At 63.1% G+C, this 57267-nt stretch carries 52 protein-coding genes (2 of these 52 only partly in view); 24 read left to right on the forward strand and 28 right to left on the reverse strand.

Features of this window, described 5'->3' with window-relative positions; translation table 11 throughout:
• The 5 genes from ABIE52_RS14795 to ABIE52_RS14815 all read left to right on the forward strand — a co-directional run.
• Nucleotides 1–345 carry the 3' portion of a hypothetical protein gene (locus tag ABIE52_RS14795; RefSeq protein ID WP_003944299.1) on the forward strand. It extends 201 nt beyond the left edge of the window, so the window shows 345 of its 546 coding nt (coding positions 202–546); its start codon lies beyond the left edge, outside the window; it ends in the stop codon at nucleotides 343–345.
• Between the two features lie 126 nt (nucleotides 346–471).
• Complete coding sequence (locus ABIE52_RS14800) at nucleotides 472–1668, forward strand: 3-ketosteroid-9-alpha-monooxygenase, oxygenase component (protein ID WP_058038551.1); 1197 nt, start codon at nucleotides 472–474, stop codon at nucleotides 1666–1668.
• Nucleotides 1669–1719: 51 nt separating this feature from the next.
• Nucleotides 1720–2901 carry an acyl-CoA dehydrogenase family protein gene (locus ABIE52_RS14805; protein WP_003944352.1) on the forward strand — a complete coding sequence of 394 codons (1182 nt, stop codon included), beginning with the start codon at nucleotides 1720–1722 and terminating at the stop codon, nucleotides 2899–2901.
• A gap of 39 nt (nucleotides 2902–2940) precedes the next feature.
• Nucleotides 2941–3852, forward strand: a complete 912-nt coding sequence (bphC, locus tag ABIE52_RS14810) for a biphenyl-2,3-diol 1,2-dioxygenase (RefSeq protein WP_007726736.1) — start codon at nucleotides 2941–2943, stop codon at nucleotides 3850–3852.
• 230 nt (nucleotides 3853–4082) lie between these two features.
• A complete protein-coding gene (locus ABIE52_RS14815) occupies nucleotides 4083–4865 on the forward strand; it encodes an IclR family transcriptional regulator (RefSeq protein ID WP_007726735.1) in 783 nt (260 codons plus the stop codon).
• A gap of 1 nt (nucleotide 4866) precedes the next feature.
• Here the strand turns inward: ABIE52_RS14815 and ABIE52_RS14820 are convergent, their stop codons facing one another.
• Nucleotides 4867–5568 (reverse strand): PadR family transcriptional regulator, encoded by a 702-nt coding sequence (locus ABIE52_RS14820; RefSeq protein ID WP_003944324.1) that lies wholly within the window; start codon nucleotides 5566–5568, stop codon nucleotides 4867–4869.
• A gap of 240 nt (nucleotides 5569–5808) precedes the next feature.
• Between ABIE52_RS14820 and ABIE52_RS14825 the strand changes: the two genes are divergently transcribed.
• The 3 genes from ABIE52_RS14825 to ABIE52_RS14835 all read left to right on the forward strand — a co-directional run bounded on the left by ABIE52_RS14825 (nucleotide 5809) and on the right by ABIE52_RS14835 (nucleotide 7053).
• Nucleotides 5809–6309: a flavin reductase family protein gene (locus tag ABIE52_RS14825; RefSeq protein ID WP_007726733.1), complete on the forward strand. Its 501-nt coding sequence runs from the start codon at nucleotides 5809–5811 to the stop codon at nucleotides 6307–6309.
• Between the two features lie 112 nt (nucleotides 6310–6421).
• Nucleotides 6422–6808, forward strand: coding sequence for a nuclear transport factor 2 family protein (locus tag ABIE52_RS14830; protein ID WP_003944423.1), 387 nt, complete (start codon nucleotides 6422–6424; stop codon nucleotides 6806–6808).
• The gene (locus tag ABIE52_RS14835; protein ID WP_003944366.1) at nucleotides 6808–7053 is read left to right on the forward strand and encodes a hypothetical protein; all 246 of its coding nucleotides are present in this window, start codon (nucleotides 6808–6810) and stop codon (nucleotides 7051–7053) included. The genes ABIE52_RS14830 and ABIE52_RS14835 overlap by 1 nt, the downstream gene beginning before the upstream one ends.
• On the opposite strand, the gene ABIE52_RS14840 is transcribed toward ABIE52_RS14835, so the two are convergent.
• The gene (locus ABIE52_RS14840; protein WP_003944338.1) at nucleotides 7026–7511 is read right to left on the reverse strand and encodes a flavodoxin family protein; all 486 of its coding nucleotides are present in this window, start codon (nucleotides 7509–7511) and stop codon (nucleotides 7026–7028) included. The two genes, ABIE52_RS14835 and ABIE52_RS14840, sit on opposite strands and share 28 nt — an antisense overlap.
• Nucleotides 7512–7630: 119 nt before the next feature.
• On the opposite strand from ABIE52_RS14840, the gene ABIE52_RS14845 reads away from it, so the two are divergent.
• On the forward strand, nucleotides 7631–8065 hold the full coding sequence (locus ABIE52_RS14845) for a nucleotidyltransferase domain-containing protein (RefSeq protein WP_037131485.1): 435 nt from the start codon (nucleotides 7631–7633) through the stop codon (nucleotides 8063–8065).
• A complete protein-coding gene (locus tag ABIE52_RS14850; RefSeq protein WP_192712066.1) occupies nucleotides 8062–8739 on the forward strand; it encodes a nucleoside/nucleotide kinase family protein in 678 nt (225 codons plus the stop codon). The genes ABIE52_RS14845 and ABIE52_RS14850 overlap by 4 nt, the downstream gene beginning before the upstream one ends.
• Here the strand turns inward: ABIE52_RS14850 and ABIE52_RS14855 are convergent.
• Nucleotides 8717–9337 (reverse strand): TetR/AcrR family transcriptional regulator, encoded by a 621-nt coding sequence (locus ABIE52_RS14855; RefSeq protein WP_054827522.1) that lies wholly within the window; start codon nucleotides 9335–9337, stop codon nucleotides 8717–8719. The genes ABIE52_RS14850 and ABIE52_RS14855 overlap by 23 nt on opposite strands.
• Nucleotides 9338–9428: 91 nt before the next feature.
• On the opposite strand from ABIE52_RS14855, the gene ABIE52_RS14860 reads away from it, so the two are divergent.
• Nucleotides 9429–10799 carry a cytochrome P450 gene (locus ABIE52_RS14860; protein ID WP_080726744.1) on the forward strand — a complete coding sequence of 457 codons (1371 nt, stop codon included), beginning with the start codon at nucleotides 9429–9431 and terminating at the stop codon, nucleotides 10797–10799.
• Between the two features lie 72 nt (nucleotides 10800–10871).
• Nucleotides 10872–11114, forward strand: coding sequence for a hypothetical protein (locus ABIE52_RS14865; protein WP_064114255.1), 243 nt, complete (start codon nucleotides 10872–10874; stop codon nucleotides 11112–11114).
• 57 nt (nucleotides 11115–11171) lie between these two features.
• On the opposite strand, the gene ABIE52_RS14870 is transcribed toward ABIE52_RS14865, so the two are convergent.
• Entirely contained in the window at nucleotides 11172–12443 is a 1272-nt protein-coding gene (locus ABIE52_RS14870; RefSeq protein WP_192712065.1) for an EAL domain-containing protein, read from the reverse strand.
• A gap of 236 nt (nucleotides 12444–12679) precedes the next feature.
• Nucleotides 12680–12991, reverse strand: coding sequence for an STAS domain-containing protein (locus ABIE52_RS14875; RefSeq protein ID WP_228232503.1), 312 nt, complete (start codon nucleotides 12989–12991; stop codon nucleotides 12680–12682).
• Nucleotides 12992–13414: 423 nt separating this feature from the next.
• Here ABIE52_RS14875 and ABIE52_RS14880 point away from each other — a divergent pair, with 423 nt between their 5' ends.
• A complete protein-coding gene (locus ABIE52_RS14880; protein WP_054187130.1) occupies nucleotides 13415–14848 on the forward strand; it encodes an FAD-dependent oxidoreductase in 1434 nt (477 codons plus the stop codon).
• 21 nt (nucleotides 14849–14869) lie between these two features.
• On the opposite strand, the gene ABIE52_RS14885 is transcribed toward ABIE52_RS14880, so the two are convergent.
• From ABIE52_RS14885 to ABIE52_RS14905, 5 genes are all read right to left on the reverse strand, one after another.
• Nucleotides 14870–15520 carry a nucleoside/nucleotide kinase family protein gene (locus ABIE52_RS14885; RefSeq protein ID WP_003944437.1) on the reverse strand — a complete coding sequence of 217 codons (651 nt, stop codon included), beginning with the start codon at nucleotides 15518–15520 and terminating at the stop codon, nucleotides 14870–14872.
• Complete coding sequence (locus ABIE52_RS14890; RefSeq protein WP_042924156.1) at nucleotides 15517–15819, reverse strand: hypothetical protein; 303 nt, start codon at nucleotides 15817–15819, stop codon at nucleotides 15517–15519. Before ABIE52_RS14890 ends, ABIE52_RS14885 begins: the two co-directional genes overlap by 4 nt.
• A gap of 99 nt (nucleotides 15820–15918) precedes the next feature.
• Nucleotides 15919–16749, reverse strand: a complete 831-nt coding sequence (locus tag ABIE52_RS14895) for a mycofactocin-coupled SDR family oxidoreductase (RefSeq protein ID WP_007726714.1) — start codon at nucleotides 16747–16749, stop codon at nucleotides 15919–15921.
• 4 nt (nucleotides 16750–16753) lie between these two features.
• The gene (locus tag ABIE52_RS14900; RefSeq protein ID WP_047269493.1) at nucleotides 16754–17551 is read right to left on the reverse strand and encodes a mycofactocin-coupled SDR family oxidoreductase; all 798 of its coding nucleotides are present in this window, start codon (nucleotides 17549–17551) and stop codon (nucleotides 16754–16756) included.
• On the reverse strand, nucleotides 17548–19173 hold the full coding sequence (locus ABIE52_RS14905) for a flavin-containing monooxygenase (protein ID WP_007726712.1): 1626 nt from the start codon (nucleotides 19171–19173) through the stop codon (nucleotides 17548–17550). The genes ABIE52_RS14900 and ABIE52_RS14905 overlap by 4 nt, the downstream gene beginning before the upstream one ends.
• Before the next feature lie 207 nt (nucleotides 19174–19380).
• On the opposite strand from ABIE52_RS14905, the gene ABIE52_RS14910 reads away from it, so the two are divergent.
• Entirely contained in the window at nucleotides 19381–19821 is a 441-nt protein-coding gene (locus ABIE52_RS14910; RefSeq protein WP_192712064.1) for a hypothetical protein, read from the forward strand.
• Nucleotides 19822–19828: 7 nt separating this feature from the next.
• Here ABIE52_RS14910 and ABIE52_RS14915 read toward each other — a convergent pair whose 3' ends face one another.
• Complete coding sequence (locus tag ABIE52_RS14915) at nucleotides 19829–20488, reverse strand: response regulator (RefSeq protein WP_007726710.1); 660 nt, start codon at nucleotides 20486–20488, stop codon at nucleotides 19829–19831.
• A 176-nt stretch (nucleotides 20489–20664) separates the two neighbouring features.
• On the opposite strand from ABIE52_RS14915, the gene ABIE52_RS14920 reads away from it, so the two are divergent.
• Complete coding sequence (locus ABIE52_RS14920) at nucleotides 20665–21126, forward strand: hypothetical protein (RefSeq protein ID WP_003944388.1); 462 nt, start codon at nucleotides 20665–20667, stop codon at nucleotides 21124–21126.
• Nucleotides 21127–21217: 91 nt separating this feature from the next.
• Here the strand turns inward: ABIE52_RS14920 and ABIE52_RS14925 are convergent, their stop codons facing one another.
• The 9 genes from ABIE52_RS14925 to dnaK form a co-directional block, all read right to left on the reverse strand.
• Complete coding sequence (locus tag ABIE52_RS14925; protein WP_042452220.1) at nucleotides 21218–22393, reverse strand: NADH:flavin oxidoreductase; 1176 nt, start codon at nucleotides 22391–22393, stop codon at nucleotides 21218–21220.
• Between the two features lie 132 nt (nucleotides 22394–22525).
• Nucleotides 22526–23245, reverse strand: a complete 720-nt coding sequence (locus tag ABIE52_RS14930) for an ABC transporter ATP-binding protein (RefSeq protein ID WP_192712063.1) — start codon at nucleotides 23243–23245, stop codon at nucleotides 22526–22528.
• A complete protein-coding gene (locus tag ABIE52_RS14935; protein ID WP_192712146.1) occupies nucleotides 23245–25095 on the reverse strand; it encodes a branched-chain amino acid ABC transporter ATP-binding protein/permease in 1851 nt (616 codons plus the stop codon). Before ABIE52_RS14935 ends, ABIE52_RS14930 begins: the two co-directional genes overlap by 1 nt.
• 1 nt (nucleotide 25096) lies before the next feature.
• Entirely contained in the window at nucleotides 25097–25954 is an 858-nt protein-coding gene (locus ABIE52_RS14940; RefSeq protein WP_007726703.1) for a branched-chain amino acid ABC transporter permease, read from the reverse strand.
• Nucleotides 25951–27165: an ABC transporter substrate-binding protein gene (locus ABIE52_RS14945; RefSeq protein ID WP_007726702.1), complete on the reverse strand. Its 1215-nt coding sequence runs from the start codon at nucleotides 27163–27165 to the stop codon at nucleotides 25951–25953. Before ABIE52_RS14945 ends, ABIE52_RS14940 begins: the two co-directional genes overlap by 4 nt.
• A 332-nt stretch (nucleotides 27166–27497) precedes the next feature.
• Entirely contained in the window at nucleotides 27498–27908 is a 411-nt protein-coding gene (locus ABIE52_RS14950; protein ID WP_003944355.1) for a heat shock protein transcriptional repressor HspR, read from the reverse strand.
• The gene (gene dnaJ, locus ABIE52_RS14955; RefSeq protein WP_003944329.1) at nucleotides 27905–29077 is read right to left on the reverse strand and encodes a molecular chaperone DnaJ; all 1173 of its coding nucleotides are present in this window, start codon (nucleotides 29075–29077) and stop codon (nucleotides 27905–27907) included. The genes ABIE52_RS14950 and dnaJ overlap by 4 nt, the downstream gene beginning before the upstream one ends.
• Nucleotides 29078–29099: 22 nt before the next feature.
• A complete protein-coding gene (gene grpE / locus ABIE52_RS14960; RefSeq protein WP_003944430.1) occupies nucleotides 29100–29696 on the reverse strand; it encodes a nucleotide exchange factor GrpE in 597 nt (198 codons plus the stop codon).
• Nucleotides 29693–31546: a molecular chaperone DnaK gene (gene dnaK, locus ABIE52_RS14965; RefSeq protein ID WP_019749384.1), complete on the reverse strand. Its 1854-nt coding sequence runs from the start codon at nucleotides 31544–31546 to the stop codon at nucleotides 29693–29695. The genes grpE and dnaK overlap by 4 nt, the downstream gene beginning before the upstream one ends.
• Nucleotides 31547–31808: 262 nt before the next feature.
• Between dnaK and ABIE52_RS14970 the strand changes: the two genes are divergently transcribed.
• Together ABIE52_RS14970 and ABIE52_RS14975 are read left to right on the forward strand one after the other, a co-directional pair.
• On the forward strand, nucleotides 31809–32384 hold the full coding sequence (locus ABIE52_RS14970) for a hypothetical protein (protein WP_192712062.1): 576 nt from the start codon (nucleotides 31809–31811) through the stop codon (nucleotides 32382–32384).
• On the forward strand, nucleotides 32381–33385 hold the full coding sequence (locus tag ABIE52_RS14975) for a TIGR03617 family F420-dependent LLM class oxidoreductase (RefSeq protein WP_042452226.1): 1005 nt from the start codon (nucleotides 32381–32383) through the stop codon (nucleotides 33383–33385). The genes ABIE52_RS14970 and ABIE52_RS14975 overlap by 4 nt, the downstream gene beginning before the upstream one ends.
• A gap of 19 nt (nucleotides 33386–33404) precedes the next feature.
• Here the strand turns inward: ABIE52_RS14975 and ABIE52_RS14980 are convergent, their stop codons facing one another.
• The 5 genes from ABIE52_RS14980 to ABIE52_RS15000 form a co-directional block, all read right to left on the reverse strand.
• Nucleotides 33405–34049, reverse strand: a complete 645-nt coding sequence (locus ABIE52_RS14980; protein WP_007726694.1) for an FMN-dependent NADH-azoreductase — start codon at nucleotides 34047–34049, stop codon at nucleotides 33405–33407.
• Nucleotides 34050–34072: 23 nt separating this feature from the next.
• Nucleotides 34073–35656, reverse strand: coding sequence for an MFS transporter (locus ABIE52_RS14985; RefSeq protein ID WP_192712061.1), 1584 nt, complete (start codon nucleotides 35654–35656; stop codon nucleotides 34073–34075).
• Nucleotides 35657–35760: 104 nt separating this feature from the next.
• Entirely contained in the window at nucleotides 35761–37245 is a 1485-nt protein-coding gene (locus ABIE52_RS14990) for a dynamin family protein (protein WP_042452229.1), read from the reverse strand.
• Nucleotides 37242–39110, reverse strand: a complete 1869-nt coding sequence (locus ABIE52_RS14995; RefSeq protein WP_007726689.1) for a dynamin family protein — start codon at nucleotides 39108–39110, stop codon at nucleotides 37242–37244. Before ABIE52_RS14995 ends, ABIE52_RS14990 begins: the two co-directional genes overlap by 4 nt.
• A 123-nt stretch (nucleotides 39111–39233) precedes the next feature.
• Nucleotides 39234–41531, reverse strand: coding sequence for an IniB N-terminal domain-containing protein (locus tag ABIE52_RS15000; RefSeq protein WP_042452232.1), 2298 nt, complete (start codon nucleotides 41529–41531; stop codon nucleotides 39234–39236).
• Between the two features lie 335 nt (nucleotides 41532–41866).
• On the opposite strand from ABIE52_RS15000, the gene ABIE52_RS15005 reads away from it, so the two are divergent.
• From ABIE52_RS15005 to ABIE52_RS15025, 5 genes are all read left to right on the forward strand, one after another.
• Nucleotides 41867–43588, forward strand: coding sequence for an Hsp70 family protein (locus ABIE52_RS15005; RefSeq protein WP_192712060.1), 1722 nt, complete (start codon nucleotides 41867–41869; stop codon nucleotides 43586–43588).
• 14 nt (nucleotides 43589–43602) lie between these two features.
• Entirely contained in the window at nucleotides 43603–46038 is a 2436-nt protein-coding gene (locus tag ABIE52_RS15010; RefSeq protein ID WP_192712059.1) for a LuxR C-terminal-related transcriptional regulator, read from the forward strand.
• A gap of 111 nt (nucleotides 46039–46149) precedes the next feature.
• The gene (locus ABIE52_RS15015; RefSeq protein WP_192712058.1) at nucleotides 46150–47400 is read left to right on the forward strand and encodes a hypothetical protein; all 1251 of its coding nucleotides are present in this window, start codon (nucleotides 46150–46152) and stop codon (nucleotides 47398–47400) included.
• 109 nt (nucleotides 47401–47509) lie between these two features.
• Nucleotides 47510–48850 carry a S1 family peptidase gene (locus tag ABIE52_RS15020; protein WP_054187118.1) on the forward strand — a complete coding sequence of 447 codons (1341 nt, stop codon included), beginning with the start codon at nucleotides 47510–47512 and terminating at the stop codon, nucleotides 48848–48850.
• Between the two features lie 225 nt (nucleotides 48851–49075).
• Nucleotides 49076–50386: a S1 family peptidase gene (locus ABIE52_RS15025; protein WP_054187117.1), complete on the forward strand. Its 1311-nt coding sequence runs from the start codon at nucleotides 49076–49078 to the stop codon at nucleotides 50384–50386.
• A 79-nt stretch (nucleotides 50387–50465) separates the two neighbouring features.
• Here ABIE52_RS15025 and ABIE52_RS15030 read toward each other — a convergent pair whose 3' ends face one another.
• A complete protein-coding gene (locus ABIE52_RS15030; protein WP_003943407.1) occupies nucleotides 50466–51116 on the reverse strand; it encodes a DUF8020 domain-containing protein in 651 nt (216 codons plus the stop codon).
• Between the two features lie 359 nt (nucleotides 51117–51475).
• Between ABIE52_RS15030 and ABIE52_RS15035 the strand changes: the two genes are divergently transcribed.
• Complete coding sequence (locus ABIE52_RS15035) at nucleotides 51476–54655, forward strand: (Fe-S)-binding protein (protein ID WP_192712057.1); 3180 nt, start codon at nucleotides 51476–51478, stop codon at nucleotides 54653–54655.
• 173 nt (nucleotides 54656–54828) lie between these two features.
• Here ABIE52_RS15035 and ABIE52_RS15040 read toward each other — a convergent pair whose 3' ends face one another.
• Nucleotides 54829–55284: a DUF8820 family protein gene (locus tag ABIE52_RS15040; RefSeq protein ID WP_064074628.1), complete on the reverse strand. Its 456-nt coding sequence runs from the start codon at nucleotides 55282–55284 to the stop codon at nucleotides 54829–54831.
• A gap of 45 nt (nucleotides 55285–55329) precedes the next feature.
• Entirely contained in the window at nucleotides 55330–56508 is a 1179-nt protein-coding gene (locus ABIE52_RS15045) for a DUF6745 domain-containing protein (RefSeq protein ID WP_192712056.1), read from the reverse strand.
• A gap of 244 nt (nucleotides 56509–56752) precedes the next feature.
• Between ABIE52_RS15045 and ABIE52_RS15050 the strand changes: the two genes are divergently transcribed.
• Nucleotides 56753–57267, forward strand: the 5' portion of a protein-coding gene (locus ABIE52_RS15050) for a hypothetical protein (RefSeq protein WP_070162082.1). 418 nt of this gene lie beyond the right edge of the window; only the first 515 of its 933 coding nucleotides appear in the window; the start codon lies at nucleotides 56753–56755; the stop codon falls past the right edge of the window.

A 57267-nucleotide genomic window follows, 5' to 3' on the forward strand; every position in this document is an offset into this window, starting at 1 on the left:
CTCGAGCGGATCACCGAATACCACGACCAGACCGGGCATCTGGTGGCCGAGGTCTTCGTCCGGGAAGCCCCGACAGCGGGCACCGGAACCGATTCCGTTGCCGCCCTTGCTGATTTCGCTGCTCGTCGTTACGGCTCGGCGTCACTACGACGCTTCCGCGGACGTTGCACCGCGACTTCCACGGGAACAGATCTGCACTGCTCCGTGACAGTGCTCGCGACGTACGAGAAGGACCACGAGAGCGTGGCCGACGTAGCTCTGGTCGCCACCGATCCCGCTGGGGTCGTCACTGCCCGGGCCTGGGCGACTTACGCGATCGACGATGTGGCGACACTCGCGAGCTGAATCTCTGCAGGTCACCGAGTAGGCGTTCCATCCAGCGGGAACTGCCGTATCTCCAGCGGACGCTTCGTCGTTGTATGAGACGGATCACATCACTGGAGCGTCGCAAGACGCGGCTCGGAGGAAGACATGGCACTCGGAACCGGCCCACTCACCACTACGGACACCCCGACGCAGACGGGCGCCGGCGAGGAAATTCGAGAAATCGAAGCGGCAGCGCCTCCCGCACGGTTCGCACGTGGATGGCACTGCCTCGGACTGAGCAATACCTATCGCGACGGTCAGCCCCACCAGATCGAGGCATTCGGCACCAGCCTTGTCGTCTTCGCCGACAGCAAGGGCGACATCAAGATTCTCGACGCATACTGCCGCCACATGGGTGGCAACCTCGCTCACGGAACCGTCAAGGGCGATTCGATCGCCTGCCCGTTCCACGACTGGCGTTGGGGCGGTAACGGAAAATGTACGGCGATCCCCTACGCACGACGCGTTCCGCCGCTGGCCAAGACGCGGGCATGGATCACTCTCGAGAAGAACGGTCAGCTGTTCGTCTGGCACGATCCCCAGGGAAATCCCCCGCCCGCCGAGGTCACGATCCCCGACATCGAGGGCTTCGGAAGCGATGAGTGGAGCGCCTGGAGCTGGAACACGCTCACCATCGAAGGCTCTCATTGCCGCGAAATCGTGGACAACGTCGTGGACATGGCCCACTTCTTCTACGTTCACTACTCGTTCCCCAAGTACTTCAAGAACATCTTCGAAGGTCATGTCGCGAGCCAGTACATGGAATCGGTGGGACGTGAGGACGTCATCAGCGGCACCAACTACGGCGATCCCAACGCTGTGCTCCGTTCGGATGCTTCATATTTCGGACCGTCGTACATGATCGACTGGATCAAGAGCGAAGCCAACGGGCAGATCATCGAGACCGTCCTGATCAACTGCCACTACCCGATCTCGAACAATGCGTTCGTCCTGCAGTACGGCGCGATGGTCAAGAAGCTACCCGGTATGGACGACGAGTCCACTGCCGCGATGGCCGCGCAGTTCACCGAGGGCGTCGAGATGGGATTCCTTCAGGACGTGGAGATCTGGAAGAACAAAGCTCCGATCGACAACCCCCTGCTCTCCGAGGAGGACGGCCCGGTTTACCAGTTGCGTCGCTGGTACAACCAGTTCTACACCGACGTCGAGAATGTCACGGAAGACATGACGAAGCGCTTCGAATTCGAGATCGACACCACCCGCGCAGTGGAGAGCTGGAAGCGGGAAGTCGCCGAAAACGTTGCCGCACGCGACGCCCAGGCACTCGAGACAACCTCCTGATCCGCAGTCGAAAACACTGCTGAGACAAACAGACTGGATGCAAGGAACAACATGACGTACGAAGTGCTCGAACAGATCAACGCGATGGCCGACGACATCTTCGCCGAAGGCATCGAGGCCGAGCGGATCGGCCGGGTGGCCGACGACACCGCCAAGAAGATGAAGGCAATCGGTTCCATCCGCATGCTGCAGCCCAAGGAACATGGCGGCATGGAGGCGCATCCGCGCGAATTCGCCGAAACCGTCATGCGGATGGCTTCACTGAACCCGTCGGCCGGCTGGGTCCACGGGATCGTCGGAGTTCACCCGTGGCAACTCGCGTTCGCGGATCCCAAGGTGCAGCAGGAGATCTGGGGATCCGATCCCGACACCTGGATGGCATCGCCGTACATGCCCGGCGGAATGTGTATCCCCACCGACGGCGGCTACAAGTTCTCCGGTCGCTGGCAGTTCTCCTCCGGTACCGACCATTGCGACTGGGCATTCCTCGGCGCGATGGCGTGTGACAAGGACGGCAACATGGAGATGCCGCCGCGCATGCTCCATGTGATCATTCCGCGCACCGACTACGAGATCATCGAAGACTCGTGGGATGTCATGGGACTTCGCGGCACCGGCTCCAAGGATCTCGTAGTCAAGGATGCGTATGTCCCCGATTACCGCGTCATGGACTGCGACGAGGTCATCGACGGCACGGCAGTGCGCAAGTACGGGCGCACCGAGACGCTGTACCTCATGCCGTGGTCGAACATTTTCCCCCTCGGAATCACCGCCGCCACGATCGGCATCTGCGAGGGAATGCTCTTCCACGCCAACGAGTACCAAGCCGATCGCATCAACGCGCAGGGCACGGCGATCAAGGACGACCCGTACACCTTGTTCGCCATCGGTCAGGCAACCGCCGACATCCGGGCTGCGCGCGACACCCTGCTTGCCAACGTCGACCGCATGTGGGATCGAGTGGACGCTGGCAAGGAAGTGACCTTCGAGCAGCGCGCGGAGGGACGTCAGACTCAGGTACAGGCCGCCTGGCGCGCCGTCAACGCAATCGATCAGGTCTACCCACGCTGCGGTGGCAACGCATTGCGGATGGACAAGCCGCTTCAGCGATTCTGGCGCGATGCTCATGCTGGACAGCATCACGCAATTCACGTGCCGAGCACCGTTTTCCACGCCGCATCACTGAGCCGTCTCGGCGCAGACCCGCAGGGTCCGCTGCGGGCGATGATCTGATCAGACTTCGACACAAGAAATCGACAGGAAAAAGACACGATGACACGCACTGACATCAAGGGACTTGGCTACGTCAAGATCTCGACCAACGACATGGCACGTTGGCGCACTTTCGCTTTCGACGTTCTCGGCTTCGCCAAGGGCAGTGGGCCGGACGAGAACGCGCTCTACCTACGACTCGACGAGCGTGCTGCTCGCATCGTCGTCGTCGAGGGTGAGCGCGACGAGATCGTCAACATCGGTTGGGAGGTCGCCGACCACGCCGCACTGCGCCGCGTTCAAGAAGCACTCGAAAAGAACGGCACCGAGGTCGAGCAGCTTTCGCTCGCCGAAGCAGATGCTCGACGGGTCGAAGAGGTCATCGCCTTCACCGATCCCGGCGGAGCAGCCATCGAGGTCTTCCACGGAGCGATCCTCGACCACAGCCCCGTGGTGACGCCCTTCGGCGCTCGATTCGTCACCGGCTCACAGGGTCTCGGCCACGTCGTACTCCCCGTCATGGACAGTGCTGCGAGCTTCGACTTCTACACCGAGGTGCTCGGCTTCTACCCGCGCGGCGCCTTCCGCCTGCCGGCCCCGCCTGAATTCGGGCCGCTGCGAATCCGTTTCATGGGCGTCAACGAGCGTCACCACAGCTTGGCCCTGTGCCCGGCACCGCACGGCGGCGCACCCGGCCTGATTCACATCATGGTCGAGGTAGACACCCTCGACGCCGTCGGCCAGGCACTCGACCGCGTGATGAAGGACGGATTCTCCGTGTCGTCGACCCTGGGTCGTCACACCAACGACAAGATGATCTCCTTCTACGTCCGCGCACCTGGCGGCTGGGACATCGAGTTCGGCACCGAGGGCGCGAGGGTGGATCAGGACTCGTACTCCTCCGAGGAGATCACCGCTGACAGCTACTGGGGCCACGACTGGTCCGGAAGCGAACCACTGGCAGCTATGTAGTACCCGCCGGTGGCGATCAATACCTGCCGGTGGCGATGTAATACCTGCCAGTAGTTAAACGACGAGGGGGTTTGCGCGAGCATTCGCGCAAACCCCCTCGTCATTTCCACCGCGACGCGCCCGAAAACAGACCGGTGATCCACTTCACAAATCCGTAACTCTATGACACTATTTCTAATTGAAATAGCCAGTTCACTGGTTGTGGAGCTCTAAGAGAAGTGAGGTACACGATGACACTGCAGGCTGTGGATGCTTTAGGCGCCGATTCGGCCCCGACAGCAATTCTCGATCGCGTCTCGCTGGTTCTCGACGCCTTCGACGGTCCCGGCAGGTTGACGCTCGCTCAAGTCGTTCGGAGCACGGGCCTTCCCCGCTCGTCTGCCCACCGCATGCTCGAACGTCTCGTCTCGATGCGTTGGCTGCGTCGCGACGGCCGTGACTACGAACTCGGTATGCGCCTCGTCGAACTGGGATCGCTCGCGGTTCATCAGGACCGCCTCCACGCTGCAGCCATGCCCCTTCTCCATGAGCTCTACCGAGTCACCGGATTCGTGGTTCACCTCGGCATCCTCGACGGGCCCGATGTGGTCTACATGGAGAAGATCGGCGGACGCCTCGCCGCCGCAGTGCCGACGCGTGTCGGTGGTCGACGCCGCGCCGAGACCACTGCGATCGGTCAGGCACTGCTCGCGTTCGGTTCGCCGAAGTCCTCGGGCTACGCACTGCCCCACCTCGCCAGAATCCGCGAGTCCGGGGTGGCCTTCGAATCCGGAAACGGCCTACCGGGATTCAGCTGTCTTGCGGCACCGATCGGCCCCATCGGCCGCGCCGTCGCCGCGGTATCCATCTGCGCGCCGTCGAAGGCCCTCCGCCTCGACCACGTCAGCGCAGCGCCGGTCCGTATGGCGGCCGCTGCCATTTGGCGAGGCATCGACGGCGGATCGCTGAGCGTCACTCCGACTTTGCAACGTCGTCATCTGCTGCGCAACATGCCGACCGCAGCCGGGGCCTGACTCAGATACTCGAACCGTTGCCGGTGAGCCCGGCTTGCTCGAGCGCCAACACGTACTCCTCGACGTTCTTCCATTTGCCAGGCGTCGAGGGCAACGGTGATCCCAGTCGGTCGTGCTCGGCGACGTTCGCGAACTCGGCGGTCGCACGATCGATGTCGTCGAGCAGTTCGCGAGCAAGTTCGATCTCGGCTCGGAAGTACCGTTCCGACCATCGCAACGTCATGACCGGGAACGACCAGGCCGGCTCGTTCTCGGCATGATCTGCGTGGAGTTTCGCGCGTCGAATCTGCTCTTCGACATTGGCGATGTGGGCTTCCACCAGCGCCTTCAGTCGCTCGGGCTCGTTGAGGTGTCCCATCCACAGACGCAACATCACACCGTGCTTGAGCACCGGAACTTCCACCGGTGCCTCCCGTGACCACGTCCGGACGGCGTCGGTTCCTGACTGAGTAATGGAGTAAAGGCGCTTGCCTCGCACCCCTGGTTCGGAGACGACCCGGGACTCCACGAACCCGATGCTTTCGAGCTTCTTCAGTTCTGCGTACACCTGGCTGATGGACGGGCTCCAATAGAAGAAGCCGACACTCCAGTCAGCCCACTTCTTCAAATCGTTTCCGGTCAGCTCCTCCCCGAACGTCAGCATCCCGAGCACTGCCCAGCTGGTAGCGGGAAGTCCTCGGGACACGTCATCAGGTTCGGACATGCCCGAAGTCTAACAATCACTGGTCATTTGCTGGTTTCGTAGAATCCGAACGGACCGCTGAGCGGGATCAAATTTGCTCGAAACCCCTCCACCTGCCACTCGGTCGGTCCTGACCCGTGCCGAGAAGCCATTGCTGCCATTGAGTGGGACTGCCGCTGGATTACGGCCGCGGCGCCACACATCGTTGCTTCTGAAGCTGTTTGCAGAGTTTTGAACAAAAGATTTGAACAAGGAGACGACATGACCGTGGAAAACGCCGAGCCGCCAGTTCTGGACGGACGCACACTTCGCAACGTGATGAGCAATTTCTGCACCGGCGTCACCGTCATCACCGCTCACGACGGAAATTCACCCCTCGGTTTCACCTGCCAGTCCCTGGTCTCGGTATCGCTTGATCCCCCGTTGCTCTCGTTCTGCCCGGCGAAGACGTCGACAAGTTGGCCGAAGCTTCGCGAAACGGGAACTCTCTGCATCAATGTTCTCGCCCACGATCAGCAGGACATGTGTTCGGCGTTCGCTCGCGGCGGGACGGACAAGTTCCTCGGCGTCGAGTGGGATGCCGCCGGCAACGGTGCTCCGGCGCTGAGCGGCGCGCTCGCCCGCATCGAAGCAACGGTCGAGCAGGAGCACGACGCCGGTGATCACACCATCGTCGTCGCACGCATCACCGATCTGAACGTGCTGCGCCACGACGGTCCGCTTCTGTTCTACCGCGGCGGGTTCGGACGCTTCGACGCCTGAGTGCTCAGGCTGTCCCGCTGCGTGGGAGATGCCGGCGCCGAATCGAGCCCGCACCGATAGCGTCCGAAGTAGTTGTCAGACCCTGAACTTCTCGACTGATCGGACTAACTCGATGACCACTCTCGAACCAGACACCACGGCCGCGATCACGGCGACGGTTACCACCTACCTCGACGCCGTGGCTCGCGGATCGTCAGCGGACATCGCCGCCCTCTACGCCGAGAACGCGACGCTCGAAGACCCGGTCGGCAGCGAACCCCGCGTCGGCAAGGCCGCGATCACCGAGTTCTACGGCGCTCTCGAGGGCGGTTCGCAAGAGACGGAACTGCTTACCTTGCGGGTGAGCGGATCCAGCGCGGCCTTCCACTTCCGCGTCGTCACACCGGTGGGCGATCAGGTCTACGAGGTCGAGCCGATCGACGTCATGACTTTCGACGAGGACGCCAAGATCACGAGCATGCGCGCCTTCTGGTCACCGGCCGATCTGATTGCACGCTGATGCGTCAGGTCAGTTGCCGCAACTGCGGAAATCGCGTCCTCGTCGAGAAGTACAGCGAAGCGCACACCAGCGTCCAATGGCTCGAAGAGTCGCAGGAAGTGTGCCCGGAGTTGGGTCGCGTGAACAGCCGTGCCAACGCTCAACGGACGTGTGGCGCTCTGCGCCAGACGATCAACGACCTTGCCGACGCCGGTGAGCTGGAGATGAGCCTGCGCAGCTACCCGGTGCCGGGCAAGCTGTCCTGAACGCTTCCGCGTAGCATTTCGGCGAACATGCGCGCCGATTCCAGGTCGTCGGCGTTCGGCCGCCCCTTCCGGATACCGCCGAACGGCTTGAACGGGAGATAGGTATCCCACGCACGGGACGAGAAGGCTGCGACCACATCGAAGCCCTTCTGTTCGAGCAACTGAACCAGTGGACGCGAGAAGCGATGAATCCCCTTGTCAGGAAAACCACTGGTGGCGAAGACAAAAGCCTTGGATCGCCGTTCTTCGGGGAGTGCCTCGACGAACGAGCGTAAATCTGCGTGGTACGAGCGTAGGTAGATGCCGGAGCCGAACCCCACGAGGTCGTAGTCGGCGAGCTGCGCGGCGTCGATGTCACCGGGCTCGACCACGCGAGCATCGAGAACTTCTCCGATGACGTCGGCGATCAGCTTCGTATTGCCATGGGAGACAGAGGTACACACGATGATTGCTTTCATCGGCTGAGTTCTCTCATTTTGGACATACGCATCCCTCCGCCTGGTTTGTCACTGACAGTTCCAGGATAGAGGCCCCGGCGAAGCTACGGAGAAGGGTGGCGATGGGGAATGATGCCGGTATGTCAGCACGATTGAAGGGGCGAAGACGTGCGGTGAACGCGCTGCTCGTCGACGTCGAACGATGGGCCGCTGAGCACGATGACGTCAAAGCTGTAGCGCTGGTCGGGTCCTACGCGCGCGGCGCGGAGCGTATGGCGAGTGATCTTGATCTGATGATCCTGGCCGACGACGCGAACGCGCTCGCAAATGAAGACTGGTTCGACCGGCTCCGCCCCGACGCGCGATTCATCAGAGCCGCCAACTGGGGGCCAGTCCGAGAACGACGCTTCCGCCTACGGTCCGGTCTTCTCGTCGAACTGAATTTCGCGAGCGAGAGCTGGGCCGACCTTCCGCTCGACGCGGGCACTCGACGCGTCCTCGAAGACGGCCACCGAATCCTGTACGACACCGGGCCTCTTCGCGTCGCTACGAGCGCGGGAAGAACTGCTCGATGAGCACCAAGACGGTCTTCGAGACCTTGGCCGCCGAAATAAACGCGCTGCGCGGCTCTCCCGTCGTCGCGATCGACGGCGTCGACGGGAGCGGCAAGACGACATTCACGAAAAGTCTTGCAGCACAGCTGAATGAACGCCCCGCCATTGTGATTCACGTCGACGACTTCCTCAATCCGCCGGAGATTCGCCATCGCAGAGGTCGGCTGTCACCGGAAGGCTTCTGGCTCGACAGCTACGACTACGACGCCCTCGAGCGTAATGTTCTCGCCCCTCTGAGACCGGGAGGTAACCGCGAGTACCGACCACGACGGGACAGCGACGCGTACTTGCATGCAGCCGACGGAGCCGTAGTCCTCGTCGAGGGACTCTTTCTGCATCGGGACGAATTTGCTTCCCGATGGGACTATTCGATCTTTCTCGACGTGCCCTTCGAGATCACCGCCGAGCGAATGAACCTTCGCGACGGAACGAACGCGGATCCGGAACACCCGTCGATGAACCGTTATGTCGGCGGCCAACGTCTGTACTTCGCGGCTGCAGAGCCCTGGACCCGCGCGGACAGTGTCATCGACAATTCAGACCCGAAACTGCCTCGAATCACGACACATGCCGCCCACTGGAGTTGGCAGTCCGCATCGCCGGCCCCGCGTTTCATCGGTGCGCTGTGGATGTGAATTGGAAGGTTGCGGCATCCACGATCTCAGCGGGCGTGATGTCGATTTCGCCGTTGAGCCAGGCCGTCACCAATTCGGCCAGGCCGCCCACGAACAGTAATCCGTTGATCTCACCCTGATGGGGAGGCCAAGCTCGATCGCCGTACAAGAGCGCAGCCTCGTCGGCCACCATCTGCGCGAACCCACGCAGCGCTCCCCGCCGGTGAGTGCGCAGCGGCTCGTAAGCCACCGACTCGACCATCGCGACACGCCCTTTTCGAGGATCGTCCGTCAGGATGTTGACGAACGAAGCAATGGCGCTCCGCACGCGCTCCTCCCGTGTCCCCTCGGTCGTTCGGAGTGCAGCCATTCCGGCCACGCGCACCTCGTCGACGATTCCGTCGAAAACCTGCTGGAGGAGTTCGTCCCTGCTGGCGAAACTCTCGTAGAAATATCGCTCTGTCAGCTTCGCATGCGCACAGATGGCGGTCATGGTGGCACCCTGCCTGCCCGCGGCCGCAAACACGTCCAGTCCTGCTGCGAGCAAGCTTTCACGCCGAAGCGCGGCCCGCTGCTCACCACTCAGACCGGCATATCGACGGGGTGTGGGAGAAGCCATGAGTCGATCTTGACAGACGACGCGACTGTGACGCAGACTACCCCCATCTGACAGGCGCCACTGTCAGATGCAAACGGAAGGCAGGTACGTGATGTCGAAAATCCTGGCCGCTCCACCCATCCGGTCGCAGTTGCGTCCCATCTCAGGCAATTCGGGACTACCCGGAATAGGGCAAACTTTCGAATACATCCGCGACCCTCTCGCTCTGATGCAAAAACGCTGGGATCGTTACGGCGAGGTCTCGTGGTTCTCGATGGCCGGTAGACGGTGGGTCGCAGCCCTCGGGCCCGACGCATGCCAAGAAGTTCTCCAGAACAAAGACCGCGCTTTTGTCAACAGCGACGGTTGGTCAGTGCTCATCGGCCCCTTCTTTCACGGGGGTCTGATGCTTCTCGACTCCGAAGAGCACCTACGACAACGACGCATCATGCAACAAGCCTTCACGAGATCGCGTCTCGAAAAGACCGTGGACGTGCTGAATCCCGCGATCGCCTCCGCGCTCGACGCCTGGACTCCGTCCGATGGGTTCCGCGCCTACACCGCCCTCAAAGCTCTCACACTCAACCTGGCGACCGACATCTTCATGGGCGGCGCGGAAGGGACCACTGAAAGCGAAATCGACTCTGTGAAAAAAGCTTTCGTCGATTGCGTGCAAGCTGCAACCTCGGTGATCCGTTATCGAGTTCCCGGCACCAGATGGAAGCGCGGCCTCGACGGGCGCCGAACCCTCGAAAACTTCTTCCGCCGCTACCTACCTGCGCGCCGTTCACGCGAAACCGACGACCTGTTTTCCGTTCTCTGTCACATCGAATCAGACACCGGACAGCGCTTCAGCGACGGCGAGGTGATCGATCACATGATCTTCCTGCTGATGGCCGCACATGACACCTCCACCATCACCATCTCGACAATGATGCAATATCTCGGCCAGAATCCGCAGTGGCAGAACAGATGTCGGGCGGAATCACTCGCACTGAGTACGTCGACGCCGAGCTATGCCGAACTCGACCAACTCGCCGGCTTGGACCTGGTGATGAAAGAATGCCTCCGACTCGTCGCTCCCGTGCCGGTCATGGCTCGCCGAGCGGTGTGTGACACCCAGATACAGGACCACTTCGTACCCGCTGGGACCTACGTGTCAGTGGTGCCACATTTCACTCACCACATGCCGCAGTACTGGCCCGACCCCGAACATTTCGATCCCGAACGTTTCGCGGACCACCGACGTGAAGACAAGGTGCACCGGTATGCCTGGGAACCGTTCGGTGGAGGCGTGCACAAATGCCTCGGCATGCACTTCGCCGGCGTCGAAATCAAAGCGATCATGCACCACCTGCTCACACGCTTCGATTGGCAGGTCGCGCCCGGCTACACCGCCCCTCTCAACTACATGTCCTTGCCGTTCCCCTCCGACGGACAGCCGATCGATCTGAAACCACTCACGACTTCTCATGACCGGTAGCGACCGAACCGACGTCAGGATCAACTCGCACATGACTACCGGCACAGACGCTTTCGAAATCCAGAGGAAAACATGAGCACTCGGCCTGCCCGAAACCGGCATGCACGCGCTGCTCCGAAACCAGAGGTCGTCGCAGCGGCGGAGTTCCTACTCGCAGAATCCGACGCCCATGTCTTCCGTCGCCGCTATCTCGAACTGCTCACCCACACCACAGCACCGGATGGCGCAACCGTCACGGACTACACGGTCGCCGAAAGGTATCTACTCAACTCTGCAGCAAAGAGACGTGCTGCGCGGCGCCCGGCCAATCCTTAGCCACGATCGCCGGTCGGGCAGCGCTCGCGGCGAACGTCGAGAACCTCGGCACCGGTTTCACGAATTCGTCGTGGGGTAACGACGAAGAATAGAGTGCGCTGCCTGGGTGACGGCGGTGCGATCGTAGGTTTGCACGAAGTCGAAGGTCCGCTCGAGATCTGGACCGTTGTCATGAAGATCTCGCGCCGACAGCATCGCCGCATGGTGCGGTCCCAGAGTGACGACCGTCCACTCGTTGACGAGATCATCACCCGGGTCGAGCGGCGCGTGTTGAACTTTACCGTCGAGCATCACGGACAGTCCGACACCGTAGACACCGGCAAACCCTACGGTGTCGGCGAGGTGACGCCACCGTGCTGTTGTGGATGCGGTGAAATGCTCGGCTTGTTGAAAGGTGCCCAGAACAAGCATCGAGGAACCCGATGTGGCGGCTTGCGCTTCGAGGGACTTGCTCAGTTGGATCAACAGACGCTTGGTACCGCGCCGGATCCGGCTGTGAGCAGACACGATCGAGTAGGGAGTGCCCACCTCGGGGATGGGATCACTCCACACCGGACTGTCGGGCATCGCGACGACCGGTTCGGACAACAGTGAACTCGGATCGTCGACTGCGGGATACAACTCACCCGTTCCGTATGTGGCTCCGATGGTGATTGCGGCAAGACGGGACGATTCCGAGTCGACACCCTCGGCAAGGATAATCGCGTTCGATCGCTCGACGTAGGCGCCGAGCGCGTGCACCGTCGTTCCCACTTCGAAATATGCTGCCTTGGAAAGCAATTCAGCGGAAGTGATAATGATGTCGGGTTCGACCAAAGACAGAAGTGTCGCCGAGTGCCTGTCGATGCCGACACCGTCGAGTGCAATCAGACGACCGCCCGCGCGGGCTTCTCTGATCACTGCCAGAGAGTTGTGGGGATCGGCAAGCACCGATGCGCTGTCAACCGTGATGACGATCCGTTGCAGATTTCTCGTCGCTCCTTCGATACCAGGAGCGTTCAGAGCTGCTCGGGAAGCCGAGTCGACTGCCACCAGCAACGGCAGGCGATCCGCGACGGTGCATGCGAGTGCAGTACGGGACATGGCCAGTTTGTGACTGTCGAATTCCGAGCGTTGCTGCATCAATTGCGAGGCGCGACGGAGGGCATGCGCCGAACACAGAGAGGAATTGTCAGGCCCACGCAATTGCAACTCGGCGCCTGCAAGTGCGTGGTCGTCGAGGCGGCGTATCGGTGCGAACTGCATGCTTACTTCCAGACCAATCACATCGGAGAACTGGGTGATCGGAGAATTCGACGATGTCGAACCGTTGCTGGTGTCATACGCCATGGTGTGGCTCTTCACTACGAGTCGGGACCACCAAGCGTTCATGCGGCCGGACGCGTCGATGGCAGCGCCGGCTGCTCGACACCGAACGAGACTACCGCAAATCTCGGCGCAACCCGGTGACGACAACCTGATCCCGCGCCGCAAAGTGCACATCGACACGCAGATCAGACCAGATACCAAGTCAACGCGTATCGAGCACTGCTCACTTCACATCGTTCGTGGGAGTCGTTTCCGGCTCAAGCACCGAGAGCATCAGCAGTCGACGTGGCATCGCCCGCAATGAGTTCGGAGGCGCCGAGAGCCTGAAAGATCATGGAGACCGCTCGCGTCGGGGCAAACAAGCGAATGCGGTTGTTGCCACGCCCCGCAGCATCGACAACGGCATTCGCCACTCCGGACGACATGAAGGTCACGCCGGAGAGATCGACGTGAATATCGGTTCCGACCAGGAGAAGTCGGTCGAGCGCGTGCACCAATTCCACCCGCTGACCCATGTCCAATTCTCCGGCAAGTCTCAGTACCGCATACGAAGGGGTGTAGCTTTCCACGTCGATACTGTACCGATGCCCTTCTCGGCCGGCGCTGTCAAAGAGATCGAGAACATTTGCAGCTGAAGAACGTTCGTTGATCGTAGTCATGAAAGCCTCTTGTCTGGACTCGGCGTGCCCCACCGCCCGAATCAGCGATGAATCACTGTGCGTCGGATAACCAACCGTGTCGGTCACTGCGTTCCAGACGAACTCTGCCACCGGCAGGTTTCGCCGACACAACCACATCTATAACGCTAGGGTCTCGAAAACGTCACAGCGCGATATCGCACTTTTGGCGCCACCCCCGACGCACTGAACCGCTACCTCGCCTGGCCCCCGACGTGCCTGCGGGGCGACGTCTCTGCGGCGTCGACCACTGGCTTTCTCGCTCATCGGGAAGGTGGGTTCGCCGCACCACCATTCCGCAATACCTTCTGTGACATGGATAACATTGTCGACGTACTCGTCATCGGATCGGGCGCTGCCGGATCGGCCGCAGCGCTCCAAGCGCACGCCGACGGCGCATCGGTCGTGATTCTGGAAAAGAGCGGACCTGATTCCGCGGGCGGCAACACTCGACTGTCCGGCAGTGGATGGTTCGTCAACCAGGACCCCGCTGCCGCCCGAACCTTCCTGCGTTCGTTGAACGGGGAGTTCCCCGTTGCCGAGGACGTCATCGATGCCTGGGCCGAGAACACTCACGGACTGTCCGACTGGATCCGCAGTCTGGGTGCAACTGTAGCGATGACCGGCGATTTCCATTCCGCGGCAGAGTTCGCCGAACTTGACGGAAGTTCTTGTTACGCAGGGATGGACACCGTCGAAGGGAAGATGGGCAATGAACTTCTCTACCGGTTCCTCGTCTCCGCTCTCGCTGAACGCGGCGTCACAACACTATTCGACACCGAAGCCACCGGACTGCTGACGGATGAATCCGGAGCGGTGACCGGAGTCGAGATCCGTTCGGGTGAAAAGACTTCGCAGATCCAGGCACGCCGGGGCGTCATCCTTGCCACCGGAGGATTCGAAGCAAATCCGACGATGGTGCGCGACTACTTGCGTCTGGAGAATCCGAAGATCTGGGGCTCACCATCGGCAACCGGCGACGGTCACCGCATGGCACAGGCCGTGGGCGCCGATCTGTGGCACATGAACAACATGATGACCATTACGGGAATTCCCGGCGACCTCGAAAATCCGACTGGATTCTTCCTCGCACTGTGGAACGCGCACAACTATGTGTTCCTCAGCCGGGAAGGTAGACGCTTCACCGACGAGTCAGCCGAAATGCGGCATGGTCATGTGTTCAGAGAGGGTTCTTACCAACACTTTCCGGTGCAACCGATGAACGTCGTCTTCGACGAGACGATGAGGTTGGCCGGACAGCTGAGCCCCGGCCGCGACGCACTGCCCGTCGGCCACAGGGTTCTCGACGAAGGGTACGAGTGGAGCTCGGACAATCAAGCCGAGATCGACAAGGGATGGATCCTAAAGGCGGACACGCTCGCCGAACTCGCCGAGAAACTCGGACTGGACCCAACAGTCGTGGAAACGAGCGTGCGACGCTACAACGAGGCGTGCGCGGATGGCATCGACCATTCGTTCGGCCGCAATCCCGAAACTTTGGCCCCGGTGGCTACCGCTCCGTTCTACGCCGTCTCCGGGTCGCCACTGCTGGGATGGAGTAGCGGTGGGCCGCGCCGCGACGGTCATTCCCGCGTACTCGATACTGCCCGCAATCCGATTCCTGGCCTCTACGCCGCGGGCGCGGTCAGTTCCACCTACAGCGCGGCCAAGGACGGCGGATTCCACATTGCCGACGCCTTCGCATTCGGCCGTGTCGCCGGGGCCCATGCCGCCGCGCGTAAAGCTTGATATCGCCGGCCTTTCGACTGACTAGCCACGCACGATTACGTGGCTGGTCAGTTGTGGTCGATCGTCACGCAGATGAATCCTCTGCGCCGGATGAAACCGGGATTCGTACCGGGACGCTATCGCCTCGGCCGTCCCGTAATAGCTCACATCGCGCGGACGTCCCTTCGCACGCCGCAAGGACTCGTCGAAGCTTGCTTCAACCCAGATTCGTAGGTCGAACTGATCTCGCATCAGTCCGCGAAAAAGCAGCACTCCCTCGACGATCACAATGGCGCGATCCGGGACTCGTGGCTTCGACACCACAGATTCGTCTGTCTCCGGATCAGTCGAGACGTAGGAAATTTCGGTAACTTCGGCCAACCGTAGCGGCACCATCACACGGCTACTCAGGTTCGAATAGTCGTACGCATCCTCGAGATACCCACGCACCGTGTCAGGATCTTTGTTCCGTACCGCTTTCGCAGTCGAGAACTCGTCCCCATGGATCATGATGAAGTCATGGCCCGACTTCGAGATACCGGCAGCCAACTCGTCCGCGATCGTCGATTTTCCGGAAGCCTCGATTCCCGAGATCCCGACAAAAGTGCGTCCGGCCCGATCTTCGTGGCAGCGCACGACGTGCTCGACTAGAGAACCCGAATCATCCGCGCCGAAGGTCTTCTGCCGATTCACGCCCGAGCAGCCTTGACCTCGTCGAAGAACGCGATGACGGCTGCCTCGTTCTCCGGCGGAACGGTCAGCGATGCCCGTGGACCTGCTACCGCGATCGAGTCGTCGGCGAGTCTGTTCCCGATGGTGAGTTTCAGTCCCGACTTCGACGGTTTCGCCTTCACCGCAATGTGTTCGACATGCCAACGAGCCACTTCGCTCGTGCTCGCGGCGGTGCGGTCGAAGACCTCCACCGTGCGGTGGTCGAGGACCATCACGATGTTGGTCCCGACGGTGACTTCCAGATAGCGCCGTTCCGCCACGGTGTACGCCTTTCGGTTAGGTGAAACCGACGCTACACACCGTGGCGGAACTCAGCGTGTCAAAACCTCAGCTGTTCAAGATTTCAGCTGTTCGAAACCTCAGCGGGACGAACTTCCTGCATCCACCGGCAGGGCGACCGACGTGATGTAGCGAGCCTCGTCGGAAGACAGGAACAGAGCAGCGTTCGCTACGTCCACCGGTTCGATCCACGGAATGGCGAGCATGTTCATCGTCATCGCTGCGGCAGCAAATTCTTCGCGCGTCGGGTTCTCGAGATCGGGGCGGAACTTGCCGCGCACCAACGGGTTTTGAATCATGAGGGTGTCGACGTTGGTGGGATGGACCGTATTGACGCGTACGTTGTGCGGAGCCAGTTCCTTTGCCAGCGAACGCATCAGACCAACGACTCCATGCTTGGCTGCGGTGTAGTGCGCGACTCCGACCAGCCCCCGAAGTCCGGCGATGGAGCTTGTGAGTGTCATCGATCCCCCGCCCCGCGCGATCAAGTGCGGAGCAGCGACGGTCGTGGTGTGCCACACGCCGGTCAGATTGACGTCCAGCATGGTCTGCCACATCGTTTCCGACATGGTCAGGGCCCCATCGGAGGACGTGATACCAGCTGTAGCGCAGACGATGTCGAGACCACCGAGCGTTCCGACGGCCGAGTCCACGGCACTGCGTAGTGCCTCGAGATCCCGAACGTCCACTACCGCAGATTCGACCTTTCGCCCCAGCGCCCGGATCTGCGCCACTGTCTCATCGAGATCGGCCTCCGTCGCGGGCGGCGTGACTGTGGTTTCCACCGAAGTGCACACGTCGACCGCGATGATGTCCGCGCCCTCTTCGGCAAAACGCACGGCCTGAGCCCGCCCGATTCCTCGTGCCGCACCCGTGATCAGCGCGATCTTGCCTTCCAATCGAGAAGTCATCAATTCATACTTTCTGGGTCAGGCCGGCGTCGACAACCAACTGACAGCCGGTCATGTAGCGGGACTCCGCGGATGCGAGAAACAGGACCGCATTACTGACGTCCACCGGATCGACCCAGGGAACGGGCAGCAAGTTGCGAGCGCTGAGCACTGCAGCAGCGTCTGCTTCGGTGGGATTCTCGATGTCCGGGCACAGGTTCGCGAACACTCGCTCGTTGATGATCATCGGGGTACGTACCGAACCCGGATGCACGGAGTTGACGCGGATACTCTGCGCCCCCAACTCGTTGGCCAGCGTTCTGGCCAGGCCCACCACGGCATGCTTGGCTGCGCTGTAATGACTTGCTCCGGCAATACCTTTGATTCCCGCTGTCGAGCTGACCAGAACGACGGATCCACCGTCGCCGAAGTGCGGAACGCAGGCCTTGACGGTGTGCCACGCGCCGGTCAGATTGACGTCCAGCGAGCGGTTCCACACTGCAGGATCGATGGTCCACGACGGTCCCGGCGTGTCGTAGACGCCCGCATTCGCGACCACGACGTCCAACCCGCCGAGTTCGGTAACGCACTCGGCCACGACGTCGGCCAGGCCGTCGAAGTCCCGAATATCCGCCACACCGGTCACCGCGATACCGCCTCGATCACGCACTGCCTGAGCGGTTTCCGCCAACCCCGATTGTGCCTGTTCGACATCCAACGCGATCACGGACGCGCCTTCCTCGGCGAGCCGCTCACAGTGTGAGCGTCCCATTCCTCCGGCAGCACCCGTCACGAGTACCCGCTTGCCCTCCAGCCGGCTCATGCGTGCACCGCGCTGTTCAGCTCGAAGCCTCGGTATCCCGCTGCTGCCACGTCTGCACAGATGTCGGAGTAGACACCGAAGCCTCCGATGAAGGGCATGAATATCCTCGGCTTTCCCGGGATGTTGGCTCCCATGTACCAGGAGTTCGCGGATGGGAACAATGTTGCCGACGCCCGGCGTGAGCACTCCTCGAGCCAGTTGTCCACGGCTTCGGCACTCGGCTCGATGGTGTCGATCCCCGCCGAATCGAGGTGGTTGATCGCGTCGGCGATCCAGTCGACGTGCTGTTCGGCAGCGAGAATCATGTTGGACAGCACACTCGGGCTACCCGGCCCGGTGACGATGAACAGGTTCGGGAAGCCGTGAACCCCCAAACCAAGATAGGTTCTCGGACCCGCATGCCAGTTCTCTCGCAAGGTCTCGCCGTTGCGGCCACGGATCTCGATGCGATCGAGTGCCCCGGTCATCGCATCGAAACCGGTGGCGAACACCAATGCGTCGAGTTCGTAGTGCGAGTCGGTCGTCTTGATCCCGGCCTCGTCGATTGCCTCGATCGGTGCGCTCTTGAGATCGACCAGGCTCACGTTGTCACGGTTGTAGCTCTGGTAGTAGTCGGTGTCCGTCACGATCCGCTTGGTCCCGATGGGGTGGTCGTTCGGGATCAGCAGGTCGGCGATGGCCTGATCTTCGACCACCGATCTGATCTTGGCCTCGGCAAATGCGGCCGCCGTCGCGTTGGCGTCGATGTTGCTGGTCTGGTCTGCGAAGGTTTTGGCGAACAGAACACCGCCGAGCTTCCACCGCTCCTCGTAGGCCGCGTTCCTCTCGGCCTCGGACACCTCGAGCGCGCTGCGAGGATCCGAGACGAACGGTGATCCACCGCCGCTGCGCTTGGACAGCGCTCGGCGCTCGGCGTAGTCGGCCTTGATCTCTGCGCGTCGTTTGTCATCGAGAGGCGTGTTTCCCGCCGGCACACTGTAATTCGCGGACCGCTGGAACACGAAGAGGTGATCGGCCTGCTCGGCGATCAACGGAACGGACTGGATGCCCGACGATCCGGTGCCGATCACTCCCACTCGCTTGCCGGTGAAATCGACGCCCTCGTGCGGCCAGAAGCCGGTGTGGAAGACCTCACCGCCGAAAGTCTCGCGACCTGCAATGTTCGGAACGTTCGCGGTCGAGAGGCTGCCCGTGGCGCACACCACGAACCGCGAGGTGACGTCATGACCACCGTCGGTGTGCACTCGCCACGTCGACGAGTCCTCGTCGAACTGTGCGCTCAGGACACGGGTATCGAAAGTGAACCCACTGCGTAGGTCGAAGCGATCGGCGACGTGATCGAGGTAGGACAGGATCTCCGGCTGCGCGGCGTACTTCTCGCTCCAGTCCCAATCCTGTTGCAACTCTTCGGAGAACGAGTAGGAGTAGTCGAAACTCTCGACATCGCAGCGTGCGCCCGGGTAGCGGTTGAAGTACCACGTGCCGCCCACTCCGGAGCCCGCCTCGAAGCCGTGGACACGCAGCCCCTGCTCGCGAAGTCGGTGCATGGCGTACATGCCGGCGACGCCGGCGCCGATGACTACGACGTCGAGTGGTGCGGTAGAGAAGTCAGGATCGGTCATGGTGGCCACGCTACGAGTGGGTTGAACGGTAGAGGAACAGGTTCTCCCGCTGGGTGGGCGGAGAGTGCTGTGTCCACCGATTGGGGGACAGCGATGTCGTCCAGCACTCGGACCCGTAGGTGGACAGACCCGAAGGGATTTCGGGGCCATAGTTGTCTCATCACAGAAACACACGGTCACCGAGACCGACAAATCGAGGAGAACATGATGAGCACCAACACAATGCGACCCGAAGCACTTTCCTTCTCCGGCCTCAGCATGGCAGCTCTGGTTGCCCGCTCCGCCGGTGCGAACACGGTGAAGTCGATGACCGACACATCCGTCACGACGGCGATGATCAGCAATTCGGGTCGCGGGGCCCTGTATCTGGTCCACGCGTCCAATCCGAACGGCGACTGGGTCGTCCCGCCGGCGGACTACATCCTCCCCAACATGAACGTGAACGTTGTGGCCACGAGCAAGAACCAGAACGACTTCCCCATCGTGCTCACGTACCGCTCCGACGACGGTGGAGTGTTTGTCTTCAGTGCCACCAACTCGAAGACCAGGGCGGATGCCGGCGGTACGTACGCCCCCGACAGCCACGACGTCACGGTGACGATGACCTCGGGTTACCCGGCCATGAACGTCACGTACGTGCTTCGGTGACGCTTGCTCACTCCAACAATCCCTGCCGCATTGCAGCGGCGACGGCCGCGCCTCGATCGTTGACTCCGAGTTTCTCGTAGAGGCGCTGCACGTGGGTTTTGACGGTGGAGGGCGCAAGAAAGAGTTGTGAGGCAATGGCCGGGATGCTGGCGCCCTGCGCGATCAATCCGAGAACCTCACGTTCGCGGGCGCTGAGCGTCGGACCGGAGGGTTCACTACGACGCCGAACCTCTCCTACCAATCCGGCGGCGATACTGGGCGGCAACACATCTCGTCCCGCAGCACAGTCGAGCACGGCGCTCACGATCTCGGCGCGAGTGGATTCCTTCGGCAGGAATCCGGCAGCACCGGCTTGCAGGGCCTGGTACACGACAGACGATTCGTCGTGAGCGCTGAGCAGAAGCACACGCGTCGGAAGCTCGTCTCGAACGACTGCGGCGGCGACCTGAGTTCCATCCAGGTGCGGCATCCGGAAGTCGAGCAGCGCGACCTGCGGGCGTAGTTCGCGGATCATTGCGAGCGCTGCTGCGCCGTCGTCGGCCTCGCCCAGGACGTCGATGCTGTCACTGCCGGTCAGAGCCCGAACCACGCCCTCACGGAACAGTGGGTGGTCGTCGCCGACCACCACGGAAACCTTGCCGGCCAGCGGCTTCGTGCCTTCGCGCATTGCTCACTTTCTCACGCCCGTACCAGCAATGCGAGCACTTACGCCTCCCCCGATCGGGGGACAAGAGATTCAACCCCGCCACGGCCCCGTCGGCGGACATACAGCAGCACTCCTTCGCGACAAGATTGATTCATCGCCGAGAACGGCAACCACACACCATCCCAGGAGCAGACATCATGCGTACCAACACCACTCGCTTCGTAGCAGTCACCGCAATCGCCCTCGCTGTCGGCGGAACCGCACTGGGAACCGCAGCGATCGCCAACGCCGGCACCATGCCCACCGACGGCCCGACGGTTGCCATGACCATCACCAACAACACCGACAACCCGATGCTGCTGGACAGCGCGTCCAACCCCTACGGACAGTGGATCAACGGCCCCCGCTCCTACCTGGCCCCGCACACCACCGAGATCGTCACCGCCTACAGCAGCGATCCCCGCGGTATCGGTGTCGACGTCACCTACAACGTCGCCGACGGCGTCCAGACGGTCATGGCTGCCAACAACTACGCCGGCAACCCCACCCTCGACGGGACTCGCATCATCGGCGACCCGACGCACGTCATCCTCACCGACTACATGGCCACCGGCTACCCCACGATGAACGCCTCCTACGACGTCTTCACGCAGAACTGAACCAAGCGTTGATGCAACCACGAACTTGATCCGCTACGGCCCACGACCCGGTATCCGCATGGATGTCGGGACGTGGTGTGCGCTGACCAGCTCAGACGCGTTCGACCAACACGCAGCGAGCGCCACTGAAGATCGTGGGCATGCACTTGTTGCAGTGGATGCACAGTGATTGGGTATCGGATTCGGCCGCGATCCGATTGATCAGATCCGGTTCTCTGAGCAGCGCCCGTGCCATGGCGACGAACTCGAACCCTTCCGCCATTGCGGTATCCATGCCCGCTTTGTCCGTGACACCTCCGAGCAGCACGAGCGGCAACTTCACCGCAGCACGAATCTGCCGAGCCTCTTCCAGCATGAACAACGGCTTGTACGGATAGGTATGCAACATGCTCTTCCCCACCAACTGCACACCGAGTCGAACAGGTTGCGGCATCGCGGCGGCGAACTCGCGGATCGGCGCATCGCCCTTGAACAGGTACATCGGGTTGAGCAGTGAACTGCCCATCGTCAACTCGAGCGCGTCGACGCTTCCGGATGCTTCGAGCCACTGCGCCACCTGGATTGCTTCGTCCACCCAGAATCCGCCTGGCACACCGTCGTCCATGTTCAGCTTGGCCAAGATCGCGATCTTGTCACCGACGGCATCGCGCACACTGCGTGCAGTTTCGAGTACGACGCGAGCCCGGTTCTCCAGCGATCCGCCGTAGGAGTCCTTACGACGGTTGAGTTTCGGGCTCAGGAACGAGCTCGCGAAATAGTTGTGACCGAAGTGGATCTCGACGGCGTCGAATCCTGCCTCGACGGCAAGTCGCGCAGCGCTCCCGTGCGCCGCCGCAATTCTGGTGATGTCCGCTGTCGTGGCAGTGCGAATCATCCTCATGCTCAACGGATTGAACGAACTCGACGGTGCCAGCGCGGGCAGTCCGGTCGACTTCTGATTCGCCACGGGACCGGCATGGCCGAGCTGCGCCGACGCAGCAGCACCTTCGGCGTGAATGGCATCGGTGAGCCGCCGAAGCCCGGGGAGGGCATCGGGCCGCATCCAGAGCTGGCCGTATTCGGTGCGCCCTTCCGGTGCGACGGCGCAATACGCGACGGTGGACATCCCGACTCCGCCGGCGGCTGGGCGACGATGGAACTCGATCAGCTCGTCGGTGACCAGGGCGTCGGGAGTTTTGCCTTCGAATGTCGCGGACTTGATGATTCGATTTCGAAGGGTCACCGGGCCGAGCTTCGCCGGGGCGAGCACGTCGGGAGCAGTGGTCATCGAGTTTGCCTCTCGCGGGAGTTGTTTGCAGGACGGTAGATCGATGGCCCCGAGCCGGCTAGGGCCCGTGCCACGGAGCGGGAAACGGCTTCAGCCCGGCCGAGGTGGCCGGGCTGAAGCCGTCATTGCCGTTCAGACGCGTCCGAAATACGCATCCTTGAGCACCGCCAGGTCGTCGATGTCCTTGGCATCGGCGTCGAGAACCACCTTGCCGATGTCGAGGACCGTGACATGATCGGCGACGCTCATCGCGGCCTCGACTGCCTGCTCGACCAGTAGAACAGCCAGGCCGGTTTCCTTGAGTTGTTGGACGCGGTCCATCACCTCACCGACGATCACCGGAGCGAGACCGCCCGAAGGTTCGTCGAGAAGGAGCAACCTCGGCTGCGCCATCAGCGCTGCGCCGATCGCGAGCATCTGCTGCTGACCGCCCGACATGGAACCGGCGGGAAGCGAACGCTTCTCCCCCAGGATCGGGAACATCTCGTACATCGATTCGACGGATTCCATAAGCTCGCTGCGCTTTGCCTTGCGGGTGTACCCGCCCAGCAGGAGGTTCTGCTCGACGGTCTGCTTGTGGAAGACCCGCTTGCCCTCCTGCACGTACGCCATCCCCTGCCGTACCCGTTTGTGCGCGGGGACTCCGGTGATGTCGGCACCGTCCATCTCGACGGTTCCGGAGGCCACCTTGTTGAGGCCGGACAGGGCACGGAGCGTGCTCGTCTTGCCTGCGCCGTTGCGTCCGAGCAGGGCGGTCACCTGACCGGGATAGACGTCGAACGAGACATCCCAGACGACGCGCAGATCGCCGTACCCGGTCTGCAAGTTTCGGACCTTCAGAATCGGTTCCATCACTTCACCTCACTGGTCTGATGGTCTACCGCGCCGATTTCTTCGAGAAGTGCTTCTTCGTCACCGGACTTGACTCCGAGGTACTCGCTCAAGACGCGTGGGTGATGTTCGATGGTTGCCGCATCGCCGGTGGCGATCACCTGCCCTTGCGCCAGCACGACTATCTCGTCGGCCAGCGAGAGGACGAGGCGGAAGTTGTGCTCCACCAACACCACTGTCGCCCCGGCATCTCGCAGTACCCGGATCAGATCTGCCAGGCGTTCGAGTTCGTCCTCGTCGAGGCCCGAGGCCACCTCGTCGAAGAGGACGACCCTCGGTTCGGCGATGACGGCGCGAGCAACCTCGAGCATGCGACGCATCCCCAGGGGCAGCGACGTCGCGATCTCGTTGCGCAAGTGCGACATCCCCACGAGTTCGAGGACACGCTCGGCCTCGACGATGTCGGCCTTCGCGATCCTGCGGAAGCTGGGCAGGCGAAGCACAGCCGACGCCATCGACGCTCGGTGCACCGAATAACGTCCGGATGCAACAGCTTCCAGAACCGTGATGTTTTCCGGAATCGTCGGAGTTTGGAACGTGCGCGCCACACCCACGCGCGCCACCTTGTGCGGCGACGACTGCGAGACCACCGTGTCACCGATCGTGATCACGCCCGCATCTGCGGTGTAGAAGCCGCAGATCATGTTGAGCATGGTCGTCTTACCCGAACCGTTGGGCCCGATCAACGCGGTGACCTTACCGGCCTCTGCGGTCAGGGTTGCCGCATTGAGCGCCTGGTTGCCACCGAACGCTTTGGACACTCCGTCGACCACCAACCGTGCTCCGTTGATCGGCGCCAGTTCCGTTGTCCCACCGCTGTTTTCCTTTGCGGTGACTACGCCCAGGCCGGCCTTGCGATCGAGTTTCGAGACGATCGCTCGCCCGACCTTGGTCAAACCCCCGGAGAGAAGCACACCGCCGATGATCAGGAAGCCGCCGTAGAAGATCAGCGAATACTCCTGGAACGCCGTCGACTGGTTGGGACCGAGCTGCATGATCGCGGCACCGACCACGGCGCCGTACACACTTGCCGCACCGCCGAGGATCGACGCCGCCAGAACTGCTGTGGCAAAGGTGAACCCGAAGGCTTCCGGCGAGATGAACAGGTCGGTGTTGGCGAACAGCGCACCCGCCAGACCGGCGGGGAACGCACCGATGGCATAACCGAGCAGCTTCATCCGGAACACCGATACACCCTGCGACGACGCCAGAACCGGCGACTGCTTGAGCGTGCGGAACGCGATGCCGTGCCGCGAGACCACCAGGTTACGCATCACCGCGAACCAGAGCACGGTCACGACGACGACCACCATGTAGTACTGCTGGGTGTCGAGTTCGGAACCGAAGAACGTCGGCGGCTCCATACCGGTGAGGCCGTTTCGGCCGCCGGTCTTGCCACCGAAGATCGCCAGTACGTCCGGTACCAGCAGAACCAGGAAGAACGACGTCATCGCCAGGGACCAGTTGCCCAGGCGCAGACCGGGAACACCGGTCAGGATTCCGACCGCCAGTGCCACTGCTCCGGAGGCAGCAAGCTGAAGCAGAATGTCGGTGTGACCTGCCTGGGACATCAGACCCGCGGTGTAGGCACCGGCCGCGTACATCGCTGCCTGGCCGAGTGCCAGTTCACCGGCAAAGCCGAGGCTCAAGTTCAGGCCACTGACCACAAGTGCCAGGATGCAGGCCAATTGAATCTGACGTGATGTCGACAGGTCGACTCCCATCACGGGCAGCAGCAGGATCACCACGGCCAGGACGAGTGGGATGATCCAGCTCGGTAGGGAACGGAAAGTCCGCCACGCACTTACCATCTCACACCACCCGTTCTCGGACATTGCCGAACAGTCCAGCCGGTTTGACCATCAAGATGACGATCAGCACCGTGAAGACGGCGATATTGCTGTACTGACTTCCCGCCCACAGGGCGGTGAACGATTCCACCAGGCCGACGGTCAGACCGCCGATCAAAGCGCCAGGCAGAGAGCCGAACCCGCCGATCGCCAACGCCACGAATCCCTTGAGGGCCAACGCTGCACCCAACGTCGCAACTGCAAACGTCTTGGGGCCGACGAAGAGTCCGAGGACACCGGCCAAGGCACCCGAGAAGGCAAACGCTCCCAGTGCCAACCGTCGTACGTTGACTCCTCGCAGCATCGCCGCTTCACGATCCTCGGAGATGCCGATCAGAGCCAGACCCGTCATCGTTTTCTTCGAGACGTAACTCAACCCGACGACCAGTGCGATCGCCGCAACCAGCAGAGCGATCTCGACCGGGTAGGTACGGCCGCCGAGCAGGGTGATCGGTTCGTTCGATCCGAAGAACGGAACCGTGAGAGGTTCACTACCCCAGATCAATTGAGTGGCGCCGTTGAGCAGAGTTGCGACACCCAACGTCGTGACCAACTGGTTCTGGTGATCGGCCACCGGTCTGATCGCGACGATCTCCTCGACCGAGGCGAGGAGCATCACGGTCACGGTAGCCATGACGGCCACCACGAGAACGGGGAGTTTCAGGGTCACCAGACCCGTGTAGGCGACAAAGGTGCCCACCATCATCAGCTGAGCTTGAGCGAAGTTGAATGTGTTGGAGGAAACGAAAACGATGTTGTACCCGATGGCAACCAGCACGTAAACCGCGCCGAGCGCCAATCCGGACCACAGAATGGTCATGACGCAGCCGGGTTTCCGAACTGACCGTTGAGGATCTTCGTCGGGCTGATGAACTTCAGCTCGCTGGTGTCCGGGTTCGGGCCGTGGTTGTCGGAGCTGAAGTTGTAGCGCGAGAGGAATGCGGTCTTGGCATTCTCCTGGACCTCAGTGGTTTCCAGTGCTTCGGCGAGCTTCTTCGGATCGGTCGAACTGCCGACCTTCTCCGCTGCCGCCGCGACGAGGGGGAATGCGTCGTAGTTGTCTGCGAGGATCAGCGTCGACGGGATGGAGCCCAGCGAAGCCATCGTGTCCACCATAGTGTTGACGAGTGCGTTGTTCGGATCGAACACCGTGCTGCTGAACACCTGCGTCACCAGGTTCTTCACCTGCGGGGTGCCGAGCACACCGGCCGGCGGATCATTCGCGATCAGGTTGGTGGCAGACACGGAGGTGTTTCCGACCAGCGGCACGTCCCAGCCGAGTCGCTCGAGGCTTTGCAACACGTATCCGAGAGGAGCGCCGTACGCATCCAAGGCGATTGCCGCGGCGCCCGAATTCTTGAGCGACTGCAACTGCGCCGTCATGTCCAAAGCGGCGGCGTCGTACTCCTCGTTACCGGCGGCCTTCAGACCTGCGGATTGCAAAGCACTGGTCATTTCTTCGCCGAACAGCTCACCGTAAGCGGTGCTGCCGTGCAAGACTCCGACGCTGCTGTAACCCTTGGACTTCGCGTACTCGGAAATTCCGCGAGCGGTATCGGTCGCACCCGGAGCCAGATCGAAGTTGAGCGGGAACTTCGAGGGGTCCGTCGAATCGGGCGAGGGAGCCATGCTCATCGAGAGAATGTTGTTCTGCTTGAGGATCGGCAGAACCGCAGCCGCGATCGACGACGGACCCGAGTTCAGGTAGAGGTCAGGCTTGTTCCCCGAATTGATGGCTTCGCGCAGCTTGGTGACGGCGATGGTTGCGTCACCCGCGTCGTCCACAGTGGTGAGCTCGATCTGACGGCCACCGATCCCCCCGGCTTCGTTCTGGACCTGAACGCCCGCCTTGGTGGCGAGCAGCGAGGTCTGCGAATTAGCCGCGAGGACTCCCTGTGCACTGATCCCGCCGGTCAGCAGCACACGGTAGGGCGAGTCCGCACCTCCGTCGGACTCCGAAGAACCACTGCACCCTGCAAGAGCCAGAGCCGTCACGGCAACTGCCGCAACAAGAATGGGCCGACGATTCATGTCTGCACTCCTAGAACACATGTATGCACCGAACGTCAGGCGAATACCTGACGAAAGAATGATCGGCCGGTGGACGTGCCTGATTTCGAGCACCAGCCAACCAAGCACCCGCTTGATGATCTAGCAAGCAGTTGCTTGGGATGGAGCATAGAATGTGATCTGGATAACGTCAAACGCTGAAAAGTGGAGTCATGGAAGCGGACGCTATGCACATTGAGGCGGCGTCGACAGATCTCTTCCCGCTGGGTGGAAACGCCGAAACGGCTCCACGCCCTGGCGGATTCGACGAAATGAATCCGACAGGGCGTGGAGCCGTTTGTGTAAAGGTCCGACTATCGCTGGTTGCGGGGCTTCCAGACCACCAACGCGTTGTTGCGCGGAATCGGCACGAGATCCCGGCGATAGCCCGCATGGACTTTCGCGATCTCCTCGGCCAATTCGCGGACGCGATGCTGCAGAGCCTCGACCTGGTTGGTCAGTTCGATGATTCGTTTGATTCCGGCAAGGTTGACTCCCTCGTCCTGCGAAAGCCGTTGTACTTCACGAAGAAGCGCAACATCGCGCGGGGAGTAGCGTCGTCCGCCACCGGTGGTTCGATGTGGGGTGACCAACCCGAGTCGGTCGTAGTTACGCAAAGTCTGCGCGTGCATTCCGGCCAACTCGGCTGCCACCGAGATCACGAAGATCTGAGCGTCAGGATCGACCGTCGCATCCCATTGATTCTGCGGTCGCTCTGTCATCATGCACCGGCCCACCCGGCCCGTGGATCGAACCCGCTCGCCTTCTCGGCTTCGAGATAGGTTTTCAGCGCTTCGATCGCCGGGTCGTCCAACTTCTGCGGAACGGATACCTTGACCGTGACCAGAAGGTCACCGGCACCGTCCGGCCGCTTAGGGATACCGCGTCCGCGAACTCGCAGAATGCGTCCGTCCACCGTTCCAGCCGGAACCTTCACTCCGACACGGCCTTCCAAAGTCGGCACGGACAGTGTCGTTCCCAGCACCAGCTCGCCGTAGCTCACCGGAACCGTCAGTGTCAGGTCGTCGCCGTTGCGTCCGAAGACACTGTCCGGCTTGACGCGGATGTTGACGAACAGGTCGCCGGCCGGAGCGCCGCGGAGTCCCGCTTCGCCCTTGCCCTTGAGTCTGATCTTCTGACCGTCGCTCACACCGGCAGGCACGCGAACCGTGATGGTCCGTGTGCGATTGGTGACGCCGCTACCGTGGCAGTCTTCACACGGCGAGTCGATGATCGAGCCGGTTCCCCGGCAATCGTCACACGGCTCACTGAATCCGAAGGCGCCCTGGTTCCGGCTGACCACGCCGGTTCCGTTGCAATGTGGGCACACTCGCGGACTGGTGCCTGGCTTTGCGCCGCTGCCGTGACACGTGGTGCACGACGTAGGGCTGGTCAGACGAAGAGGGACGGTGACACCGAGCGCTGCTTCACGGAAGGCGAGCGTCGTCTCGGTCTCGAGATCCTTGCCTCGACGCGGGCGGTTGGGCGCAGCTGTTCGCTGGCCCGCTCCCCCGCGGTTGAACAATCCGCCGAAGATGTCTCCGAGACCCGAGTCCTGCCCACCGGCCCCGCCGCCGAACAGGTCGTTGATGTCGAAACCACCAGCGCCGGGGTTGAATCCGCCGCCGCCCTGCGCGCGGGGGCCGAAGCCGCCGCTGGCAAAGAGGCGCCGAGCCTCGTCGTACTCCTTGCGCTTGTCCGGATCAGACAGAACGGCATGAGCTTCACTGACGGACTTGAAACGCTCTTCGGCCTTCGCATCGTCAGGGTTGGCGTCGGGATGAAGATCCCGAGCCAGCTTGCGATACGCCTTCTTGATTTCGTCGGCCGTCGCGGTGGACGAGACGCCCAGCTCCTTGTAGAAGTCCTTCTCGATCCACTCCCGTTGACTCACTGGGCGTCTCCTCCTCTCACTCTTACTTCGCTTCTTGTTCTGAACCGTCTGCAGGCTTGTCGCCTACCCGGTCCGTCACGGCCACCATTGCGGTCCGAAGGACCCGGTCGCCGAGCTTGTATCCCTTGCGCATGACCGTCCCGAGTACCGGGTCGTGGCCTTCGCCTTCATGCTGCACCGCTTCGTGGAGTGCGGGATCGAAATCGTCACCCTCGCTGCCGAAGTCGGTCAAACCCAGACCCGTCAGGGTCGTGTTGAGTTTGTCTGCGAGTGCACGCAGTGGACCCGATTCGAGGTCACCGTGTGCCCGAGCGCGATCCAGGTCGTCGAGAATTCCGATGAGCTCGGTGATGACCGAAGCCCGCGCGGTTTCCTTGATGACCTGCTTGTCACGCTCGACGCGACGACGGTAGTTGGTGAACTCCGCCTGAAGTCGCTGCAGATCCGCAGTCCGTTCGGCGAGCTGATCGGTGGCGGATGCTTCCTCCACGATCGACTCTGCTTCCTGAACTACCCCTGTGTCTTCCGAGTCGAGCGGCGGCAGGGATTCCCCCGCCGCCTCTCCCTGTGCACCGGTCTCGGGGTCGACCGGGTTGTTCTCGGGGTTGTCCGAGGTCACTTCTTGTCCGAGTCGGTGGGCTCGTCGACAACCTCGGCGTCGACGACGTCGTCGTCATTGCCTGCGCCGTCGGTGTTTCCGGCCTCGTTTGCAGCGGAAGCCTCGTAGATGGCCTGGCCCAGAGCCTGCGACTCGGTGCCCAGCTTCTCCACTGCGGTCTTCACTGCAGCGATGTCGGTGCCTGCCAGGGCGTCGTTGACGTCCTTGACCGCTGCCTCGACCTTGGTCAGGATCTCCTCGGAGACCTTGCCCGCGTTCTCACCTTCACGCTGCTCCTTGACGAACTTCTCCGTCTGGTGGACCAGCGACTCGGCCTGGTTGCGAACCTCTGCCTCTTCGCGACGGGCCTTGTCTTCCTCGGCGTGAGCCTCGGCGTCCTTGACCATGCGCTCGATCTCTTCCTTGGACAGACCGGAGCCGTCCTGGATCTTGATCGTGTTCTCCTTGCCGGTGCCCTTGTCCTTCGCCGTCACGTGCACGATGCCGTTGGCGTCGATGTCGAAGGTGACCTCGATCTGCGGAACGCCACGCGGGGCGGGCGGCAGATCGGTGAGCTCGAAGGAGCCGAGCAGCTTGTTGTGCGAAGCGATTTCGCGCTCACCCTGGAAGACCTGGATCTGCACCGAAGGCTGGTTGTCGTCAGCGGTGGTGAAGGTCTCGGAACGCTTCGTGGGGATCGTGGTGTTGCGCTCGATGAGCTTGGTCATCACGCCACCCTTGGTTTCGATGCCGAGGGAAAGCGGCGTGACGTCGAGGAGCAGAACATCCTTGACCTCACCCTTGAGCACACCGGCCTGGAGTGCGGCGCCGACGGCGACGACCTCGTCCGGGTTGACGCCCTTGTTGGGCTCACGGCCACCGGTCAGTTCACGAACCAGATCGGAGACGGCCGGCATACGGGTGGAGCCACCGACGAGCACGACATGGTCGATGTCCTTGACGGCGATTCCGCTGTCCTTGATCACTGCCTGGAACGGCGCACGGGTGCGATCGAGCAGGTCGGAGGTGATCTTCTGGAACTCGCTGCGGGAGAGCTGCTCGTCCAGGAAGAGCGGGTTCTTGTCCGCGTCGACCGTGATGTACGGGAGGTTGATGGAGGTGCTCTGCGAGCTGGAGAGCTCGATCTTCGCCTTCTCCGCAGCCTCACGCAGACGCTGCAGGGCCATCTTGTCCTTGGTCAGATCGATGCCGTTCTGAGCCTTGAACTTGTCGACCAGCCAAGCGACGACGCGCTCGTCCCAGTCGTCGCCACCGAGGTGGTTGTCACCGGAGGTTGCGCGAACCTCGACGACACCGTCGCCGATTTCGAGCAGGGAGACGTCGAAGGTGCCGCCACCGAGGTCGAAGACCAGAATGGTCTGCTCGGTGTCACCCTTGTCGAGTCCGTATGCCAGTGCAGCCGCGGTGGGCTCGTTGACGATACGAAGGACGTTGAGGCCGGCGATCTGGCCGGCTTCCTTGGTTGCCTGACGCTGTGCGTCCTCGAAGTACGCGGGGACGGTGATGACGGCGTCGGTGATGTCTTCGCCGAGGTAAGCCTCCGCGTCACGCTTGAGCTTCATGAGCGTGCGGGCGCTGATTTCCTGCGGCGTGTACTTCTTGCCGTCGATTTCCACGTTCCAGTCAGTGCCGATGTGGCGCTTGACGGAGCGGAGGGTGCGGTCGACGTTCGTGACTGCCTGGTTCTTCGCGGGCTGACCGACGAGAACCTCGCCGTTCTTGGCAAATGCAACCACCGAGGGGGTGGTACGTGAGCCTTCGGCGTTGGCGACCACTACGGGCTCGCCGCCCTCCAGCACTGCAACTACCGAGTTGGTCGTACCGAGATCGATACCGACTGCACGAGCCATAGTGTTCCTACCTTTCGTTCTGCGGTTCTCTGCCCGAGTGGTTGATCTCGAACATGACCGCGAGTTTTTCGCTTGGTGAGCGTCCTCCGCTCAAGTTTGCCTCCGACCGTGGCCGGGAGTCAACTTGAAGTTGAGCCGAGGGCGCTCAAGCTTGTCGAAATGGTCAACTACAGCCCACGTAGATTTGTTCCCGCCTTCCCCGAAAAGCCGGAAAAGTGCGCCACATCACTTCCGTATCCCTCCGAATGGCTACGATCGGCCGGTGACCGATCCCGACAATTCTCCCGCGCGACCTCCTCGCCCGTCACCTCCACGCCCGGCACCCGAGCGACCCGACGTCTCGGTTCGGCCGCTCCAACCTGCAGCGAGCGACGAGACACCCAAAGCCGTGACATTGTCCACCTCTGCCTGGATCGGCTCGTTCGTCGTCCTGGCCGGAATCGCCGGAGTGGTAGTCACCAGCCTCGACGACGTCCGGTCGGCTCTCGAAGAATCGACTGCGCGCGACAATCCCGGATACTCGTCCACCGACATCTCCGATGCCGTGACCGTCGTACTCGCCGGCAGCGGCGGCGGCGCTCTCGTCCTGGTCCTGCTCGCACTCATGAGCCTTCAACTCCTCCGCGCACGCAAGAACGCCGGGCGGGTGATGACGGCGATCGTGGGAGTCGTGAGCATCGCGGCCGGACTCGGCCTCATGTCTCTGGTCGACGGCGCAGCAGACATCGGCGCCGGAGTTCTGAGATGGGGTCCGATTCTCTACTGCGCCCTGGTCGCGGTGGCGGCGATCGCTCCGTTCGCTCCCGGTGTCAGCACCTGGCTGCGGGGACGCCGATGAAGGTTCACGTACAACTGGACTCCGCGCCGGGCGCGGGCGCTGCTCGTAGCCGTGAACTCGCGGAGACCGGCGCCGGTGGCCTGTTCACGTTCGAGGGACCACACGACGTGTTCTTCCCGCTCGTCGAAGCAGCATCGGCCGTCGACCTCGACCTGATGACCAACGTCGCCATCGCATTCCCCCGCAGTCCCATGCATCTGGCGCATTCGGCCAACGACCTGCAGTTGCTCAGTCGCGGCCACTTTCGACTGGGTCTCGGATCGCAGATCAAACCGCACATCGAAAAACGCTACAGCGCAACGTGGTCGCGTCCGGCGGCCCGCATGAAGGAGACGGTCGCAGCGGTCAAGGCGATCTTCACTGCGTGGGAGAACACCTCGACGCTGAACTTCCGCGGCGAGTTCTTCACCCACACGTTGATGCCTCCGACGTTCGATCCAGGCCCCAACCCCTATGGGCCGCCGCCCATCCTGATGGGTGCGCTCGGACCGGTGATGACCAGGACGGCTGCCGAGGTGGCCGACGGACTACTGGTCATGCCGTTCCACACGCAACGTCATTTCCTCGAACGAACACTTCCGGCCGTCGATGCCGGTCTTCGCGAATCCGGCCGCACCCGAGACGAATTCACGATCATCCCGCAGGTCATCGTCGGCGTCGGCCGCGGCGACGATCAACTTGCCGCGGCCGCCAGAGGCGTCCGAGCCCTGCTCTCGTTCTACGGTTCGACGCCCGCATACCGTCCGGTGCTCGACGTCGAAGGGTGGGGCGAGGTCCAACCGGAACTCAATGCCCTGTCGAAGCGAGGTGGCTACACCGAGATGGCGTCGCTGATCACCGATCCGATGCTGACCACACTCGCCGTCGTCGGCACTCCCGAAGAGTGCGCCACCGAGATTCGGCGGCGGTTCGGCGAACATGCCGACGAAGTGTGCTGCTATTTCCCCGGTTACGACGTAGAACCGTCAGACGTGGCGTCGATGATCTCGTCTCTCACCTGAACCCGGTCGAACTTCTTGATCAGGCCCCCAAGGTACGGGCCAGCTCGGTCAACGATTCCCGGGCAGCACGCAGGCTCGCGTCACCCTGCTCGATCAGAGGTGCCATTGCCGGAATACGTTGCGCCAAAGTCAGTTCCGCGGTGATGACGGAGACATCCATTCCCATCGACACCCCGAGCACCTGAACGAGTGGCGGGACGGTGTGATCGTTGGCCTCGTTTCCCGAGCCCGGCGCATAGGTGTTTCCGCGGCTGGAGACGATCACCACCGGCTTACCTGCCAGAGGCTGAGTACGCGTGTCGAAAGGGACCGTAGTCCCCAGGACGTGTACGTAGTCGATCCACGCCTTCAACGTGGACGGGATCGACCAGTTGTACATCGGCGCACCGATCACGACGACGTCTGCAGCGGTAAGTTGCTCGATGACCCGAGCCTGGAGTGCTTCCGCGGCGGGATCCGGAATCTCGCCCTCGACTCGCAAGCGTGGTGCATAGTGCAGGGCCGCGTCCGCGAGGTGCGGCAAGGGATCCCGGTGCAGGTCCAACGTCACCGTCGTGTGATCCGGACTGTTCTTCGACCACTGCTGAGCGAACAGTGCGGTCAGATCACGTGAGGTCGAGTGGTGGAGTTCGGCGGACGAATCGATGTGAAGTAGCTGTGGCATCCCTCATCACTACCAGAGCGCGCTCAACTCTTCTCCGCGGCTAGATCGGATTCCGCCGCGTACTGCGCCAGCAGGACTCGTTCGCGCTCGCGACGCGGATAGAAGAACGTCGCCACCGCGGCACCGGCACACACGATGATGATCGCCGCGATGTAGGCGTTTGTATCCCCGTCCAGGAAGGCGTTTTTGGCGGCGGTCATGATTTGGTCCGCGTATTGCGGGTAGCGTTCCGCGAGAACTTCGGCGCTGGAGAAGGATTTGGTGAGCGCGGCCTGAGTTTCGGGAGTCACTTCGGATGCGTTCGGCAAGGACGAGATCGCATTTCCCAACGATTTTGCGTACCCGGCCGTGAGTATTCCGCCGAGAATCGACTGCATGATGGCGCCGCCCAGGTCGCGTTGCAGGTCCGAGGTTCCCGACGCCATACCAGCGCGGTGCACGGGAACGGATCCGGTCAGCGAACGCGATGCCGGTGTGCCGGCCAGACCGACGCCGATGCCGACAAGCGCATAGGCCAGCGCGACCTGCCAATACTGTGTGCTTTCGTTCCACAGGAACAGCGCGACGAACAACCCGAGAACCACGAACAGGTAGCCGGCGAGCAGCGTGACGCGGGCGCCGTACCTTTCGATCATGGTCGCCGAGCGCGGCGCAACGATCACCATCGCCAGCGCAGCCGGAATGATCGCCGCACCGGCTGCCAGCGTCGAGTACCCGAGGACGTTCTGCAGGAACTGCTGGCCGATGAACATCGCGCCCATGAGCGAACCGAACACGACCAACCCACCCACCGCCGCGACCCAGAAGGTCGGGCGCGCAGCTACGTGAAGATCGAACAGCGGATTGGCCGCGCGTCGCTGTTGCAGGAAGAACCCGATACCCGCGACAACTGCTATCGCCCCGAGCACCAGAGCCAACGTGCCCGAACCCTTCACCGGCGCAAAGTTGATGGACAACACCAGAGCCCCGATGAAGACGATCGACACTATGCCGCCGAGGTGATCGACTCGCTCGGTCGTCTCGTTGACGTGAGCGGGAACCAACACCAGGGAACAGATCAGTGCCACAAGGGCCAAGGGAAGGGTGACGAAGAAGACCGAACCCCAGTGAAACTGCTCGAGCAGCGCCCCCGAGACGATCGGACCCAGTGCTGAAATCGCGCCACCGATTGCCGACCACATGGCAATCGCCTTGGTTCGTGCCGGTCCGGCCCACAACGCCGTGATGATTGCCAGCGTGGTCGGGAACGCCAGACCTGCCGAGACGCCTCCGACTATCCGAGCGAGGAACAGCACTTCGAAGTTCCCGGCGAATCCCGCCACGATCGACGCCGGAATGGACAGCGCCATGCCGGTGACCAGCAACATCTTGCGGCCGTATCGGTCTCCCAAGGCCCCCAGGTAGAGCACCGTTCCGGCCAGGCCCAGCGAGTAGCCGACCGCGATCAGGTTCAGTTGCGTCTGACTGGCGTCGAAAGCCCGCCCGATATCGGGCAAAGCGACATTCGCGACCGAGAGATTGAGGTTCGCGACCGCAGCGACCAGGATGAGCGTCCCCAGGACGAGGGTGGCTCGATCCGGTGAAGCGGACTTGATGTCACTCGCCATGCGCGTGCTCCCATCGAGGTGGGACCCGAACCTGGGAGTTATGTCCGGATCATCCCGAACTCAAGATAGAACCCTCGTCCGGCGCTCGCATAGTGAACGGGTCCCTATTCGGGCACAATTTCAGCCAGGACGCCCTCGGCGCTGCGGGCGGCGACCAGGCAGGCGCGCGAGGTGAACCTGTCGAAGAGCGGATGTCTGGACAACTCGCGCCATCTGCGGACAGCCGCCGTGGCCCGCGCACGCTGCACCTCCGGCGATTCTTCCGGTTCGCAGCCCAACCGGTCACTTGCCCGGATTCCGTAGCCGCCGATCAGTCTTTGCAGTTGTGCCAGGTCGTCGGGTGGCAGATCCGTGTGTACCGAACGAAGACGCCCGAGCAGGCGAAGTTCGTGAAAGCCGTGAACATCGGCAAGCAACCGTTGCGCCTCCGCCGCGATCTGATCGCCTTCCTCGCTCGGATCGGCTTCGAGGATTCTTCCCAGCGTCACCAGCGCCGTGTGCGATTTGAGCTGATCTGCCCGCTGCCCGAATTGAACGTCGATCACCTGACGCAGTTCGTCCAGGCCGCTGCGCTCCAACAATTCGGCCGCCAGGGACGGTGAATCGGTCGCCCCCAACTTGATCGACGTCACGGCGAGGCGAATTCCGAAGAGCCCGAACCGATCGGCCAATTGCGCCCGCATCGCCGCATCGACCGGCAGCGGACTGTCCTGCCTGGCAAAGCGATCCGCGGAGAGCAGTGCAAGGCTCAGATCCTCGGCCGGAACCTGCGCGAGCGCCGAGAAGGCCGCGAACTCGCTCTGCCTCATCGTCCGAGCAGCGAGCGCGAGCAGACCTGCCACCGGAACCACCGACTGGCACAGGCCGGTTCGCTCCAACTCCTCGGCGAATCGCGCCGCGACGTCCTTCGCCGAAGACAACGCGTCGAGCCTGCCTGCGCCGACCTCATCGGCACGCGAGAGAACTCCGATCACTCCGAGTGGCCCGGATTCTCCGCCCACGTGATCCGCGATCTTCCCGAGGAACTGCATGTCACTGGCGTTGAGAGCCCGCAGGAGGTAGACCACTGCATCCGCGCCCGGTGCCTCACCGTCGGGAACGAGCATGTCCCAGGTGCGGGCCGAGACCTCGGTCGAGAGCGACGAAGTGCCCGGTGTGTCGATGATCGTCGTACGAGCCAATGCCGAAGACGGCCAGTCGACGTCGATGCGGTCCACCGAGTCTGCGGTGTACTCGCCCAGATCGAACGTGAGCCTGCCGTCGCGGCGCGTCACCGGCACGTTGAACTCGGCACCGTTCTCGGCCGTCGCGGTCACCTGCGGCGTCGTCCCGTTCCGATACCAGGTGACGACGCGTGTGCATTCCGTCGCGTCGGTAGGCGCTATATCCTGTCCGACAAGCGAATTGAGCAGCGTCGACTTACCCGCTTTGAGGGAGCCGGCGAGCGCCACCCGGAGTGGCTCGTCGAGCCTGGCCGCACATTCTTCCAACTGGGCGCGCGTCTGCGGCTGATCGGCGTAGGCACGTCTGGCGTGGTCGATCAGGGCGTGTGCCGACTCCACTGCGGTCACGGTGGTCGTGGCATTCATGCGTTGGTCACCTTTGCCGAGGCAGGAGCGGGAGTTTCGCCGATCAGCGTTCCGGCAACGGCGTCGAGCTCCGCGACGACGCGCATGTCGGTCTCCAGACGCTTGATCCGAGCGGCATGTTCACTCGATTCCAACTGCGCGGCTTCCTGAGTGGCGCGGAGGGATTCGTTGATCGAGCGCAGCGCCTGCTCGGCGATGTCGGTGAAGTGATCCCGCAGGAGTCGCTGCACCAGGCGCAGGCGGTCCTTCGACTCCTTGCCCACCTGGAAGCTGACGTCGTCGGCAAACCGTCGGATAGCCGCTTTCGCCTCAGCGCGACGCTTGAGTACCTGAGCCTGCTTGTCTTCACGATAAGCCTTGGTGCCCAGCAGAACCCCGGCGCCGATGGAGATCGGGTTGACCAGAGCCATGCCCATCATCGTGGTGATCAAGCCGAACATGAGCACGCCGCCGTACGAGCCGCGCATGCCGACCAGGACTTTCTGAGTGATGCCGATTCGGCCGGATTCGAGGTCCGCCAATGCACCGACCGGTTCCAGGAAACCGTCGGTGTCGGCGACGTCGAGATGCGGGAGCGCGACGTCACCGGTCTCCGCAAAGTGCTGCGCCACAACTTCTGCCAGCCACTGTGCGCGATCATGCGCCCACACGAAGTTGTCACCGATCGCGGTGGCGATCTCCTGTTCGAGCCACTCCCCCACGACGTCCCAGTCCTTACCGGGATCGCCTTCGTCGACCGTCTCCTCGGCCTGGCGGGTCACCCGGCGCAACCGGTCCCGGAGGTCGTGATCGATGTCGGCGGCGAGGTCTGCGATGCCGTCACCGAGGCTCTGCTGCCACAGTGAGGTCTTCTTGTGCAGTTCCTCGGCCGCTGCCCGGGCACGCTGCAGTCCCGCGACCGCTGCCTGAGCGGTCGACGGATCCTTCAGCGCCGCAAGCTCACTGCCCATCTCCAACGTCAGATGTGCTGCCGCAGAACGGACATCCATCGCAACTGCGCGTCGAGTATTCGATTCGGCACGCGCAACGACGTTGTCCCGCAAGAACTGATAGAGGTCCAAGAATCCGGATTCCGCTTCGAGTTCCTTGTCCCCCAGCCTCAGCGCGTGCGAGCGCAGTACCGAGGAGATCGGAATGAGCGGCAGATCCAACCCGGCACGCTGGAGATGTCCGCGATCGGCGTCGAGGATCTGCCGCCAGTGCGGGTACAGATCGGTCTTGCTGATCAGCCCGGCTACCGCAGGACACAGATTGACAACCTGGCGGATGAATCCCAGCTCCGGTTCGGTGAACTCCTGGCTGGAGTCCGACAGAACCAACACTGCATCGGCCGCAGTGATCAATCCCAATGTTCCTGCAGCATGAGGATTTCCATGACCGCCGACACCAGGGGTGTCGATCAGAACCAAACCGTCGGCCAACAGCGGACTGGGAACACCCACTTCCACACGCAGAACCTCACGCCCTTCGGCGCGAGGCGTGGCCGGGGTGATCCCCATCAGTTCCTCGAGCGGGAGGGGCACCCGAATGGGCGCCGCACCCGGATCGGCGAGAATCAGTTCGGCGACCGCGGTCTCCGCGTACTGAACTACCGTCGCCACGGCCGTGGTCTCGTCGTCACCGACCGAGCACACGTCGATGCCTAGCAGAGAATTGACGAACTGGCTCTTGCCCTGCTTGAGGGGTCCGACCACCACGATGCGAATACGCGGGTCGTTGACTCTCACCTGAGCGTTCTCGAGTCGGCGCACCAGATCCGTGCGCCCGAAATCCTTCGCCACGACGGCTGTTCGTTCGAGCAACGACGCCGTCGACGACGCGACGCGCGCCTTCCGGCTGCTTACCTGACTCGCTGAATCACTCATGAGCTACGTTGACCCGCAATTCTTCCCGACTCGAATATCCGGCCCTGCGAACGCATAGCGCACGCAGGGCCGGATTTGTTACATCAGGTCATTTTGACCGATTTCAGTTCCTGCGTCAGCAGATCAGGGATGCAGGTGATCGACAACCGCAACCGGGTCGATGTGATCGACCGGCGCTGCAACCGAATCCTCGGCGAAGAGCGAGTGTTCGGTATCGGCGCTCAGACCCGAAGTGGAACCCGAACCGAAAGCATCGGTCGCATCGATCGACGACCACGGGTTCAGCGCACCGGTCAACGAACTCGTCAGGTCGGACACTCCGCTCACTGCTCCACCGAGGGATCCGCCCAGGTCAGCGACTCCGCCGCCGCCAACGGTGCCGCCGCCGTCGACTGTGCCACCGGCAGCTGCGGCTGCGTCGGCACCGATCGAACCCGTCACGTCGGTGACTGCTCCGACAGCCCCGCCGAGCGATCCACCGAGATCGGTGACGCCGTTCAGTGCGCCGCCGAGCGACCCACCCAAACCAGCCGCAGCGTTCGTGGCCGCGTCGAGACCTGCTGTTGCGTCGAGACCTGCGGTTGCGTCCAGCGCGCCGCCCACAGTTGCTCCGAGGTCGCCGGTCACACCGCCGAGGTTCAGGCCTTCTGCCGCGATGCTTCCGAGGTCGACGGAAGGCAGTTCAGCGGAGATCGGGCCGAGGTTCACAGCGCCGAGGTCGACGGAGGGCAAGTCGGCACCGATCGAACCGGTGTCGATTCCGCCGAGGTTCAGTGCCGTGTCCAGCGCTCCACCGAGTGCACCTTCGGCACCGAGAACGCTGTCGAGAGAGCCCCCCAGCCCGAGGCCCGCGCCCAGCGCACCGTCCAGCGCGCCGGTCAGGTCCGTGCCCACGGAACCGACAGCACCCAAGCCGCCTGCACCTGCGAGGGCGGTGTCGAGAGCCGCAGCGACACCGGCTGCCAAGCCTGCTTCACCGCCCAGACCGAGTGCACCACCGAGGTCGATTCCGGTAAGTCCGCCTGCGCCCAGCGCTGCGTCGAGAGCGCCGCCGAGACCACCCGCGAGCCCGGCATCGACGCCGAGTGCCGAACCGAGAACACCCTCGAGGGCCGTCGACAGATTCGCGCCTCCGCCCAGAGCTGCCGCGAGGTCTGCGCCGAGACCACCTTCGAGGTCGAGTGCTCCCCCGAGCAGTCCACCGAGTGCGCCACCCAGGTCGGCTCCGACCGTTCCGCCGGCACCGAGGGCGCCGGAGAGTGCCGCGCTGAGCTGCGCGCCGAGGTCTGCGCCGCCGCCGAGTACGGCGTCGAGGTCGAGTCCGCCGCCGAGACCCAGTGCTGCGTCGAGTGCGCCGCCCAATGCAGTTTCCAGACCGCCGCCGACGCCGAGTGCTCCGCCGAGGGCGCCACTCAGGGCAGCACCGAGATCGAGGCCGCCCGCGATATCGGTGAGAACGCTGACATCCGTGATCGCGCCGAGGACGCCGCCGAGCGATGCACCCAGATCGGCGCCGATCGTGCCGCCGGCTCCCAGGACGCCCGAGAGCGCGCCGGACAATGCCGTGCTGAGGTCGCCTGTCAGAGCGCCGGCGAGATCCAGGCCGCCGCCGAGTGCAAGAGCGGATTCCAGTGCGCCGGTCAGGCTCGCGCCCAGTTCGCCGCCGATGTCAAGGAGACCGCTGAGGTCTGCTGCGCCGCCGAGGAGTCCACCGAGAGCCAGGCCGAGATCGGCTCCGAGGTCACCACCGATGGCGAAGACGGGTGCGAGAGCTCCGCTGAGCCCTGCCGTCAGGTCGAGTCCGCCGACTGCTCCGATCGCGGCGTCGAGGGCTGCTCCCAGCTCCGCAGTCAGGCCGCCGGTCACACCGAGGGCGCCGCCCAGAGCCGCGCTGAGCTGTGCGCCCAGATCGAGAGCTCCTTCGAGATCGAGTGCGCCGCCCAAACCGAGACCGGCTTCGATCACAGCGCCGAAGGCTGCGCCGAGTTCGGCACTGATCTCGCCACCGATGGCAAGCGCAGCGCTGAGGGCTGCTGCGAAGTCGCCGACCAGGTCGAACTGGCCGCCGAGGGCGCCTCCGACTCCGATTCCTGCACCTGCGCCGAGACCCAGGCTGCCGCCGAGGCCACCACCGAGACCACCGGTGAGTCCACCACCGAGACCACCGCCGAGTCCGAGACCGCCGCCGATTGCACCGGCAGCGGACGCACCGGCGTTGACGATCGCGGACAGGTCGGCGCCGCCACCGGCAAAGAGTCCGGACTCAGCGACCAGCGGAGCGACCGCGACGATGTCGGCGGGGCTGACGTCGCACAGACCGGCAGCATCGAGTGCCGCGGTCGGGTTGGCGCAGTAGTTGGCAGCTGCCTCGTCGTCACGAAGTAGCCCGAGGATGAATTCGAGTACGGCGTTCGTTGCCATGGCGGGTTCTCCTGAAGTTCGTTGACCGGGTTGTTGCCGGTGGGTAGTTGCCGGTGGTCCGGAAACTGGTGCGCTGCCAGAGGTAGCGAGTGGAATCAACGCTAAGAACTTTTGCGACTGGGGCCAACGGGGAGCACCCCCCTCTTCTCCAGGGACAGGTGGGGAAGCCCCTCATTGGGCTACGCCCGGTCGGAATAGGGGATTTGCCCCGATTAGGGGATCGGTCCCCTACTTCGTCGCGACGCCTCCGATCCGGTAACGATCTAGGTCCTGAAACCGACATCGCAGACAACCGCGACAGTCCTTCTGTCGCCCACGACCAGGGGAGTTCGTTCATGGCGGCAGGGCTCGGCATCAGCATCGGTTCGGCCACTCTCGTAGCTGTCACCGACGGCTCGACCGGTGAAACGCAACAGGTCCGCTTACCCAGTGCGCTGCAATTGGACGACGGATCCGTCATCACCGGATTTGTCGAGCGCGTCGGGGACCCGATTCCGATACTTGCCGCCGACGGTACCGAGTACCGCGGCGAGGCTCTCGCGGCGACAGCGGTCGGCGCACTGGTAGACCAGGCAGGCGGTAACGAAGGGCCAACTGTCGTCCTGGCTCACCCGGTGGGGTGGAACCGCCACACAGCACGCACCATGGAGTCCGCTCTGGACGACGCCGGAATTCACGGGGCGACTCTCGTCGCCGAACCCGCAGCCGTCATGGCGTGGCTCGCCGCTTCCGGAACTGTCGTCAGCAACGGTCTGACCGTCGTCTACGACCTCGGTGCTCGCTCGCTCGACGTCACGATGATGTCCACGACCGACGGACGAAGCGAGATATTCGGTAAGCCGCTGCGCAGCGAGGACATCGGCGGCGACGAATTCGATCACCTCGTCACCGTTCACCTGCTCGATGCGGTTTCCGACCAGTTCGCAACCCTTGATCCCTTTGCACCCGAGACGATTGCAGCGCTGGAAACTCTGCGCGAGCATGCCCGCGCAGCCAAGGAGGAACTTTCCACCGAGACGGAAACCGTTGCCCGCGTGGCGCTTCCCGGTGCCGTCAGCGACGTTCGACTCGTTCGTTCCGAACTCGAAGATCTGATCCGGCCCGCCCTCACCGAATCGGTGGCATTGGTTCGCGAAAGCCTGCGATCTGCCGGCGTCGAGTCCAGTGACGTCAATCAGGTTGTCCTGGCCGGCGGAAGCTCGTCCATTCCCCTTGTCGCCGAACTACTGTCGGCGGAGCTTCGTGTCCCGGTGATCGCCGACGCCGATCCAGCGTCGTGCGCGGCGTCCGGCGCCGCGGCCCTCGCACTCGACGCCAGAGACTCGCAAGTACCGGCCGCCGCCACTGCAGTGATTCCCGCCGAGCCGTCTCGCAAGCCCGCACCAGTTCCCGCCTTCTCCACTCCGTTGCTTGCCGAGCCGACCGAAGAAGAGAACACGGCGACTCGACGCTCGTCGAGGGTCGGCGTCGTTGCTGCAGTGGTGGGAGCATTCATCGTGCTCGCCGCAGGCGGGCTCGGAATCGGAACTGCCATGGACAAGATCAACGTTCCGTCCAGTTCGGCGAACACCACCAGCGAGTCCACCTCCTCGACCGCTTCGACCACCGCGGGCTCTACTCCCGGCAGCACCACGGCAGCGGAAGCGGCAGGCACCGGATCCACGACTGCGAACAACGGCACTCAAAGCAATCAGCCCGGTTCTCCTGCTGCCGCAGGCGGCTCGACGACGGCGCCGGGGGCAGTTCCGGTTGCCGGCGCACCGGCGGGATCCTCGCCCGCACCGGGCGAGACCGCTCCGTCGGCGCCTGCGCCTGCCGCACCCGGCGCCCCGGCGCCCGCACCTGCTCCCGCCCCGGCACCAGCACCCGCGCCTGGAGCCGGCGTCGGGACCGGTGTCGGTGACGCTGCGACCGGCATCGGAAACGGAGTCGGCGGTCTGGTCGACGGTGTCGGCAACGGAGTCGGCGGCGTGGTCGGAGGTCTCGGTAACGTCGTCGGTGGTGTCGGAAACGTGGTCGGTGGTGTCGTCGGCGGCGTCACCGCACCGATCCGCTGACCGGCGGTCTTTCGATGAACCGTGACAACGGCACCGAATCGTCGTTCATCGCAGGACTTTTGCGCGACGTCGACCTGACTGCATCGCCACTGCGCCTATTCGTCACCGGGACCGATGCCAGCGCTCGGCCCCAAGTGACGAGGGTTGTACGGAAGCGAATCGAATCGGGTGACAAGCCCGTGGTCACCGCAGTCACGCATGACGTCCCCGCCGACGCGATTGTGGTGATCGCGGACGCGCAAGCTCTGACCTCCGATGAAATCCGTGCCCTGAAAGAGCTTGTCCAACGTGACGACCTCGGAGTTGTCGTAGCCTCCGATCGGATCGATCCACCACTCGCACCGATCTACTCGAACATCTCGAGTTTCGGCACCGTGTTGCATCTGAACCCGTTGAACCGAAACGATATTCGGAAGATCGCGGCCGAGCGAAGAGTCCCGCTCGACGACCGCGCCGTGGTGGCGCTCGAGCATCTGTCCGGTGGTTCCTTCGGGGCGATCGAAGCGTACTTCGCCGCCGCCTCGGCAGGCCGCCTGGAAATGCCGAACGCCATACGCACACACATCCTCCACCAGGTCACCGCTCTGCATCCGATCGAGCGCGAGATCCTCGAAGTTTCACTCGCCGTCCCGGACATCGACGCCTTCGAGCTCGATCTGGGACAGGAGAAGTTCAGCCTCACAGCTGCATTCGACCGGGCACTGGCGACCGGACTGTTCGGTTCGCGATCACCACTCGTCGCGAGCGTGCTCGCCGAGTCGACGAGCACCGGGCGTATCCGCAGCGAGCTGATCAGAATCGTCGAATCACGCGCACACACGAGAACCCTCGATATCGACACAGCACGAAGACTTTTCGACTCCGGAATCCGCCACCGCGATCTCACGGGTGTACTACGAGACGCCGTCGAGGCGAGCACGCCGGCGGTCGCGGCAGATCTCTTTCGCCGCGTGAATTCGATCGAGCCTCTCGGCGTGGCCGACACGCTGCTGTACGCCCAGGTCTCGGCTCGCAGTGGTGACCTCGACACTGCCTGCCGTCTGGCCGATTCCGTCATCGCCGCACCCGATCTCGACGACGCGAGATTGGCTGCGGCGGTGCGAATCCGCGCAGCTTCGTCCGCAGCATGCGGCCAACTCGGCGCCGCTGCAGATCTCTACACCTGGCTGGGGCCAGGGCGCACCGGAAACGAATCCCCCTTCGCCGCAATCACTTTCCTCGGCATCGGCAAGGTCGATGACGCGAACGCGGCGCTCACCGGACACACCGGATCACCGTCGAGCTCGACGGTCGGCGCTACCACACTGGCCAACGGACTGATGCAATCGGTCACCGGGAGCGCACCGAGTGCGCTCAACACGATGTCGCGCGCACTCTCGCTCCCCGGCGGAGCCGACACATCTGAATTCCAGCCTGATTCCGCCCCGGCGCTGGTAGCTCTCGCACTCCTGCACAACGGCGCCCATGAACGGGCCGCCGCTGTCGTCACGGCCGCGATCGCCGCCGACGACGCAAGCAGCCACACGTGGGCGCGACTTCACCTTCTCGGCGCCTGGATCGCGATGGTCCGCGGGCAGGACGCGATTCTCGAAGACCTACCGCAGGAGGTAGTCCGCGGCCCCCTCCGTGAGCGTGACGCACTGTTTCTGCATGCTCTGATCGCGGGTCTCGCTCGGCGTTCCGGCGATCTCGCCCAGCTGCGTCGAGCTTGGTCGGGCGCGGCAGGCACCCTCTCGTCCTGCAGCGTTGATCTGTTCAATCTGCTTCCCATCGGCGAACTGTGGCTTGCGGCAGTACGGCTCGAGGAGACCGAGCAGGTCGAGCATCTCGTCGACAACGCGCGCTCACTCCTCCGCGCGCTCGGCGAGCCGCCGCTGTGGTCGTCGCCGCTGCATTGGTACGGCGTCCAGGCGTCGATCCTCTCGCAGTCGCCGGCCGATCTCCTCCCACACGCCCATACACTCGCCGAATCAGCCAAAACTCACACTTACGCAGCCGGTTTGGCGATCGCCGGACGCCAGTGGCTCCTACTGATGCAAGGCAACGTCGACGCAGACGGTGTCGAAGCCGCCGCACGAACGCTCAGTCGGATCGGACTCCCGTGGGACGCCGCTCGCCTCGCCGGCGAAGCAGCGCTGCGCACCCCGGACACCAAATCGGCCACGGCACTGCTCCACGTTGCGCGCTCGCTACGCACAACGTCGACGGCCGAGACAAGTGCAACCGATACCGCCACAAGTGCGGCGCCACCGTCGGTGTTGACCGAGCGCGAACAAGAAGTTGCCGAACTCGTCGTCGTCGGACTGACGTATCGGGAAATCGGCGAACGCCTCTACATCTCCGCTAAAACCGTCGAGCACCATGTCGCACGCATCAAGCGGCGCGTCGGGGCGCAGTCTCGTTCGGAACTGCTCACCATCCTTCGCAGCATGACACCGCCGAACAAGTAGTTAGCTGCATATTGTCCAGAGGGTTGCGTATCTCCGTTTAAGTGATAGTTTTCACAGGAATCAGGACATGCCTGCCGAGCAAAGTTCGGTAACTGTGAAACGGGGATCGCTATGAAGTGGGGAGTCGGACTCGCCGTCGGCAACAAACGAAGCATTGCTGCGATCGCGAGACCTGACTTGGAGCTGGTGACCCTCGAACGCGAATCGGTTCTGCACCACGCCCCCGACGGCACCGTGCAGCTAGGCGGAACCGCGGCGGGGTCCACCGGGTTGCGCGGGTTCCTCGACAGGGTCGGCACCGACGATACCGACAACTTCTCCGAGCACATGACGCGAGGGGAGGAACTGGTAGCGACAGCAATGTATTGCCTGGTCAAGGAAGTCCGAACACTCACCGATCAGAACCTGAACATCTCTGCGGTGATCCCCGCAGGTTGGTCGAGCGATTCCGTCGACGTACTGCGCGGCGCACTCGACAGCATGAATCTCGACGGCGTCGAACTGATTTCAGAAGATGAAGCCTCTGCGGCTTGGCTCGCGGATCCTGACGCCGACGACCGTGCTGCTCGCGGAGCCGCAGCGTTGGCCGCACCCTTCTCGATCACCTCTACCTGTCCCGAACCCCAGCCAACCGATTTTGCCGAGCCAGAGGACACCCCCGAAGAGTTTCCGCCGTTCGTTCTGATCGAACCGGAGCCGGAATCCGGCGTGGAGGCACCGGTCACGAAAGAACCGAGCATCGACGGTTGGCTGAATCGCCAGTGGCGGTCGGAGCGCCGACCGATCATCGCCGCAGCAGCCGCCGCAGTCTTTCTGACGGTGTCGGGTTGCGCGGCCGCGGTCATCATCGGACACACTCCGACCATTTCAGCACCCAGGATTCTCGACGCACAATCTTCCCTGTCCCCCGGGACGGACACAGCTGCCACCTCGACGAGTTCATCCGGGACAGGCACGCAATCAGCGACCTCACCCCCACCGGAAGTACCCGCTCTCGGCGCGCAGCCGACGGCGCAGTCGTGGGCATCCGAAGCGGAATCGACCTCATCCGAATCCCAGCCCATTCCGGTGAGTCCGGGCACCGGTACAGAGAAATCCACTACGGCGAACGTCCCCGCGCAACAGGGATCGCCGATCACCATCCAGATCGATCCCCTTCGGATCGAGAACCTGCCGCCGGTCGTCGGACCGCTGGATCCGGTCGATCCGGATACCCCGGACACTCCCGCCGTGACCGCCCCCACTGATACACAGACAACGCCGACGCAGCCGTCCAACCCGACCGACACAACCGATCCGGTGGTTCCGAATCCCGACATGCCCGTCATGCCATTGGCCCCGAGACCCGGAATGCCAAGTTAGACAGAATAATTCGACTTGCCGACAACAGGCACATATTCCTCGTCGAAACTTTTCCCCTATGGTGGGTGCGGTACCTACCGGCTCGGTGCCGGGGACTTGAAGGGATTTCATGCGTAACTCGTTGGCGATCCGCACCGCTGTGGTCGGCGCCTCGGCACTACTGCTCGCAGCTCCATTCACCACGACGGCATCGGCAGAGCCCGCCTCCGACACGCATGTCGAACAGCTCGGGGCAGATCAGCTTCCGGCTGAGCTGATCGAGGCGATCACACGCGATCTGAAGATCTCCCCACAGGAGTATCTGGACCGCGCTGCCAAAGCTCAGGAACTCGGTGCATACGCCCAGGAATTCAAGTCCGAGCGCCCTGGCGACTACGCCGGCTCGTGGATGGGACTCGACGGTCAACCCGTCGTAGCCGTCACCACCACCGAAGCTGCACGCATCGCGGCCGACGACGGTTACCGCACGCACGTCGCCCCCGTCTCCGCCGACACCCTCGAGAAGACGCTGGCCGACGTCAACGGATGGATTGCCGGGCTGCCCAAGGAAATCTCACGCGCAGTCAATTCGGCGACTATCGACGTCCTGAACAACCAGGTCGTCATCGACGTCGCGAACAGCCCCGTCGGGCAGGCGCTCAATCTTCCGACCCTGCTCGAGAACACCAAGATCGTTCTCAGCCCGGACGGTGGCGGATCGGTTGATCCCGGAGCACTCGGCGGCGACACCTACATCACGTCGACAGGCCCCATTCGCGAGACACCGACCGAGAACATCTCGGTCTGCTCGTTCGGGTTCAACGCCGTCGACGATCAGAACAATGCTCTCAATATCAGTGCCGGACACTGCAATCCGGCCGAGGGTTCGAAGTCGCCCGTCTACCTGCCGAATCACGCGAACGTCGACGACAGTCAGTTGATCGGAGCATTCTCACAGTCTTCCGTCGGCAACAATGCCGGCGATCTCGATTACTCGGTCATCAAGTTCGACCAGTCCGGCATCGACGCGGGCCTCGACCGTGCTGCCGTCCGCGGTGCCAACGGGACCACCCTCGCGATCACCGGAACGGCACGTCCCGTGATCGGCGCTCCCATCTGCAAGTCCGGCCAGACGTCGTCCTTCACCTGTGGTGTCGTGGCAGCCGATCGCGTCGAAACTCAACTGGTCATGGCGGACGGTGATTCACGAACCGTTCGCGGATTCGCCGGCACCGCGTGCACCCTCGCCGGGGACAGTGGCGGCGCCATCGTCTCCGGAACCTTGGCTCTGGGCATCACCAGCGGCTCCAACAGCAGCGGAGCACCCAGTTGCAACGAAGCGAACCTGGTACTGGCGACCTCCGGTGGAACCTCGAATCTGGGTATTCCGGTCGGAGACATCCTCGACGCGGCAGATCGCGCTTCCGGTGGCGGTGTCGGTGCCGGAATCCGCGTCCGCACTGCAGGTTGACCAACCACTGATTCACGCACTGTGCCCGCCGATCCGTTTCGCGATCGGCGGGCACAGTGCTGTTGTCGGTCGGGGTCAGCGCTGTCTGCTCATGTAACGGGTGGGAATAGCGCGTTCGAACCCATATAGTCATGGTCGACTGTGATCGGCTCACCACAAGTCCGTGAGCCGTATCCGTGTGCTCCCAGGGGGGTGGTACGCGGTCAACGAAGTGGAAAGGCCCACATGCGAAGCTCCATCGCACGTCGCGCCGCAGTGTTCGGTTCGGCCGCGCTGCTGCTCCTCGGACCGATTACCGCGGTCGCGAACGCAGAACCGAACGAATCCGGGGTATCCGATCAGGCAGCCCATCTGCCCGTCGAACTCGCCGAAGCCCTACAGCACGACTTGGCGCTGACGCCCGACCAGTTCGTCTCGCGTTCCGAACTCGCGCAGAAGCTCGCGGAGTTCGCCGCCATCGCGCGCGTCCAGTTTCCCGACTCTTTTGCCGGAGTGTGGCTCGACGACCTCGGCAAGGGCATCGTCGCTCTCGCTGACGGTCGCGACAAGGATGCTGCCCGCGAGGCCGCCGAGAAGGCCGGTTTCGAGGTCAAGGACGTCGCGCAGAGCGAGCAGGCTCTGCAAGGTCAACTCTCGGCACTCAACACCTGGCTCGATTCGCAGCCTGCCGAGGTCGCAGACCTCGTGCGTGGCATTGCCGTCGACGTCGTCGGCAACGGAGTCGCCCTCACCGCCGATCCTGCCGCCGGCATCGAATTGCCTGAGTTCCTGAAGCGGACCGTCGTCCATACCGCTGCTCCGCTACTGGTTCCCCCGATCGTCGCGGACCTCATCCCCGCAACCGGATCCGCAACCGGCGACGCCGCACTGGGCGGAGACGCCTTCGGCGCAACCTCCGGTAACACTGGACTGCGTTGTTCGTTCGGCTTCAACGGCACCGACGGTTCAGGGCGCACGGTCAACATCAGCGCCGGTCACTGTGATCCCAATCGCGCCGCTGCCGGCACCTCGAACTCCAGCCAGGTCTTCCCGATGGTGAACAACCAGACCGGGCCCCGCGTCGGGTACTTCGCCAAGAGCAGCTTCGACGGGCGCGACTACTCGATCATCAACATCGACGACAACGCGAAGTACCGCTTCGAGAACAACAGCGTGCGGGTCCCGTTCAACCGCTCGGTCAACATCACCGGTACCGCCGATCCTGTCGTGGGCGCCCCGGTCTGCAAGGCAGGATCGACCACAGGCTTCAGCTGCGGCGTCGTCACTGGCGTCAACCGCGTCGCAAAGGTTTTGGATCACACCCTCGACAACGGCTTCACCACCAACATCTGCGTCCTGCAGGGTGACAGCGGTGGCCCGATCGTCTCCGGAACGTTGGCAGTGGGCATCACGAGTGCGTCCAACGTCGCCACCTCTCCCCTGTGCGAGATCGCTCAGGCAGAGACACTGTTCGGGCAAGAAGCCCCGACCCAGTACGCGACGCCGATCAACGACATCCTCGCCGCCAACCCAGGCCTGAAGGTTCGCGACTACTGATCACACGCATTCCTCGAGACAGCAAAACGGGCGCCACACCTTCTGAAGGTGTGGCGCCCGTTTCGGCGTTCGTGACGTTCTACTGGAAGAGAGTTGTTCCAGCCGGAGCGTTCAGAACCTTGATCAGGTCCAAGCCCGCGACGACGGCAGTTCCGCCGCCGGCGAGGATGGTACCGGCGACTCCACCGATACCGGCCCCTGTGACCATGCCGGGCAGGCAGCCGACGACCAGGCCGGGCAGACCCACGATGCAACCGATGACCGCCCCGACGATCGTGCCGGTGAGGCTACCGATCTGCGTGGCAAGCCCGAGCTGTGACTGGAACTTCTCGATTGCCTTCTGATCCTCGTCAGGCGAAGCAACCGGGGTGAACTCGGCAGCGACCGGCTTCGGCTTGGAGCTGGCCGGGTCCAGGTTCGGCTTGAGGGTGAGGGTCTTGCCGTCCTCACTGACGGTCTCGTCGAACGGGAACTGAACGTCGCCGAGGTTGAACGCGAGCGGAAGACTCACGAGAGTTGCGCCCTGGCTGTTCTGCAAGTCGACGTGAGTTCCGTCGCCCGAGACCCGGAATGCTCCGGCGTCGATGGTGGTGACAACGGCCTGGTCGACGACCTCGGCGGTGTACGAAACGTCGGGTGACGTCTCCGGAGCTGCGTAAGAAGTACCTGCAGCGATGCCCGTAGCGGCAATGGTCATCGCTGCGACGGCCGCAGCTTTTCGAATGAACATTTTTGATCCTCCCCGGGATCGGGCGGGCGTCAGTCGATGACTCACACCACCCGTTTCCCCTGTGCGTGACGGGCGTAACGATAACAGCCGGTCGGTTGTTCTCACCTGCTCGGAACCCGACTTAGGGCTGCCTGACAGATGGACACCTGACGGGCACCGCCTAACGTGACGACCAGACATGTCTGCGTCTGGCCCAGCCCGTCCGACGCAGAAGATCGATCTCTCCAGGCCACGAGCGGTTACCAGCCGGTACCTACAGGCTGGTAATGCTAGTTACTGGCGGGTAACATAACGCAGGTTAGTATCAGTGGGCTGTCCCGAGGTGGCCGACGCGTCGCCCTGAAACGAAAGGCCGCGACATGAATGCCCTGACGATTACGTTGGGCACGATTGGTGCTCTGCTGAGCTTGGTGTGTTGGTACATCTTCCTCTCAGGCGCGCTGAGGATGTTCAACACCGTGCGCATCGGCCAGTCGGCACCCGATCGATGGCGCCCGTTCTTCCCTCGCTTCAAGCAGATGATCATCGAGTTCATCGCGCACACGCGCATGAACAAGTTCCGCAGCGTCGGCTGGGCCCACTGGCTCGTCATGGTCGGCTTCCTCGGTGGGTTCCTGCTGTGGTTCGAGGCCTACGGCCAGACGTTCAACCCCGAGTTCCACTGGCCCATCTTCGGTAATACGTGGGCGTGGCACCTGTGGGACGAGATCCTCGGCCTGGGCACCGTCATCGGTATCACCACGCTGATCGTGATCCGTCAGCTCAACCACCCGCGTCTGCCCGCGCGCCTGTCCCGTTTCGGCGGCTCCAACTTCAAGGCTGCCTACGTCATCGAAGGCATCGTCCTGCTCGAGGGCCTGGGCATGATCATGGTCAAGGCAGGCAAGATCGCGACCTACGGTCACGCCAACCCGTGGACCGACTTCTTCACCATGCAGGTCGCGAAACTGCTTCCCGCCAGCCCCGTCATGATCTCGGTGTTCGCATTCGTGAAGCTGATGACCGGCATGATCTGGCTCGCGATCGTGGGCCGCAACATCACCTGGGGCGTCGCGTGGCACCGCTTCTCGGCGTTCTTCAACATCTACTTCAAGCGTGAAGACGACGGCACCGTCGCGCTCGGCGCGGCAAAGCCCATGATGTCCAAGGGCAAAGTCCTGACGATGGAGAACGTCGACCCCGACACCGACACTCTCGGCGCCGGAAACATCGAAGACTTCTCCTGGAAGGGCTGGCTCGACTTCACCACCTGCACCGAGTGCGGTCGTTGCCAGTCCCAGTGCCCCGCGTGGAACACCGGAAAGCCGCTCTCGCCCAAGCTGCTCATCATGTCGCTGCGTGACCACGGCTACGCCAAGGCCCCGTACCTGCTCGCTGGTGGACGCAAGGACATGGGCGGCGACGAGATCGGTCTCGTCGACAGCGAAGGCAATGTCAAGGAAGCCGCACTCGCAGCCATCCCCGAGGCCGCACGTCTCGAGGCCGACCGCAAGCTCGTCGGTGAAACCGTCGAAGGTGAGATGGCCCCGGTCATCGACGCCGAAACCTTGTGGAGCTGCACCAACTGCGGTGCCTGCGTCGAACAGTGCCCCGTCGACATCGAACACGTCGACCACATCATCGACATGCGTCGCTACCAGGTCCTGATCGAATCGGAGTTCCCCTCCGAGCTCGCCGGCCTGTTCAAGAACCTCGAGAACAAGGGCAACCCCTGGGGTCAGAACTCCAAGGACCGTCTCAACTGGATCAACGAGATGGACTTCGAGATCCCTGTCTTCGGCAAGGACGCCGACAGCTTCGAGGACTACGAGTACCTCTTCTGGGTCGGCTGCGCCGGCGCCTACGAAGACCGTGCCAAGAAGACCACCAAGGCTGTCGCCGAACTCCTCGCCACCGCGGGAGTGAAGTTCATGGTCCTCGGCGCCGACGAAACCTGCACCGGCGACTCCGCACGTCGTGCCGGCAACGAGTTCTTGTTCCAGCAGCTCGCGATGCAGAACATCGAGATGCTCAATTCGGTCTTCGACGGTATCGAGCAGAAGAAGCGCAAGATCGTCGTCACCTGTGCGCACTGCTTCAACGCCCTCGGCAACGAGTACCCGGAGGTGGGCGGCGACTACGAGGTCGTGCACCACACTCAGCTGCTCAACCGTCTGGTGCGCCAGAAGAAGCTGATCCCGGTTGCGTCCGTGAGCGAAGACGTCACCTACCACGACCCGTGCTTCCTCGGACGCCACAACAAGGTTTACGACGCTCCCCGTGAACTCATGGAAGCCTCAGGCTCCAAGCTCGTCGAAATGCCGCGTCACGGCGAACGTTCCATGTGCTGTGGTGCCGGTGGTGCTCGCATGTGGATGGAAGAGAACATCGGCAAGCGCATCAACGTCGACCGCGTCGACGAAGCGCTCTCCACCAACCCCAAGAAGATCGCCACGGGTTGCCCGTTCTGCCGCGTCATGCTCACCGACGGCGTCACTGCCCGCCAGGAGCAAGGCCAGGGCGAAGGCGTCGAGGTCGTCGACGTCGCGCAGCTGATGCTGAACTCCGTCACTCGTCTCGATCCCGCCCAGCTCGGCGAGAACATCAAGGTGATCCCACGCGAGAAGGCACCGGTCGCTGCTGAGGCAAAGGCCGAGACCGTCGAGCAGGATCGGGTCGCCGAAGTCGAGGAAGCTGCCGCGACTCCGGAAGCCAAGGCTGCACCGGCAGGCAAGGGTCTGGCCATGAAGGGCCTCGCCAAAGCACCAGGTGCAAAAGCTCCCGGTGCCAAGGCACCCGGCAAGGGGCTCGGAATGGCCGGCGGGGCAAAGGCTCCCGGCGCCAAGAAAGCGGCTCCCGCCGCAAGCGCGGAAGCTCCCGCTGACGAAGCTGCTGCACCGGCAGCACCTGTCGCAAAGCCCAAGGGTCTCGGCTTGGCAGGCGGGGCCAAGGCTCCCGGCGGCAAGGGACTGCAGATGAAGGGCGCCGCCAAGGCACCCGGAGCAAAGGCCGCTGCCGCGCCGGCAGCGGAAGCTCCGGCTGCTGAGGCTGCTGCACCCGAAGCTGCTGCACCCGTCGCCAAGCCGAAGGGTCTGGGCCTGGCGTCCGGCGCCAAGGCACCCGGCGGCAAGGGACTGCAGATGAAGGGTGGGGCCAAGGCTCCTGGTGCAAAGGCTGCTCCTGCTTCTGAAGCACCTGCTGCTGCTCCGGCAGAGGCTCCGGCTGCACCGGCAGAGGCTCCGGCTGCACCGGCAGAGGCTCCGGCCGCCGAGGCGGAAGCCCCGAAGGCTCCGCCTGCTGCCAAGGCCGGCGGACTCGGATTCAAGTCGGGCGCAAAGGCTCCCGGTGCCCGGAAGGCAGCTCCCGCTGCGGCCCCGGCGCCGGCTGCAGAGGCCCCGGCTCCCGAGGCCGAACCTGTGAAGGCAGAACCCGCCGCTGAAGCGCCTGCTGAGGCGTCCGCACCCGCGGAAGCTCCGGCGCCTGCTGCCGCGCCGCCCGCCCCCAAGGCAGGCGGACTCGGATTCAAGGCCGGCGCGAAGGCTCCTGGCCGCAAGAAGTAAGCGCACCACACGCGAATGCCCTCACCGTCATGGTGAGGGCATTCGTGTTTGTGCGGGAGCCTTTGCCGACCGAGCACCCTTTCCCTCGACCCGACACACCGTCCAGCACACGGAAACCGGTGCTCGCCCTGTGCAAGTGGTGCTCACTCCCCCGCCAACTCGAGGCCGGCGTGTCAATCGGCGACAAGCATCACCGCACCGCGCGCACGCCCGACGCCCCTTTCCTGCTGCCGGCCGATGACGTATCGTCCCGGAGCGATGCCGGTCGCGCCGTGCTCCGGGTGGATGAGGTACGCGGTCACTCGGGTGTCGAGCATGCCGAGTGCAAGGCCCCGAGCATCTTTCACCGGCGTCGACCACGTGCACTCCCCTTCGTCTGCAACCAGACTGTGGGGGTTCCCTCCCGCCGCACTTCGCAGCAGTTCCACGCCGGAGAGCGGCACTCTCACAGAGCGTGTCCATGGCAGAGGCGCCACGATATTTGCGAGCAGCGAAAACGGGACCACGATGAGATCGCCTTGCGCCTGAAGTCCGTCGATCACAGGAATGGACACTTCCTGGTCCAGGTAGTCGAAGACATCCAGGCCGGTGAGGGTGGTGAGAGCGGACAAGGTCATGTTCGAGTTCATAAGTATCACCCAGGGTTTGAGGATTGAGGGTAGAGGGTTCGGGATTCAGGTTCGACGAACGAGACGGGAATAGTCGGTACCGGTGATGCCGTAAGTCCATCCGGCGGCATCCAACGCGGAGGTAAACCATCCGGGTACGTGAAGGCCGTATCGACGCCGATGCCCGTCGCGTTCGAGAGAACCGTTGACCGCGAGGAGAATCCGTTCACTTCGACCCCAGCCCTCCGGCGACGCGTAGAGCTGCAGCAGGCAACCGGCGTTACCGGGATCGTCGGTTTGGTCGACCAGTGTCAGGCCCGCCAGCTCGATGTAGGAATCCCAGCCGATCCGCTCGATTGCACATCGACGGATCTCGACGTTGCGCTCGTGCGCGATGCGTTCGGCGGTGGGGTCGAGCACTACCCACTCTGGAACGATCGCTCCGTGTAGAACGAACGCCGTTGTACCGTCTACGAATTCGATTGCGGGGGAATCAGAATGATGCAAGCGCCGTGCTCCCTGCGCGCTGCCCGGAATCGGTTCGGCATGTAAGGCGGTGGGTCGTTCCGCCATGATGCACACGTCGTCGAACGCCCACCACCACCCGGTCGAGTCGGCCAGTGCGGTCTGCACGTCGAGGAGTTCACGGTCTTCCGAGCGGAAAGTCGCAAGACCGAATCGATGACATGTGTCGTAGTACGCGATTCGATGTGCGTCCTGCTGCCCGTACCAGGTCACTTCCCCGGCCACCGGGGTCAACATCGTTCGTATCGCAGCTGCGACGCCGTCGAACAGCGTGGTGTGCAACGATTCCCAAATGGACGCCCTGATCAGGCGCTCCCCCTGCCGGCGTTCCATCTGCCAGCCAGTTCTCCGACATTCGATTCGCGCGTCCATGCGTCGGCGCGAAGCCGCAAACATGCTCGCGATATACCCGGAAGCGCAGTCGAGGCCGGTGCCGTCCAATGACATCTTGGTCGACAGTCCTTCGGTGACGATCAGGTCCGAACCAGCAGACGGCGACGGGACCCAGACGAACTCCGGTTTCGGGAGCCCGGAGCGTCGATACAGTTGCGCGACAGAGGCTTCTGCGGTGTTTCGATCAGCAGGACGAGTACACAATCCGCGTTCGAGCCACACGTCGCGGATCTTTTCCAGGGCCAGACTGTCTTCATCGAAGAGATTGAAGTTCTCGGGCAATGTCGCTCGATGTGATGCCGACGAGCGAATCGGTGCGGCGCTCACGCGACGGTGGCGGTGTCCGCCTTTCCTGTAGTCATAGTTGAACAGCCTGGCACGCGAACGCTCCGGACGCAAGGGTTTCCTAGAGCGCGACACCGGGAACCTGCCACCGTTTCCCATACCGAACACCCTCTCCAGCGACGCGAAACCGGTTCGAGCTGTGGACAAGTGGTGTTCACTCACGGCTATCCACACCCCCGGGGTCACGGCTTCCTTTCCAGCGCCGGGCACAGCAAGATCGATCGACATGGGGGAACAGACACATATCATCCGCAGGCCGGACCAACTGTCGATCGGTCGCACCGATGCCGAGATCCGACAGGCCTGCGCTAGTGGAACCTGGGCCAGAATCCATCGTGGTGCGTACGTGGACAGCGGCCACCTGTCCCGCCTCGACGCATACGGACGACATCGATTGCGGGCAGAGGCCGTGGCCTGCGCCGCTTCACCCGGTGCCACTGTCAGCCACGTCTCGGCTGCGGTTCTGCACGGTTTCGAACTCTGGAACACTCCGCTCGAGGTCGTTCACCTGTCCCGGAACCGGCGAGGTGGTGGCCGAAAGTCCGCTCGACGTCACGTGCACTCGACATGGCTGGCGGACAACGAGATCACCGAAGTCGATGGGCTGCGCGTCACGACTCCGGCACGAACTGTTGCGGATCTCGCGAGGATACTCACTTTCGAACAGGCTCTCGTCGTGGGCAATTCAGCGTTGCACCGTTCAAGGTTGCCCAAGGACGCGGTTGCAGCATCGCTGGCACT

Source organism: Rhodococcus sp. OAS809, assembly GCF_040546695.1.
GTDB classification, from domain to species: domain Bacteria; phylum Actinomycetota; class Actinomycetes; order Mycobacteriales; family Mycobacteriaceae; genus Rhodococcus_F; species Rhodococcus_F qingshengii.

What these genes read in the sequence shown, in the direction of transcription:
- ABIE52_RS14825 (WP_007726733.1), top strand. Translation starts at nt 5,809, where the DNA reads ATGACCGTGGAAAACGCCGAGCCGCCAGTTCTGGACGGACGCACACTT.
- ABIE52_RS14895 (WP_007726714.1), bottom strand. Translation starts at nt 16,749, where the DNA reads ATGACTTCTCGATTGGAAGGCAAGATCGCGCTGATCACGGGTGCGGCA.
- ABIE52_RS14850 (WP_192712066.1), top strand. Translation starts at nt 8,062, where the DNA reads ATGAGCACCAAGACGGTCTTCGAGACCTTGGCCGCCGAAATAAACGCG.
- ABIE52_RS14905 (WP_007726712.1), bottom strand. Translation starts at nt 19,173, where the DNA reads ATGACCGATCCTGACTTCTCTACCGCACCACTCGACGTCGTAGTCATC.
- ABIE52_RS14980 (WP_007726694.1), bottom strand. Translation starts at nt 34,049, where the DNA reads ATGCCACAGCTACTTCACATCGATTCGTCCGCCGAACTCCACCACTCG.
- ABIE52_RS14820 (WP_003944324.1), bottom strand. Translation starts at nt 5,568, where the DNA reads ATGTCCGAACCTGATGACGTGTCCCGAGGACTTCCCGCTACCAGCTGG.
- ABIE52_RS14950 (WP_003944355.1), bottom strand. Translation starts at nt 27,908, where the DNA reads ATGATGACAGAGCGACCGCAGAATCAATGGGATGCGACGGTCGATCCT.
- ABIE52_RS14900 (WP_047269493.1), bottom strand. Translation starts at nt 17,551, where the DNA reads ATGAGCCGGCTGGAGGGCAAGCGGGTACTCGTGACGGGTGCTGCCGGA.
- bphC (WP_007726736.1), top strand. Translation starts at nt 2,941, where the DNA reads ATGACACGCACTGACATCAAGGGACTTGGCTACGTCAAGATCTCGACC.
- ABIE52_RS15005 (WP_192712060.1), top strand. Translation starts at nt 41,867, where the DNA reads ATGGCGGCAGGGCTCGGCATCAGCATCGGTTCGGCCACTCTCGTAGCT.
- ABIE52_RS14815 (WP_007726735.1), top strand. Translation starts at nt 4,083, where the DNA reads ATGACACTGCAGGCTGTGGATGCTTTAGGCGCCGATTCGGCCCCGACA.
- ABIE52_RS14915 (WP_007726710.1), bottom strand. Translation starts at nt 20,488, where the DNA reads ATGCGCGAAGGCACGAAGCCGCTGGCCGGCAAGGTTTCCGTGGTGGTC.
- ABIE52_RS15035 (WP_192712057.1), top strand. Translation starts at nt 51,476, where the DNA reads ATGAATGCCCTGACGATTACGTTGGGCACGATTGGTGCTCTGCTGAGC.
- ABIE52_RS14860 (WP_080726744.1), top strand. Translation starts at nt 9,429, where the DNA reads ATGTCGAAAATCCTGGCCGCTCCACCCATCCGGTCGCAGTTGCGTCCC.
- ABIE52_RS14855 (WP_054827522.1), bottom strand. Translation starts at nt 9,337, where the DNA reads ATGGCTTCTCCCACACCCCGTCGATATGCCGGTCTGAGTGGTGAGCAG.
- ABIE52_RS15025 (WP_054187117.1), top strand. Translation starts at nt 49,076, where the DNA reads ATGCGAAGCTCCATCGCACGTCGCGCCGCAGTGTTCGGTTCGGCCGCG.
- ABIE52_RS14845 (WP_037131485.1), top strand. Translation starts at nt 7,631, where the DNA reads ATGTCAGCACGATTGAAGGGGCGAAGACGTGCGGTGAACGCGCTGCTC.
- ABIE52_RS15010 (WP_192712059.1), top strand. Translation starts at nt 43,603, where the DNA reads ATGAACCGTGACAACGGCACCGAATCGTCGTTCATCGCAGGACTTTTG.
- ABIE52_RS14800 (WP_058038551.1), top strand. Translation starts at nt 472, where the DNA reads ATGGCACTCGGAACCGGCCCACTCACCACTACGGACACCCCGACGCAG.
- dnaK (WP_019749384.1), bottom strand. Translation starts at nt 31,546, where the DNA reads ATGGCTCGTGCAGTCGGTATCGATCTCGGTACGACCAACTCGGTAGTT.
- ABIE52_RS14910 (WP_192712064.1), top strand. Translation starts at nt 19,381, where the DNA reads ATGAGCACCAACACAATGCGACCCGAAGCACTTTCCTTCTCCGGCCTC.
- ABIE52_RS14830 (WP_003944423.1), top strand. Translation starts at nt 6,422, where the DNA reads ATGACCACTCTCGAACCAGACACCACGGCCGCGATCACGGCGACGGTT.
- ABIE52_RS15000 (WP_042452232.1), bottom strand. Translation starts at nt 41,531, where the DNA reads ATGGCAACGAACGCCGTACTCGAATTCATCCTCGGGCTACTTCGTGAC.
- ABIE52_RS14935 (WP_192712146.1), bottom strand. Translation starts at nt 25,095, where the DNA reads ATGGTAAGTGCGTGGCGGACTTTCCGTTCCCTACCGAGCTGGATCATC.
- ABIE52_RS14945 (WP_007726702.1), bottom strand. Translation starts at nt 27,165, where the DNA reads ATGAATCGTCGGCCCATTCTTGTTGCGGCAGTTGCCGTGACGGCTCTG.
- ABIE52_RS14940 (WP_007726703.1), bottom strand. Translation starts at nt 25,954, where the DNA reads ATGACCATTCTGTGGTCCGGATTGGCGCTCGGCGCGGTTTACGTGCTG.
- ABIE52_RS15015 (WP_192712058.1), top strand. Translation starts at nt 46,150, where the DNA reads ATGAAGTGGGGAGTCGGACTCGCCGTCGGCAACAAACGAAGCATTGCT.
- ABIE52_RS14925 (WP_042452220.1), bottom strand. Translation starts at nt 22,393, where the DNA reads ATGACCACTGCTCCCGACGTGCTCGCCCCGGCGAAGCTCGGCCCGGTG.
- ABIE52_RS14880 (WP_054187130.1), top strand. Translation starts at nt 13,415, where the DNA reads ATGGATAACATTGTCGACGTACTCGTCATCGGATCGGGCGCTGCCGGA.
- ABIE52_RS14835 (WP_003944366.1), top strand. Translation starts at nt 6,808, where the DNA reads ATGCGTCAGGTCAGTTGCCGCAACTGCGGAAATCGCGTCCTCGTCGAG.
- ABIE52_RS15040 (WP_064074628.1), bottom strand. Translation starts at nt 55,284, where the DNA reads ATGAACTCGAACATGACCTTGTCCGCTCTCACCACCCTCACCGGCCTG.
- ABIE52_RS15030 (WP_003943407.1), bottom strand. Translation starts at nt 51,116, where the DNA reads ATGTTCATTCGAAAAGCTGCGGCCGTCGCAGCGATGACCATTGCCGCT.
- ABIE52_RS14865 (WP_064114255.1), top strand. Translation starts at nt 10,872, where the DNA reads ATGAGCACTCGGCCTGCCCGAAACCGGCATGCACGCGCTGCTCCGAAA.
- ABIE52_RS14930 (WP_192712063.1), bottom strand. Translation starts at nt 23,245, where the DNA reads ATGGAACCGATTCTGAAGGTCCGAAACTTGCAGACCGGGTACGGCGAT.
- ABIE52_RS14840 (WP_003944338.1), bottom strand. Translation starts at nt 7,511, where the DNA reads ATGAAAGCAATCATCGTGTGTACCTCTGTCTCCCATGGCAATACGAAG.
- ABIE52_RS14975 (WP_042452226.1), top strand. Translation starts at nt 32,381, where the DNA reads ATGAAGGTTCACGTACAACTGGACTCCGCGCCGGGCGCGGGCGCTGCT.
- ABIE52_RS15020 (WP_054187118.1), top strand. Translation starts at nt 47,510, where the DNA reads ATGCGTAACTCGTTGGCGATCCGCACCGCTGTGGTCGGCGCCTCGGCA.
- ABIE52_RS14805 (WP_003944352.1), top strand. Translation starts at nt 1,720, where the DNA reads ATGACGTACGAAGTGCTCGAACAGATCAACGCGATGGCCGACGACATC.
- ABIE52_RS14990 (WP_042452229.1), bottom strand. Translation starts at nt 37,245, where the DNA reads ATGAATGCCACGACCACCGTGACCGCAGTGGAGTCGGCACACGCCCTG.
- ABIE52_RS14985 (WP_192712061.1), bottom strand. Translation starts at nt 35,656, where the DNA reads ATGGCGAGTGACATCAAGTCCGCTTCACCGGATCGAGCCACCCTCGTC.
- ABIE52_RS14995 (WP_007726689.1), bottom strand. Translation starts at nt 39,110, where the DNA reads ATGAGTGATTCAGCGAGTCAGGTAAGCAGCCGGAAGGCGCGCGTCGCG.
- ABIE52_RS14920 (WP_003944388.1), top strand. Translation starts at nt 20,665, where the DNA reads ATGCGTACCAACACCACTCGCTTCGTAGCAGTCACCGCAATCGCCCTC.
- ABIE52_RS14870 (WP_192712065.1), bottom strand. Translation starts at nt 12,443, where the DNA reads ATGGCGTATGACACCAGCAACGGTTCGACATCGTCGAATTCTCCGATC.